Origin of the sequence: Ravibacter arvi (assembly GCF_039540405.1) — a bacterium.
Lineage (GTDB): Bacteria > Bacteroidota > Bacteroidia > Cytophagales > Spirosomataceae > Ravibacter > Ravibacter arvi.
On record NZ_BAABEY010000031.1, the window covers coordinates 57672 to 105235 of the forward strand.

The 47564-nt window shown below is 51.3% G+C and carries 47 protein-coding genes (1 of these 47 only partly in view); 19 read left to right on the forward strand and 28 right to left on the reverse strand.

Annotated features, from left to right (window positions below):
• The 4 genes from ABD852_RS17890 to ABD852_RS17905 all read right to left on the reverse strand — a co-directional run.
• Positions 1-395, reverse strand: the 5' portion of a protein-coding gene (locus ABD852_RS17890) for a TetR/AcrR family transcriptional regulator (RefSeq protein ID WP_345031381.1). 199 nt of this gene lie to the left of the window's left edge; the window shows 395 of its 594 coding nt (coding positions 1-395); the start codon lies at positions 393-395; its stop codon lies beyond the left edge, outside the window.
• Between the two features lie 50 nt (positions 396-445).
• Complete coding sequence (gene ppk1 / locus ABD852_RS17895) at positions 446-2557, reverse strand: polyphosphate kinase 1 (protein WP_345031384.1); 2112 nt, start codon at positions 2555-2557, stop codon at positions 446-448.
• A 4-nt stretch (positions 2558-2561) separates the two neighbouring features.
• On the reverse strand, positions 2562-3200 hold the full coding sequence (gene pyrE, locus ABD852_RS17900) for an orotate phosphoribosyltransferase (protein ID WP_345031386.1): 639 nt from the start codon (positions 3198-3200) through the stop codon (positions 2562-2564).
• Between the two features lie 197 nt (positions 3201-3397).
• A complete protein-coding gene (locus ABD852_RS17905; RefSeq protein ID WP_345031388.1) occupies positions 3398-4696 on the reverse strand; it encodes a hemolysin family protein in 1299 nt (432 codons plus the stop codon).
• Between the two features lie 221 nt (positions 4697-4917).
• On the opposite strand from ABD852_RS17905, the gene ABD852_RS17910 reads away from it, so the two are divergent.
• Positions 4918-5613, forward strand: a complete 696-nt coding sequence (locus ABD852_RS17910; protein ID WP_345031390.1) for an NUDIX hydrolase — start codon at positions 4918-4920, stop codon at positions 5611-5613.
• Here ABD852_RS17910 and coaD read toward each other — a convergent pair.
• The 4 genes from coaD to ABD852_RS17930 form a co-directional block, all read right to left on the reverse strand.
• Positions 5610-6083, reverse strand: a complete 474-nt coding sequence (coaD, locus tag ABD852_RS17915) for a pantetheine-phosphate adenylyltransferase (protein ID WP_345031392.1) — start codon at positions 6081-6083, stop codon at positions 5610-5612. The genes ABD852_RS17910 and coaD overlap by 4 nt on opposite strands.
• A 46-nt stretch (positions 6084-6129) precedes the next feature.
• Positions 6130-7044 (reverse strand): DUF3822 family protein, encoded by a 915-nt coding sequence (locus ABD852_RS17920; protein WP_345031393.1) that lies wholly within the window; start codon positions 7042-7044, stop codon positions 6130-6132.
• Complete coding sequence (locus tag ABD852_RS17925) at positions 7041-7538, reverse strand: NUDIX domain-containing protein (RefSeq protein WP_345031396.1); 498 nt, start codon at positions 7536-7538, stop codon at positions 7041-7043. Before ABD852_RS17925 ends, ABD852_RS17920 begins: the two co-directional genes overlap by 4 nt.
• An 85-nt stretch (positions 7539-7623) precedes the next feature.
• The gene (locus ABD852_RS17930) at positions 7624-8058 is read right to left on the reverse strand and encodes a CBS domain-containing protein (protein ID WP_345031398.1); all 435 of its coding nucleotides are present in this window, start codon (positions 8056-8058) and stop codon (positions 7624-7626) included.
• 332 nt (positions 8059-8390) lie between these two features.
• Between ABD852_RS17930 and ABD852_RS17935 the strand changes: the two genes are divergently transcribed.
• The gene (locus ABD852_RS17935) at positions 8391-9842 is read left to right on the forward strand and encodes an ATP-dependent DNA helicase (protein ID WP_345031400.1); all 1452 of its coding nucleotides are present in this window, start codon (positions 8391-8393) and stop codon (positions 9840-9842) included.
• 160 nt (positions 9843-10002) lie between these two features.
• Here the strand turns inward: ABD852_RS17935 and ABD852_RS17940 are convergent, their stop codons facing one another.
• The 3 genes from ABD852_RS17940 to ABD852_RS17950 form a co-directional block, all read right to left on the reverse strand.
• Entirely contained in the window at positions 10003-10182 is a 180-nt protein-coding gene (locus tag ABD852_RS17940; protein ID WP_345031401.1) for a hypothetical protein, read from the reverse strand.
• Positions 10183-10591: 409 nt separating this feature from the next.
• Complete coding sequence (locus ABD852_RS17945; protein WP_345031402.1) at positions 10592-10735, reverse strand: hypothetical protein; 144 nt, start codon at positions 10733-10735, stop codon at positions 10592-10594.
• A gap of 119 nt (positions 10736-10854) precedes the next feature.
• A complete protein-coding gene (locus ABD852_RS17950; RefSeq protein ID WP_345031404.1) occupies positions 10855-11409 on the reverse strand; it encodes a collagen-like triple helix repeat-containing protein in 555 nt (184 codons plus the stop codon).
• Between the two features lie 191 nt (positions 11410-11600).
• Between ABD852_RS17950 and polA the strand changes: the two genes are divergently transcribed.
• The 5 genes from polA to ABD852_RS17975 all read left to right on the forward strand — a co-directional run bounded on the left by polA (position 11601) and on the right by ABD852_RS17975 (position 18325).
• Complete coding sequence (gene polA, locus ABD852_RS17955) at positions 11601-14426, forward strand: DNA polymerase I (protein WP_345031406.1); 2826 nt, start codon at positions 11601-11603, stop codon at positions 14424-14426.
• Positions 14427-14479: 53 nt separating this feature from the next.
• Positions 14480-15703 (forward strand): beta-ketoacyl-[acyl-carrier-protein] synthase family protein, encoded by a 1224-nt coding sequence (locus ABD852_RS17960; RefSeq protein ID WP_345031409.1) that lies wholly within the window; start codon positions 14480-14482, stop codon positions 15701-15703.
• 75 nt (positions 15704-15778) lie between these two features.
• Positions 15779-16087: a hypothetical protein gene (locus ABD852_RS17965; protein ID WP_345031412.1), complete on the forward strand. Its 309-nt coding sequence runs from the start codon at positions 15779-15781 to the stop codon at positions 16085-16087.
• The gene (nagA, locus tag ABD852_RS17970) at positions 16087-17205 is read left to right on the forward strand and encodes an N-acetylglucosamine-6-phosphate deacetylase (RefSeq protein ID WP_345031414.1); all 1119 of its coding nucleotides are present in this window, start codon (positions 16087-16089) and stop codon (positions 17203-17205) included. Before ABD852_RS17965 ends, nagA begins: the two co-directional genes overlap by 1 nt.
• A 232-nt stretch (positions 17206-17437) precedes the next feature.
• Positions 17438-18325, forward strand: a complete 888-nt coding sequence (locus tag ABD852_RS17975) for a cupin-like domain-containing protein (protein WP_345031417.1) — start codon at positions 17438-17440, stop codon at positions 18323-18325.
• A gap of 70 nt (positions 18326-18395) precedes the next feature.
• On the opposite strand, the gene ABD852_RS17980 is transcribed toward ABD852_RS17975, so the two are convergent.
• From ABD852_RS17980 to ABD852_RS18030, 11 genes are all read right to left on the reverse strand, one after another.
• Positions 18396-19706 carry an HTTM domain-containing protein gene (locus ABD852_RS17980; RefSeq protein WP_345031419.1) on the reverse strand — a complete coding sequence of 437 codons (1311 nt, stop codon included), beginning with the start codon at positions 19704-19706 and terminating at the stop codon, positions 18396-18398.
• Positions 19684-20772, reverse strand: a complete 1089-nt coding sequence (locus ABD852_RS17985) for an ABC transporter ATP-binding protein (RefSeq protein ID WP_345031420.1) — start codon at positions 20770-20772, stop codon at positions 19684-19686. Before ABD852_RS17985 ends, ABD852_RS17980 begins: the two co-directional genes overlap by 23 nt.
• The gene (locus ABD852_RS17990; RefSeq protein WP_345031422.1) at positions 20762-22402 is read right to left on the reverse strand and encodes an ABC transporter permease; all 1641 of its coding nucleotides are present in this window, start codon (positions 22400-22402) and stop codon (positions 20762-20764) included. Before ABD852_RS17990 ends, ABD852_RS17985 begins: the two co-directional genes overlap by 11 nt.
• A 15-nt stretch (positions 22403-22417) precedes the next feature.
• Positions 22418-23446 (reverse strand): Fe(3+) ABC transporter substrate-binding protein, encoded by a 1029-nt coding sequence (locus tag ABD852_RS17995; RefSeq protein ID WP_345031424.1) that lies wholly within the window; start codon positions 23444-23446, stop codon positions 22418-22420.
• Between the two features lie 36 nt (positions 23447-23482).
• Complete coding sequence (locus ABD852_RS18000) at positions 23483-24607, reverse strand: imelysin family protein (RefSeq protein WP_345031426.1); 1125 nt, start codon at positions 24605-24607, stop codon at positions 23483-23485.
• A complete protein-coding gene (locus tag ABD852_RS18005) occupies positions 24608-25972 on the reverse strand; it encodes a di-heme oxidoreductase family protein (RefSeq protein ID WP_345031428.1) in 1365 nt (454 codons plus the stop codon). It abuts the gene before it with no gap.
• A gap of 47 nt (positions 25973-26019) precedes the next feature.
• Entirely contained in the window at positions 26020-27189 is a 1170-nt protein-coding gene (locus ABD852_RS18010; RefSeq protein ID WP_345031430.1) for an imelysin family protein, read from the reverse strand.
• A gap of 201 nt (positions 27190-27390) precedes the next feature.
• Entirely contained in the window at positions 27391-27831 is a 441-nt protein-coding gene (locus ABD852_RS18015; protein ID WP_345031432.1) for a hypothetical protein, read from the reverse strand.
• A 59-nt stretch (positions 27832-27890) separates the two neighbouring features.
• Complete coding sequence (locus ABD852_RS18020) at positions 27891-28253, reverse strand: diacylglycerol kinase family protein (protein ID WP_345031434.1); 363 nt, start codon at positions 28251-28253, stop codon at positions 27891-27893.
• A gap of 4 nt (positions 28254-28257) precedes the next feature.
• Positions 28258-29160, reverse strand: a complete 903-nt coding sequence (locus ABD852_RS18025; RefSeq protein WP_345031436.1) for an SMP-30/gluconolactonase/LRE family protein — start codon at positions 29158-29160, stop codon at positions 28258-28260.
• Between the two features lie 63 nt (positions 29161-29223).
• Positions 29224-29925, reverse strand: a complete 702-nt coding sequence (locus tag ABD852_RS18030; protein ID WP_345031438.1) for a thioredoxin family protein — start codon at positions 29923-29925, stop codon at positions 29224-29226.
• A gap of 481 nt (positions 29926-30406) precedes the next feature.
• Between ABD852_RS18030 and rplU the strand changes: the two genes are divergently transcribed.
• The 7 genes from rplU to ABD852_RS18065 all read left to right on the forward strand — a co-directional run bounded on the left by rplU (position 30407) and on the right by ABD852_RS18065 (position 32073).
• Entirely contained in the window at positions 30407-30718 is a 312-nt protein-coding gene (gene rplU, locus ABD852_RS18035; RefSeq protein ID WP_345031439.1) for a 50S ribosomal protein L21, read from the forward strand.
• Positions 30719-30755: 37 nt separating this feature from the next.
• Positions 30756-31022, forward strand: coding sequence for a 50S ribosomal protein L27 (gene rpmA / locus ABD852_RS18040; protein ID WP_345031441.1), 267 nt, complete (start codon positions 30756-30758; stop codon positions 31020-31022).
• A gap of 148 nt (positions 31023-31170) precedes the next feature.
• Entirely contained in the window at positions 31171-31386 is a 216-nt protein-coding gene (locus ABD852_RS18045; protein WP_345031443.1) for a hypothetical protein, read from the forward strand.
• Positions 31380-31514 (forward strand): hypothetical protein, encoded by a 135-nt coding sequence (locus ABD852_RS18050; protein WP_345031445.1) that lies wholly within the window; start codon positions 31380-31382, stop codon positions 31512-31514. The genes ABD852_RS18045 and ABD852_RS18050 overlap by 7 nt, the downstream gene beginning before the upstream one ends.
• A gap of 69 nt (positions 31515-31583) precedes the next feature.
• On the forward strand, positions 31584-31754 hold the full coding sequence (locus ABD852_RS18055; RefSeq protein ID WP_345031447.1) for a hypothetical protein: 171 nt from the start codon (positions 31584-31586) through the stop codon (positions 31752-31754).
• The gene (locus ABD852_RS18060) at positions 31723-31857 is read left to right on the forward strand and encodes a hypothetical protein (RefSeq protein WP_345031449.1); all 135 of its coding nucleotides are present in this window, start codon (positions 31723-31725) and stop codon (positions 31855-31857) included. Before ABD852_RS18055 ends, ABD852_RS18060 begins: the two co-directional genes overlap by 32 nt.
• Positions 31858-31926: 69 nt before the next feature.
• The gene (locus ABD852_RS18065) at positions 31927-32073 is read left to right on the forward strand and encodes a hypothetical protein (RefSeq protein ID WP_345031451.1); all 147 of its coding nucleotides are present in this window, start codon (positions 31927-31929) and stop codon (positions 32071-32073) included.
• A gap of 249 nt (positions 32074-32322) precedes the next feature.
• On the opposite strand, the gene ABD852_RS18070 is transcribed toward ABD852_RS18065, so the two are convergent.
• Both ABD852_RS18070 and ABD852_RS18075 read right to left on the reverse strand, forming a co-directional pair.
• Positions 32323-33654, reverse strand: coding sequence for an amidohydrolase family protein (locus tag ABD852_RS18070; protein WP_345031453.1), 1332 nt, complete (start codon positions 33652-33654; stop codon positions 32323-32325).
• Between the two features lie 28 nt (positions 33655-33682).
• Positions 33683-36700 carry an amidohydrolase family protein gene (locus ABD852_RS18075; protein ID WP_345031456.1) on the reverse strand — a complete coding sequence of 1006 codons (3018 nt, stop codon included), beginning with the start codon at positions 36698-36700 and terminating at the stop codon, positions 33683-33685.
• Between the two features lie 236 nt (positions 36701-36936).
• Between ABD852_RS18075 and ABD852_RS18080 the strand changes: the two genes are divergently transcribed.
• Positions 36937-37374 carry a 6-pyruvoyl trahydropterin synthase family protein gene (locus ABD852_RS18080; RefSeq protein ID WP_345031459.1) on the forward strand — a complete coding sequence of 146 codons (438 nt, stop codon included), beginning with the start codon at positions 36937-36939 and terminating at the stop codon, positions 37372-37374.
• Between the two features lie 65 nt (positions 37375-37439).
• A complete protein-coding gene (gene lpxB / locus ABD852_RS18085; RefSeq protein WP_345031461.1) occupies positions 37440-38570 on the forward strand; it encodes a lipid-A-disaccharide synthase in 1131 nt (376 codons plus the stop codon).
• On the opposite strand, the gene ABD852_RS18090 is transcribed toward lpxB, so the two are convergent.
• From ABD852_RS18090 to ABD852_RS18100, 3 genes are all read right to left on the reverse strand, one after another.
• Positions 38567-38971, reverse strand: coding sequence for a VanZ family protein (locus ABD852_RS18090; RefSeq protein ID WP_345031463.1), 405 nt, complete (start codon positions 38969-38971; stop codon positions 38567-38569). The two genes, lpxB and ABD852_RS18090, sit on opposite strands and share 4 nt — an antisense overlap.
• Positions 38972-38976: 5 nt before the next feature.
• Positions 38977-41505: a penicillin-binding protein 1A gene (locus ABD852_RS18095; RefSeq protein ID WP_345031466.1), complete on the reverse strand. Its 2529-nt coding sequence runs from the start codon at positions 41503-41505 to the stop codon at positions 38977-38979.
• 120 nt (positions 41506-41625) lie between these two features.
• Positions 41626-43182: a DUF5723 family protein gene (locus ABD852_RS18100; RefSeq protein ID WP_345031468.1), complete on the reverse strand. Its 1557-nt coding sequence runs from the start codon at positions 43180-43182 to the stop codon at positions 41626-41628.
• 213 nt (positions 43183-43395) lie between these two features.
• Between ABD852_RS18100 and ABD852_RS18105 the strand changes: the two genes are divergently transcribed.
• Positions 43396-44832: a circularly permuted type 2 ATP-grasp protein gene (locus ABD852_RS18105; protein ID WP_345031470.1), complete on the forward strand. Its 1437-nt coding sequence runs from the start codon at positions 43396-43398 to the stop codon at positions 44830-44832.
• A gap of 76 nt (positions 44833-44908) precedes the next feature.
• Positions 44909-45202, forward strand: coding sequence for a DUF3817 domain-containing protein (locus ABD852_RS18110; RefSeq protein WP_345031472.1), 294 nt, complete (start codon positions 44909-44911; stop codon positions 45200-45202).
• A gap of 6 nt (positions 45203-45208) precedes the next feature.
• Here ABD852_RS18110 and ABD852_RS18115 read toward each other — a convergent pair whose 3' ends face one another.
• A complete protein-coding gene (locus ABD852_RS18115; RefSeq protein ID WP_345031474.1) occupies positions 45209-46162 on the reverse strand; it encodes an L-threonylcarbamoyladenylate synthase in 954 nt (317 codons plus the stop codon).
• Between the two features lie 224 nt (positions 46163-46386).
• Between ABD852_RS18115 and ABD852_RS18120 the strand changes: the two genes are divergently transcribed.
• Positions 46387-47406 carry a hypothetical protein gene (locus ABD852_RS18120; protein WP_345031475.1) on the forward strand — a complete coding sequence of 340 codons (1020 nt, stop codon included), beginning with the start codon at positions 46387-46389 and terminating at the stop codon, positions 47404-47406.
• The last annotated feature ends 158 nt before the right edge of the window (positions 47407-47564 follow it).

Genomic DNA, 47564 nt, shown 5'->3' on the forward strand with positions numbered 1-47564 from the left:
TCGTGGCTCATTTCGGCTGCATACACTTCTTTTGAGGCACTGTAGGCCCCTCCAAGGTTAAACATTACCTCGAACACTTCCGGCCGGTTCCGGGCAAATTCCCAGGTAAGCAATGCTACTTCTGTCAATTGTTTTTCCGGGCTGCGATACAGTGCCTTGATGTCGCGGAAGCCGGCATTCAACTGTGCGAATCCGTCGCGTCTTATCGCTTCCAGGAGCGATTCCTTGTTCTCGAAATGTTCGTAAAGAATAGGGGCGCTGTATTCGATCGCGTCCGCGATTTTCCGCACGGAAACCGCGGGCCAGCCTTCCTTTTTAGCGATGGCGCATGCTGTTTCTACAATCTGGCTGCGCAATTGCATCCGGTGCCTTTCTCTGCGCGCTGACGTTCCCATTCCTAAAAACGAGGTTAACGGCGAAATCGACAGGTCCCGGCCGCTTTTTTTTATCGCGAGGTGAATGCCGGCCTCAGTTCCTGTCGCTCAACCAGTTTGTAATTGGCTTCCTGGGCCCTGATTTTTTGCTCTGTACTACCTGCTACTACCGGAACATTGTTCTGGTAAACGTCAAGCCTGACCGCCTTCTGGTTGTCGTTGATGTAATTTCCTATTACCTGCTTCAGCTGTTTTTTGAAAGCTGCCCCGGTAACAGGGAAAGCAACGTCGATCCTGCGGTGAAAATTACGATGTGTCCAGTCGCCCGACGAAAGGAATATGTCTTCCAGGCCGTCGTTAAGGAAGTAGAAAATCCTGGAGTTTTCGTGGTAACGATCCACAATTCTTAACGCTGTTATGTTTTCGCTGATAGTGGGGAGATCCGGGATGAGACAGAGACAGTTGTTGACAACCAGGGTCACGGAAACGCCCACGCGTGCGGCGTGATAGAGCTTATCGATAATCTGCTTGTCCTGTAGCTGGTTGATTTTGATGACGATGACAGCTTTTTTCCCCATTTTGCTGTGCTGGATTTCCCGGTCAATCATTTCGATAAGCCGCCTGTACATATTGAACTGGCTGACATGGAGCGTATTGAAGGGGAGATACTTGTATTTTTTTGCTTCCTGCCCGGTGGCGAGGTAGGCAAACAATAGTTCCAGTTCGTTGCAAATCTCAGTTTGAGAGGTCAGTAGCACGTGATCTACCGATTCGTTGGCAGTCAGCCGGTAAAACCCGCCTGTACCGAGGTAAGCATACCGCTCCCAGCCTTTTTTTACCTTCCTTTTAATCAGTGCGATTTTGGCATGAACCTTCAGACCAGGCGTGCTGAACACCACCTTGATCCCGGCATCCTTCATTTTTTTCGCCCAAACGGGGCTTTCAAGGTCACTGAGTTTGGGATTGAGCTCGACGAACGCCAGTACTTTTTTGCCGTTTCGCGCCGCGCTGATCAGCGAGTTTACCAAAAATGACTGGCCGCTGATCTTGTATAGTGAGACGTGAATTTCCTTTACGAACGGATCAATAGCAGCGTCGTTGAAAAATTTTACGATCGGCCAGTGCGAGTGGTAGGGGAGGTGCAGCAACTGGTCTCCGCCCTGCAAAGCTTCGAAAATATTGGTGGTGGGCTCAACCAGTGAGAATTGCTTTTGGAGCGGGTATTCCAGCCGTTTTCCGAGTGCCGGAAAAGTCGTGAAGGAACTGTAATGCAGGTAATCGCCGGGGGCAATCCAGCCGTCCATAGGAATGTCAAACCTTTCCGACAGAAAGTGCTTCATCTGGTCGGGCATTCCTTTTTCGCAGTATACAATTTGCGGTACCACGAAATTTTGTTTTTCCAATTGCCTGGCCACGCGTGAGGCATACAGAGGGATCAGTTCGTCGTCCAGTTCCGGGGCCGAAGGCCTTTCGAAACGCAGGCAAAAGCTTTCGTACACCTTGAAGCCCGCGAATACCAGGTCCAGGTTGCAGCGGATAACGTCTTCCAGAAAGGCAATGTGTTTTCCCGCGCCCTGCTCGGGAAGTTCAACAAACCTGGTGGTATGCTCAAGCGGAATGTTTACGGAAGCAAACATAAACTCGTCGGAGTCCGTACCGGTGTTTTCCATCGCATTCTCTTTCTTGAGCCTGACGATCAGTTGAAACAGGGACGGGTCCGAAAAAAAGCTTTTGAAAGGTTTCCTGCCGGTCAGGAAGAGAGGCTGGATGTACCTGAATACTTCCTTTAAAAAATAACTTCTTAAAAAGTCCTGCTGGATTGCGGGTAGGGGCTGCTGAAAATACAGGTGAACTCCGTTTTCTCTCAGTGCCGGGAGAATTTCCTGTTTGAGGACGTAATTGAATTCGTCACATTGATTGGCTAACGTCTCTCTGATATGTTCCAGCAGTGTTTCCGGGAACAGGTTCAGTTTCTCGAGTGTGTCTTTGCTGGCCAGCGACATGGCACTGAGCAGAGGAATTTTTTCGTTGACGAAATCGTCTTTTTCCTTGGCAAACCGCCCCAATGACCGGAGCCTTTCAGCCAGCGGGACGTTCTCGTCCCTGGCTTCCAGCAACAGCCGATGGGTGTAGGACAACCAGCTTAAGCTATTGTCAAAATAAGGATGCGATACGTCTAACATGTCGTTATTGGCCCCAGGTTTCCGGCGACAACCGCCACTGGTTCAGTAATTCAACCTGTTTTTTGGAGATGTAGCTTTTTTCAAGCGCAGTTTCAATCAGCGTCTGGTAGTGACTAAGCACTTCAAGCGGCACGTTGGCGGCGTCAAAGGCGGATGCCGCAACTTCAAAACCGTAAGTAAAAATAGCGATTGCGCCTACAACATTGGCGCCGCTGTCGGTCAGTGCTTTTACCGCTTTCAGCGAGCTGCCGCCTGTTGAGATGAGGTCTTCGAGCACTACCACATTTTTGCCTACGGGAACCGGACCTTCTATCTGGTTGCCCATGCCGTGCTTTTTAGGCTCGGGGCGCACGTAACCGAAGGGAAGGCCGAGAAGGTCCGCCACCAAAGCTCCCTGGGCGATACCGGCGGTTGCAACACCGGCTATGACTTCCACGTTCGGGAAACTCGCTTTTATCCGCTCCGCTAAAGCCGCTTTAATCAGCGTGCGGACAGCCGGGAAAGCAAGCGCTACGCGGTTATCACAATAAATAGGAGACTGCCATCCGGAGCTCCAGCGGAAGGGCTGGTCAGGGCTTAGCTTGATTGCCTCTATTTCAAGTAGTTTCTCTGCTATTTTTTGTGAAATAAGCCTGGTGTCCAATTTTGTACAGGGTTAGTACGTGGTTTGATTTCAACTCCGCTATCGCCGGTTCAGGTGCGTATAAACCGGCGCAGCCGTAGCCTCCAAAATCAAAAATAGGACTTTTAATCTTCCAATCCTGACGGAAATCCAAGAAAATATTATTGCCGGAATGAAGGTCGTCCGTAGCGGGTTTAAAACCAATAAGTTGGGTGTACTTAGTAGTCGCTGTCGCCGGAAGCGCCGGTCGAGACCAGTATTTTGTCGATCCTGCTTCTGTCCATATCCACTACTTCGAGCAGGAAGCCTTTCCACTCTATTTTCTCCCCGGTTTCCGGAATGTCTTCCAGGACGTGAAGAATAAAACCGCCGAGCGTGTTGAAACCTACCAGCTCTTTTTTTTCGGTTTCGCTGAGTGCAATATCGAAATGGGTCAGGAAGTCGTCGAAAGGAAGCTGTCCGTCGATCAGGTAACTGCCGTCGGTTCGCTCAATGATTTCGCTTTCTTCTTCTTCCGATATGTCGCCCAGCAGTTCGTAGACAATGTCATAAATGGTCGCTACGCCGATTACGCTTCCGTATTCATCAACGATAATACCGAAGTGAACTTTGTTCTCCTTGAATTTTTCCAGGGCCTGATAGGCACGGTTGCTTTCGGGCAGGTAAACAGGTTCCCTGACAAAATGTTTCAGAACTTCCGAATTTTTCTGGTCCAGCTGCTGATCAATCAGGTCTTTCGTATAAATCAGGCCGATGACGTTGTCCAGGGAGTCTTTGCAAAGCGGGTAGACCGAATATTTGGTATCCATGATGGTCCTCCTGGTTTCTTCAAACGGCACGCTTACATCCAGCCAGACTACCTCTTGCCTGGGGGTCATCAGAGAAGCAATTTTCCGGTCGCCCAGGTGAAAAACGTTATGGACAATTTCTTTTTCAATTTCTTCGAACACGCCGCCGGAAGTCCCTTCAACGATCAGGCTTTTTACTTCTTCCTCGGTAACGGTATTGCCGGATGGCTTTAACCCGATCAGGTTGACAATCAAGTCACTCGACCAACTCAGCAGGACAATAAAAGGCTTGGTCAGCCTGGAGAGGAAGGCCATTGGCCCGGCTACCATTTTTGATATGCCTTCGGCGTTGGACATTCCGATTCTTTTGGGGACCAGCTCACCCAATATCAGCGAAAAGAAGGTAATTCCAAGTAAAACCAGGGCGGTTGACAAGGTAACGGCGTAGGGCTTCAGCCGCTCGAACTGTTCCAGGAAGGACTGGAGCATGGTTGTCATTTTATCGCCCGAGTACATACCGGTCAGAAGGCCGATGAGGGTAATGCCTATCTGGACCGTCGACAAAAAGGTGTTGGGGGAATTGGCGAGATCCAGCGCCTGTCTTGCACTGCTGCTTCCCGCTTTGGCCTGTGATTCAAGCCGTGATTTTCTTGCGGAAACAAGTGCGATTTCAGACATAGAAAAAATGCCATTCAAAAGCACCAGGAGCAAAATGATAAGGAATTCCAAGAAATCCGAATATTATTGATGAGATAGCTAGCAGGCGGGGGGATGGAAATCGGAAATCAGAAATCAGAAATCGGAAATCGGAAATCGGAAATCAGAAATCGGACTGCGTCGAGGTTGATTCCGGACTGCTCCCCACACCTGAAACAAATTTATGAATTTTAAATAGGCGGGCTAAAAAGTCTTTACTTATTTTTGCTTTATCCTTTGGGTAAATTTTGACTATGGTAATATTTTTCGCTGACCGTCCGCTCACTATCTGTGACAAAAAGGACCTGGAAGAAAACGACAACGCGCATTTTGATCACATTGTCGATGTCAGATTGCTCAACAGGAAAAACCTGGAGCCGGGCGGCCATGTGCTGTTCCTGAACGTTACAGCCAAATTCGCCGTTGAAATCGTGCGCATGCTCCGGGAAAACCCGCCGGCCGACCTGCTTTCTGTGAAGCTGGTGGTGAATGACAAAAAAGCAGTAATAGAGAGTGTCAAGAGTGAGTTCAAGGTAATTAAAGCGGCCGGGGGGATAGTTGTGCAGAATGATCGCTGTCTGCTGATATACCGGAAGAAAAAGTGGGACTTGCCAAAAGGGAAGCTTGACAAGGATGAGCAGTCGAAGAAAGCTGCAGTGCGTGAGATCTTTGAGGAAACCGGCGTTTCAGGTAAACTTGTAAATAAGATTTGTACCACCTGGCATACCTATACTTACAACAACGAGGTGGTATTGAAACGGACAAAATGGTTCCTGTTGCGTTGTATTTCCGACAGGGAAATGAAACCGCAGGTAGAAGAAGAGATCGAAAAGCTGGAATGGGTGCCTTTGAACCGGGTTAAATCCTATCTGGTGAACTCTTACAGCTCAATCCGCTACGTTTTCGAGTGCTTTGACAGCGAACCGCTGGAGGCGGAAAAGCTCCGCTAGGAGGTGGCCAGTTCGGCCGGCAGCCGGTAAGGTAGAAATTCGTCGACGTTTTGTCCGTATCTGTAAAGGTCACGCACAATGCTGGAGCTGATCGGGGCAAGGTGCGGCGAAGTAATCAGAAATATAGTTTCGATTTCCTCGTAAACATACCGGTTTACCTGGGAAATAGCGTTTTCGTATTCAAAGTCGGTCGTATTGCGCAGTCCCCGCAGGATATAGCGGGCACCGAGCTCCCTGGCAACCTGGGCGGTAAGCCCGTCGTAGGAGATCACACGCACCTGGTCATTTTCCTCAAAGCTTTCCTTGATCAGCTTTTCCATCACTTTTACAGGGAAAAACCGTTTCTTGTTAATATTGGTACCGATACCGATAATAATTTCATCGAAGAGCGTCAATCCCCGCGCAACAATATCATGATGCCCTTTGGTGAAAGGGTCAAAAGAACCCGGAAACAAAGCGATGTTTTTCATAGGGGTAAGGTTTGAGTGGTGAGCGATGAGGGCAGGGGATAGAGGTTCAACCCTCGCCTCTCAGACCTGACAACTCATAACAATTTAGAAGTGCAAAATAACGGTGGTCAGCGAGGTCTTCAAACTCGTCGGGATAGGCCAGTTGCCTGGGTTTTTTAGCGAAAAAAATATGGGGCAGGAACCGCGCCAGTTCACCAAAAACGCCTGAAAAGGGGGTGGTTTCCCCCGAAAGGCACAGCTCAACGCCTTCAGGGAGGTAGTTGAGTTCATTCAGAAATGAAAGAACAAAAAAAGTAGCCTCTTCCGGGTTATGAAAACGGAAGCGATTGCAGAACTGGAGTTTCTTTTTTTCCAGTACGAGCGCAATAAAAAAGCCTTCCTGGAATTGGAGGAACACCTGCGTATCTTTCGAAGCGTCGGTTTTTCGCAATGCGCCGAGCAACAAGGGCGTACAGATATGTGAAAAGAAAAGCGGCTGGAGCGCAAAATGATCCTGGAAAAAATTCCACCATTCAGCCGGCATCTGGAACACACTGTACATGCCCAAAGCGGGCAGGTGCTCGTGTAAAGCCTTGTTAGTGGCCAGAACCGGGTGTCCCTGCGTGAGCTGCAGATAGCGTGCGGCGTATTCTTTCCTGAAAAGAGAATCGGGAATGAGCGTAAAACCGTCGGTACTGACGGTAATATGGATGGCTTTCCAACCTGTGAGCGCCAGTACGGGGTGGTCAAAGACCAGGAGCTTCAGGTTTTCGAGCACCTGGTGCGGTGTCAGGAACATGTCCGACGCATAGTCTTCCAGCCACACGCACTCTCCTGCCTGTGCTACAAAAAAGCGAAGCCTGAACTCGCTGATTTCAATGTGCAGGTAGCTGTGATAGGCCAGTGCCTGTGTAAGCCCGCCCCTGGAAACCAGGGCCGTTCGTACCCACTTCGTCCCGCTCTTCAAATTGGTGTTGCTCAAATCAATCGTTTTTGAATGCCCGTCCATTGTAATCCGTCATATAGCGATTCCAGCGAATCAATTTCGTCGAAAATGGGGTCATACGTTCCCTTTTCAAGGCTCTTTATTTCCTGCAGTGTCATTAGCCTGAGTGCGGCAATCAGTTGATCGTCTGCGCAAAGTTCGGGGTCACTGCCGGGGCTGAATGAAAACGGTGTAATAATCCGGGTCTTGAAATACAATTCTATTGCATGCAGCGGATGCCGGAGAAATTCCCGCAGGAACATAAATTCCCTGACCTCAACTGTAAGCCCGGTTTCCTCTAGTATTTCGCGTTTTACTGCTGACCGGACCGATTCGCCAAACTCTACGCCGCCTCCTGGTGGCGCCCAGTAAAGCGCGCCTTCCACCAGTCCGCGGTGAGCCACCAGCAAAACGGAATTACCCTGAATGCATAGCCCGCTGGCCCTGACCCGGAGCCGGTTGCCAAAGACTGCATTCACGGTTTCTGTCATATCGCTGCCTGACGTTTTCGGGCCAAATATAGCGACAATGCGGGAACGGGAAGATAAATCGGTGACGTGAACGTGCTAAAAAAGGCTAATATCCACCTGCGATATAGCTTTCAAGCGACTGAATCCGGTTTTTTTGTTCGTTGATAATGGCGGTTACGATATCGTTGATCGAGATAATACCGAACAATTGCCCGTTTTCATTCACCGGCAGGTGCCGGATATGTTTTTCGGACATAATCTGCATACAATCCTCCACTTTTTGTTCTACGTCTACCGTGATTACCGGAGAAGTCATCACATCCCGTATGAGCGTATCTTTCGAGGCCCTTCCTTTCAGGATACCTTTCCTGGCGTAATCCCGCTCTGAAAATATGCCGGTCAGTTCCTCATTTTCCAAAACCAGAACGGCCCCTATATTTTTCTCCTCCATCAGTTGCAGGGCCTCCAAAACGGTATGACCAGGGGTGACATGCCACAAGTAATTTTGGGCTTTGCTGTTGAGAATTTGTCTGACTTTCATATTTACGTGTTAGTTGGGGTTATTGAATTCAAAAAGTAATTTTGTCCGCCGGCTCGCCTAAGTGGGAAAAACAGGCCTGCCCGGCGCGCGGCACGGTGCTGATGCAGCGGCCCTTTATTAGGAATATCCGGTACAATATAAATAAAATAATATGAAATAGCTATGAGGAGGGAAATCGGAAGTCAGAAATCGGAAATCAGCCCGCAGCAGGGTTAAAAGCAGCGCAGACTCCAACTTCCCATTCCCATTCCCGTTTTCCGATCTCCGTTTTCCGATTTCCGTTTTCCGATTTCCCACTTCCGATCTCCAATTCCCACCCAACACAGCCCATCATGATTGAGCGTAACGATGCTTCCCGGGTTCTGGCCGCTTCTTTCCCCTTTACGCCGACGCAGAGCCAGGAACGTTTCTTTCAAAAAATGAATGTTTTCCTGGACCGCGCGTCTGACGGGAGGGCAGGATACGACTGTTTTGTGCTGAAGGGCTATGCCGGAACCGGGAAGACCACTCTGGTAAGCGTCCTGGTCAAGGTGGTGAAACAGTTTGGTTACCAGACCGTTTTACTGGCGCCTACCGGCCGGGCCGCGAAAGTGATGAGCGCTTATTCCGGTCGGAAATCATTTACGATTCATCGGAAGATCTACCGGCCACAGGAAAATGGAACGGAAAGTTTTTCGTTCGTCAGGCAGGCGAATTACCACAAGGATACTTTGTTTATCGTGGATGAGGCCTCCATGATCAGCGACGAGGCTGTTTTCGGATCCAGGGGTTTGCTCTCCGATCTTCTGGCCTATGTGCGGGAAGGGAGCGGCAATAAAATTATTTTTGTCGGGGATACCGCACAGCTTCCCCCGGTCGGGACATTGGTCAGCCCGGCGCTGGACCTGGTTTCGCTCGAAAAAAACTTCGGGGTAAAAGGACTTTCGGAGGAGTTGGTGGATGTAATGCGCCAGACGGAAGGTTCAGGTATTTTGTGGAACGCAACCGCACTGAGAAGCGGGCTTAACTTAGAAACACCTGAAATCAGGCTCTCAACCCGGCCCTTTCGCGATGTTTACCGGATGACTTCCGGGCGCCTTGAGGACGGCCTCCGGTATGCTTATGACAAGTTCGGAGAGGAAGACACAATTATCCTGACGCGATCCAACAAAGACGCGGTACTATACAACCAGTACATTCGCCGGGTGATTCATTTTGCCGAAGATGAGCTGGATGCAGGGGAAAGGCTGATGATCGTAAGGAACAATTACAGGGTGCTCGGGGACGATACAGATGCCGGTTTCCTGGCCAACGGAGATTTTGTAGAGCTTCTGAAGGTGAGAAGAATGGAAGAGATGCATGGCTTCAGGTTTGCCAATGTGACCCTCAGACTTACCGATTACGATCAGATACCGTCGTTTGAGACAAAAATTTTATTGGATACGCTGTACACGCCGACCCCTTCATTATCCGCAGCCGATAATAAAAAGCTCTATGAAAGTGTTTTGGCGGATTATGCCGATATTGCTTCAAGGAAAGAGCGGATGGAAGCGATTCGAAACGATCCTTATCTGAATGCGCTGCAAGTAAAATTTGCGTATGCGCTTACCTGCCACAAGGCGCAGGGTGGCCAGTGGAGCTCCGTATTCGTCGACCAGGGGTATTTGCCGGAAAACCAGGCAGGAATCGATTTTCTCCGCTGGGTGTACACGGCTGTCACCCGGGCGACGAAGGAACTGTATCTCGTGAATTTTCACGATTCTTTTTTCGATTTGCCGGAGCGGAAGGACGTATCGGGAACGTAAATAAAAGTGGAAGGGAGACTGGAATTGTCATTCGGGTTGAAGCGTGCGGCTCTCTCCCGTCATCCCACCGCAGCGGAGGGATCTCCCTATCCCCGTACACAATCCCTTTCAGAGAGCTTTTTTCTTGCAACAGGAGATCCTTCGGCTCCACTGCGTTGCGCTACCATTGACAACAACAGGTTTGGAGCCGCACCAACCGGACGGTCATCCCGACCGCAGCGGAGGGATCTCCCGGTCCCTGTACCCAATCCTTTTCAGAGGGCTTTTTTATAGCAACAGGAGATCCTTCAGTTCCGCTGCGCTCCGCTTCAGGATGACCGTCCGGCAGATGCGCTACCATTGACAACAACAGGTTTGGCGCCGCTCCAACCGGAGGGTCATCCCGACCGCAGTGGAGGGATCTCCCGGTCCCTGCACCTAATCCATTTCAGAAGACTTTTTTATAGCAACAGGAGATCCTTCAGTTCCACTGCGTTCCATTCAGGATGACCATCCGGCAGATGCGCTACCATTGACAACACGATGGATGGCGCCGCACCAACCGGAGGGTCATCCCGACCGCAGCGGAGGGATCTCCCTATCCCCGTACCCAATCCCTTTCAGAGGACTTTTTTATAGCAACAGGAGATCCTTCGGCTCCACTGCGTTGCGCTCAGGATGACCATCCGGCAGATGCGCTACCATTGACAACAACAGGTTTGGCGCCGCACCAACCGGATGGTCATCCCGACCGCAGCGGAGGGATCTCCCTATCCCCGTACCCAATCCCTTTCAGAGGGCTTTTTTCTTGCAACAGGAGATCCTTCGACTCCGCTGCGCTCCGCTTCAGGATGACCGTCCGGGCGGTAGCCTCCGGCAACCATTGACTTCCATTGACAACATCTATTTGTCATCTCCGCTACAAGGTGTTTTCGAAAAAAAACTTCTTTCTCAGAATGACCCTCTGGTCGACCCCTCTCCGGCTGCTGACGAGGGACTTCCCGGTTTACCTGGTTTGACCCGGAATGACGGATTAATCCCGCAAACCGAACAATTCAACTGCCTCTTCATAAGACAATTGCCTGCCGGATAACCTGCCGGCTTGCCCGCCGGGTACGATAATGTAACGGTACTGTCCGTCCGGTGGGGTTAGGGCGCTGCCCTGGTCGGGGTTGGTACACCAAAGCCTTACTTTTTTGTCAAGCAATGCATACTCCAGCCGGACCTGTGTCAGGTTACTGGCTACGGTAAAAGGAAGCGGACGGATCTGGTTATCGTCCTGCGTCAACTTAACATACACCAATACCATGCCTTTGTCCAGCACAGTCTGATCGAGGGGTGGTGCGGCGAAGTCATGAAAAAAGCGCACCAGGCCTGCACCCGACGAGCGGGTCCACATATTGGTGGTTACTGATTTCCAATCAGAATAAATAACGTTTGCGGTCCCCGGAGCACCCGGATCACCTTTTGGTCCCGGCACACCGGTACCATCTTTGCCGGCAGGTCCCTCAGGGCCTTCGCAACCTGAAAGTGAAACAATTGAGACGAAAAGGGCTGCGCTTAATAAAAGCTTGTACACAATGTTCATGTAGCGTATGATTAAGATAATAAAAACACCTTTTGGATTGCTTAAGGAGAGGCCTTTTTTTGCTGTTGTAAATTTCCTAATTCCTGAAGACTTTAGCAAAAAATGTTTCATCTTTGAGGTGAGGATGGCGGTATCCGACCGCCTTCTTATGTTCGCAAAAAACCGATCAGAAACCAATTAACCCGCCCGGAATGGCCGATAAAAAACTTTTTCTTTTAGATGCAATGGCGCTGATTTACCGCGCTCATTTTGCATTTATCAAAGCTCCCCGGATTACATCAAAGGGGCAGAATACAAGTGCGGTATTCGGCTTTACGAATACGCTTCTCGAAGTGCTGCAAAAAGAAAAGCCCACGCACCTCGGCGTTGCATTCGATACCGCTGCCCCGACTTTCAGGCATATACAGTTTGAAGCTTATAAGGCGCAGCGTGAAGCCCAGCCCGAAGATATTACCTTCGCCATTCCCTACGTCATTAAGCTTCTGCGTGCCATGAATATCCCCTGCCTGACATTGGACGGGTATGAAGCGGACGATGTCATTGGAACCATAGCCAAAAAGGCGCGCCGCGAAGGGTTTGAAGTGTTCATGATGACGCCTGATAAGGACTTCGGACAGCTGGTCGAGCCATCGCTCTATATATATAAGCCCGCTTTCCTGGGCAAGGGCGCTGAAGTGCTCGGTGTGAACGAAGTATTGGAAAGGTGGCAGATTGAAAGGATCGACCAGGTGGTAGACATGCTGGGGCTTATGGGCGATGCCGTTGATAACATCCCGGGCATTCCGGGTGTGGGAGAAAAGACGGCGCAAAAGCTGATTGCCCAGTACGGGAGCGTGGAGGGATTGCTTGAACATGCTTCCGAAATCAAGGGAAAGCTTGGTGAAAAGATTGTTGAAAACGGGCATCTCGCCACGCTGTCCAAACAATTGGCGACGATAGATATCGACGTACCGATAGAGTTTGACCCGGAAGGTCTTGAAATTACCCCGGTTAACCGGGAGGAGGTGAGCCTGCTGTTCGATGAGCTTGAATTCAGAACGCTCCGCAAGCGTGTGCTCGGCGACGACCCGCTCGCTGAAGAATACCAGGCGAAACCTGTTCCGGCAAAGCCAAAAAATGGCCAGCTTGACCTGTTCTCCGGCGCCGGCCAGGTAACGGCGGAGGTGGAGGTAGTTGTGGAGGTCGGTGAGCAGGTGTCGCCGTTGAGAAATATTACGAACACGCGCCATTATTACCACATTGTGGATACCCCGGAGCTGCGCGAAAGCCTGGTTGGCTACCTGCTGCTTCAGGACCGGGTTTGCTTCGATACCGAAACAACGGATACCAACGCGCTGGAAGCCGAACTGGTCGGGCTTTCGTTTGCCTATCTGCCGGGAGAAGCCTTCTATATACCGGTCCCTGCAGATCGCGCGGAAGCCCAGGCAATTGTGGAGGTATTCCGGGTGTTTTTTGAAAACCCGGCTATTGAAAAGATTGCCCAGAATATTAAATATGATATGCAGGTGCTGGCTTCCTACGGGGTGACGGTAGCGGGGAAACTGTCGGATACCATGTTGGCTCATTATCTCATAGAGCCGGACAAACGACATAATATGGACATTCTGTCCGAGGATTTTCTGCGCTACACACCGGTTTCAATTGAAAACCTGATCGGGAAAAAGGGTGCCGGACAGGGAAATATGAGAGATGTGGAAGTTAGCGCTATCGCCGAATACGCGGCGGAAGATGCTGACGTGACGCTGCAGCTCCATCAAAAGCTGATGCCGGAAGTGATACGGGTGGGTGCGAAAGGGCTGCTGGAAAATGTTGAGATGCCGCTCGTGCGTGTTTTGGCTGACATGGAGGCCGAGGGAGTCCGGGTAGACCTGAAAGCGCTGCAGGAAATGTCCCTTGAGCTTGAAAGTGATATCCGTGTGATTGAAGGCCAGATTTTCGGGCTGTCAGGCGGACCGTTTAACCTGAATTCCCCGAAACAGTTGGGGGAGGTGCTTTTTGAGCGCATGCAATTGATCAAGAACCCCAAAAAGACCAAAACGGGGCAATATGCCACCGGAGAAGAGGTGCTTTCAGGGCTTGAAAATGAGCATGAGATTGCCAGGAAGATACTGGATTACAGGGAGCTGCAGAAGTTAAAGTCAACCTATGTGGATGCGCTTCCCGCTATGATCAGCCCCCGTACCGGTCATATTCATACTTCCTACAACCAGGCAGTGGCAGCGACCGGCCGGTTGAGCAGCAACAACCCCAATTTGCAGAACATTCCTATCCGCACACCCCGCGGCCGGGAGATCAGGCGGGCGTTCGTGCCGAGAAATGAAGAGTACCGGATTCTTTCAGCCGACTACTCGCAGATTGAATTGCGTATTATGGCGGCTTTCTCAGAAGATGCTACCATGATGGAAGCTTTTAACCAAAACCTGGATATCCACGCCAGCACGGCGGCAAAGGTGTTTAAGGTTCCGCTGGAGTCCGTTACTTCAGATATGCGGAGAAAAGCGAAAATGGTCAATTTTGGTATTATTTACGGGATATCGGCGTTCGGGCTGGGCCAACGGCTGGGAATCTCCAGAACTGAAGCCGCGGAAATCATTACCTCTTATTTTGAGCAATTCCCGTCGGTCAAAGCTTATATGGACCGGGTCGTGAACCAGGCGCGGGAGGACCTTTACGTCGAAACGATGCTGGGAAGAAGGCGTTATTTGCCCGACATCAATTCCCGCAACCAGACCAACCGCGGATTTGCCGAACGAAATGCGATCAACGCACCCATCCAGGGGTCGGCAGCAGACATGATCAAGGTAGCCATGATCAATATCCATAATTTTATAAAGCAGGAAAACCTAAAATCACGTATGATCCTTCAGGTGCATGACGAATTGGTCTTTGATGCGCACCGGGATGAAATAGGTTACCTTTCTGAAAGGGTTGACGAACTTATGAGGACCGCCGTGCCGTTATCTGTTAAGATGGCAACCGGGATCGGGGTGGGCGGCAACTGGCTCGAAGCGCACTAAAAAAAAAGGCGACGGGAGTTGGACATTGGATAGATTTTGCTGAAAACGCAGACATGAACCACAGAGTAGTAATTACAGGGATAGGAATTTATTCATGCCTCGGACAGGACCTCGAATCGGTTAAAAAGTCCTTGTTTGAGGGAAAAAGCGGCATTGTACTGGATCAGTCCAGGAAAGAGTTCGGCTTCAGGTCGGGCCTGACCGGCTATGTGCCCGAGCCTGATTTGAAAGCCAGGCTGTCGAGACGGCAGCGAATCGGTATGCACCAGCCCGCCATGTACGCTTACATGTCGACAATCGAGGCGATGGAACTCTCCGGCCTTGATCCCGATTTCCTGGAGCAGAATGAAACCGGGATTATTTTCGGGAACGACAGTACGGCCGCATCGGTGGTGGAGGCAATTGACAAAACCAAAGAGAAGCGGGATACCACCCTGATCGGCAGCGGGGCAATTTTCCAGAATATGAACAGCACGGTAAATATGAACCTGGCGACCATATTCAGGTTGAAGGGGATTAATTTTACACTCAGTGCCGCCTGTGCTTCCGGTTCACACGCAATCGGCATGGCTTACCTGATGATCAGGCAGGGGCTGCAGGACCGGATTATTTGCGGCGGAGCCCAGGAAATCAATCCTTATGCAATGGCTAGTTTCGATGGGCTGGGAACGTTTTCCCTGCGGGAGTCCGAGCCGGTAGCTGCATCGCGTCCTTTTGACCGGAGCCGCGACGGCCTGGTGCCCGGCGGAGGTGCCGCAACCGTAATACTGGAGTCATATGAGTCGGCAAAGCGGCGCAATGCACCCATCCTGGGGGAATTGGTCGGTTACGGTTTTTCTTCCAACGGTGATCATATCTCCAACCCGGATATTGACGGGCAGCTGCGGTCTTTGCAGATGGCGCTGAAACAGGCCGGGATGAATGCGGATGAAATTGACTATATCAACGCTCACGCAACCTCCACGCCGGTAGGCGATGCATCGGAAGCAAGGGCGATTTACGAAATTTTCGGGGACCGCGTCCCGGTCAGCTCTACCAAATCAATGACCGGGCATGAATGCTGGATGGCCGGTGCCAGTGAAATCGTCTACTCCATGCTGATGATGGAGGGAGGCTTTGTGGCGCCCAATATCAATTTTGAGAGCCCGGATGAAGATACGGCAAAGATTCAGGTGGTTGCCCAGACAAAAAATGCCGAAATAAACGTTTTTTTATCTAACTCTTTCGGTTTCGGAGGAACCAACTCAACGCTCATTGTGAAAAAGTGGAACCCCTGACGGGAAGCAGGCCGATGCTGACAAGCGTCATTTTTTTGAAACAGTTTCAGACGTAATTTTAAATCGTTATCAGTTATGGGAGCAAGAAGTAATGAATATCACTACGAGACAGTGGTTGATGCGATTAATGAACTTCGTGAAAAAGGATATACGGATGACTTTAACCTGGAGGCCAATTGCCTGGTTTGCGGCATTGGCAGGTTTACACATGAAGAGTTCGAGGTACATGAAGTTTACCGCTATGAAGGGATGAGCGATCCCGGTGACGAAGCGACCGTTTACGGCATTGCTTCCAAGTCGGGTGTAAAAGGGATACTGGTGACGGGCAACGCCTCTGAAATAGATGAAAGATCGGAAGAAATACTAAAGAAACTTCGCTACTAATGGCGTACATACTGGGTAGAAAGGTGTATACCGACGGGCAGGAGTTAGGGAATTGCCTGTTGAAAATTGAAAACCGTCAAATAAAAGAACTAAGTACCCTGGCACCTGACCAGGAACCGCCGGCTGAAACAGTGGTATACGACTGCCTGGCGCCAGGCTTTATCGACGTGCACATCAATGGCGGTGAAACCCTGCATTTTACCCAAAGCCCGACGCGGGAAGCGCTGATCGACATGGCATCGGCAAGCCGGCTGACAGGTACGCCCTTTCTTTTACCCACGTGTATTACTTCGCCCTGGGAAAATATCCTGGGGGCAATAGATGCGACACGGGCATTTATGGAGGAATTTCCGGAGGCCGGCGTGCTCGGCATGCATTTGGAAGGTCCGTTTCTGAATCCGAAGAAACGTGGCGCTCACCTCGAGCGTTTCATTCAAAAGCCAACGGACAATTTGTTGCTGGAGCTTATAGAAAAGGGCCGGGGAGTATTAAAAATAATTACCGTAGCGCCCGAATACTTTTCTGCCGAACAACTGATCCGGCTGCAGCGGGCCGGGATTGTAGTTTCAGCGGGGCATTCGAATGCAACCTACCGGGAGGCGGCCTATGCCTTTGAAAACGGCGTTGGCCTTTGTACCCATCTTTACAACGCCATGTCGGCTTTTGGTCACCGGGAGCCCGGGCTTGTCGGGGCGGTTTTCGATTTCCCTGATGTATACGCGCCTATCATCCTGGATGGCATACACTGCGACTTCGCGGCTGCGCGCGTAGCCTATAAACAAAAAGGGGAAAAGCTGTTTCTCATTTCTGACGCCCTTTTCCTGGGCAAGAAAAAGAAAACATTTCAGTGGGAGGAATTCGATGCAAGCCTGATTGACGACCGGTACGTGAATACCGAGGGTAACCTGTCGGGAGGCGCCGTATCGTTGCCGGAAGTATTGGTAAATGCCGTATTGGAAGTGAAAATCCCGCTGGCGGAAGCAGTGGCCATGTGTACGCTCCGGCCGGCCAAAGTGCTCGGTCTCGAAGACAGGATCGGTAGAATTGCGCCGGGGTACCCCGCGGTATTCACTGTATTCTCCGACCGGCTGAGTAATTTTGGTAGTGTATCATTTTAATATGGCCGCCTGTAGAAAGAGAGATTTTGGGGCCGGCGGAGTAAGCACAACCGGTTAATTTTTTTGCGGTCAGAGCGGGTAAGCACTAGCATTTTTCAACAATACTTTGAACCTTTGCCTGTTTAAATTGCGTTTCGACAGAAATAGCATCATTCCAAGAAAACCAAAGCATAAATAGGAACGGATTGCGTTAAAAGCCGAAGTTCATATCAAGGACTAATCCAATTTTGTCATGAAGTTAACTCCAATAGAAAAGCGAAGTGGACTAACCCGAAAAGAATTCATTGAGGAGTACCTCAAACCGAAACGTCCAGTCGTTTTTACAGACCTCGTTAAAGACTGGCCGGCGGTACAAAAATGGACATTTGACTGGCTCCGCGAAACACACGGATCGATAGAAGTACCGCTTTACGACAAACACATTCACGATCCTGACAAATATTTCAAGCCGGCGAAGGTGATGTCGTTTGGAGAATACCTGACCCTGATCGAGCAAGGACCGGTGGATCTCAGGATGTTTCTATTCGATATCTTCAAGAAAGCGCCCGAGCTGGCTAATGACATCCGGTTTCCGACCATCATGGACGGCTTCCTGAAAGGTTACAAATACGTATTTTTCGGCGGTGAGGGGTCTATCACCGGGCTCCATTACGACATGGACTGCTCGAACGTATTTCTTACGCAGTTCCAGACCCGAAAAGAGGTGATCCTGTATGCACCTGATCAGGGGCCGCGGTTATATCAGCTGCCGTTCACGGTGATGAGCAAGGTTGATCCGATCAACCCGGATTATGAAAAATACCCGGCTATGAAAGGGTTGCAGGGATATCATACTATTCTCAACCACGGGGAAACGATTTTCATCCCTTCACTGTGGTGGCATTATATCCGTTACATAGACGGAGGTTTCAGTCTTGCGCTGCGTGCCAACGACTCACCGCTTACTTTCATGCGGGGGGCTTTCAACCTCGTCCGTCATACCTTTGTTGATCACGGAATGACCTGGGCGCTGGGCAAGACATGGCACAATTGGAAGCACCAGAAAGCTGCCGAAAATGCCAGCAAGGTCATGGAGGAAGACCGCCTGGCCGGAAAGAACCTCGACGAGGTAGCGGTTTAGGTATGAGCAGTGAGCCTTGAGGTGTGAGGATGTGCTCATACCTCAAGACTCGCTGCTCACTGCTCACCCCTCAAAACTCACTGCTCAAAATCCATTCCTTATTTTTCCAACCCCTTTTTTGGGTGGCCAGATCGACCGTCGGGTCGACCAGGAGCCGGCTGCTTTTGCCATTCAGGCTCACGTAACAAATTGCCCGGATTTCTGTGTCGCCGATGCCCGTTTTAAGGTAATAGTCGTGAAGGAAGTGTGCGAATTGAAGCACCATATCGGGCTGGAAACTGGCCTGGACTACCTGGCGGCGTGTAAGGAAGTCTGATGGTTTTGCTACAAACTGCCGCCCGCTTTCTTTCACTTTTACCTGGTATTCCAGTGATCCGTTTTTCTCCATCAGCATGATGCGCCATGAGAACCGGAAACCCTGTTCATGCCACAAAGGATTACCGGGGTACAGCCATGCCCGGAAAGGCATTAACAACTGTGCCAAAAAGAAGGGAATCAAAATAAAAAATGAGGGTTGAAACCCGGTCTTAAAACGAAAACCGGAGCTGTTGAACCGGTGGCCCCGAAAGAGGCGTGTCATGACCTTCCGGTGCCATTCCGAGGAAAAGAATACCAGTGCGAAAGCCGACATGAACCAGGGGAACATGCCGATAGGGAAGAGTATGGCGGTGAAAATGTGGAAAATGAGTAGGACGGGGTATATCCACGGACGGGTACGTCGGAAATAAAGGAGAAAAGGGGCCGACAAGTCGAATATCATCGCAAGCCAGCTGATGGCTATGGCAAGCCCGGGCATGCTGAGAAACTGCCCGATCAAGGGTAAATGACTGTTTGAAGAAAGCCATATACCCAATGGCTGCCCGAGAATCAGCCAGTCATAGCCGATTTTTGCAACACCGCCGAAAAAATAAACCGACCCCACCTGGATTTTCAAAAGAAATACGGCCGGGCCGCTGTTCCATACCGATATGCTTTTTTGCCGTAAAGCATCGAGCGAAGCTACCGCGCTCATCGGGAGAAAGCTCATCAGGAACGAGAGAAGGCTGATGAGGTAGTAGTGATTAAGATAAACACTTTTGTCGAAGAACTCGGTATAGCTGAAAAGCAGGAAGAATAAAACGATGCTGATGCGAAAAAAAAGCCCCGCCATAATACAGACCGAAAGCACCAGCAAGGCTGCATACAATCCATACATAAAGGGCGGCGCAAGCGGGGTAATCCATTCCAGCCCGTCGTAGGAAAAAAAGAAATCCGGCTTGAGGTAAAAAGTTTCTATCCAGCCCTTTGCAAAGAAGCGGACCAGTGCAATGGTCATCAAAAGCCCGAAAATAAAACGGAAAAAAGCCAGAGAATACAGGTTATTCAGCTTCCGGGTCTCCAAAGTCCACGAATTTGTAAGGTCGGATGATAAACCGGAGGTTTGTTCCGGGTTCGTAGAAGGTATCAGCGTGCAGAATTAACCGCGCTTTTTGAGCGTTTTCCGGCTTTACTTCAATACGGACATGATCGCCCAGAAAGGTAGCGGCTTCCACAACTCCGGTTAACACGCTGCCTTCGGCCGGTTGAGGGCTGTTTTTTTTCAAAACAATAATGTGCTCCGGACGACAGAACAAGCGGGACATCCGGGGAGAAATTTCGGTGTTTCCTGCAGGCATTTTCCCAAAAGGGGTTTGCATTCCGCCTTCCGTTCTGATACAATTGATGCAGCTGTATTTTCCGAACAAATTGGCTACATAACCGCTGACCGGGTGGTTGTAGATCATTCTCGGAGCGTCCATCTGGAGGAGACGCCCTTTGTGAATGACAGCCACCTGGTCGGCCATACTAAGTGCGTCGCGGGTATGATGTGTCACCAGGATGGTGGTAATGCCGGTTGCCTTTACGATTTTGCGCAGATCTTCCCGTACCCGGTCGTGAAGGATGGAGTCCAGGTTGCTGAACGGTTCGTCCAGGAGGAGGATTTCCGGTTTCGGAGCCAGTGCCCTTGCCAGTGCCACCCGCTGCTGCTGGCCGCCCGATAGCTGGTGCGGGTACTTGCCCGGGTTTTCTTCCAGGTTGGTCAGGGCGAGCGTCTCCTCGATAATGCGCTTCTTTTCTGCCTGGGTCATTCCTTTTAACCCGAAGCCTATATTTTCGGCAATGGTCATGTGCGGAAATAGCGCGTAATCCTGGAAAACCATACCGATGTTTCTTTTGTGGACCGGAACTGCCTTGCGGCCTTCCGAAATGACCTGCCCGGAAAGAATGAGGGAACCTTCGTCAGGGACTTCAAGGCCGGCAATTGTCCGCAGCAAGGTAGTTTTACCGGATCCGCTTTCTCCTACCAGCGCCAGGATGGCACCTTTTTCGACGCTGAGGGAAATGTTGTCGACGGCCTTTACGCTTCCACCGGGATAGGTTTTTGAAACATGAAGCAATTCCAGTACAGGGTGAATATCAGGCGTCATTTCGGATAATTCTATTCAGTAAAACAATGGGCAGAATTCCGGTCAGGATAACGATGAGTGAGGCGTTGGCTGATTCTGCTATCTGCTCATTGGTGGCCATATCAAATGCTTTCGTAGCCAATGTATGAAAATTGAACGGACGAAGAATTAACGTTAGCGGAAGCTCTTTTGTTACATCTACAAAGACAAGCAGCAAGCCCGCGGAAATACTTTTCCGGATCAATGGTAAATCGACGCGGAGAAGTGTTTGCCAGGTATTGTAGCCGAGCGTCCGGGAAGCGTCATTAACGTCCTTGCCTATTTTTTGAAACCCGCTATCGATGGCATTGTATCCAACCGCCAGGAACCTCACCGCATATGCGAAAACCAGCATAAAAACACTCGAAGATAGGATCAATGGCCCGCCATGCCCGAGAATACCCAGGAGCCATTTATCGAAGCCTATGACCGGCGCCATGATACCGACGGCGATGACCGCTCCGGGAATTGCATAGCCAAGTGAGGCGATGCGGGTAACGTAACGCATGCCATACAGGCCGGAAACGCGTACGGTGTAGAGCAGAATGGTCGCAAGCGCTACCACCAATATGGAGGAGGAGGAGGCCAACACAAAACTTTTACCGACGATCTGCCAGAAAGAGGAATCTATTACTTTATGCGCGGTTTTTATGGCCCAGTAAACGAGCTGCGCGAAGGGGAAAAGGAATGAGAGACCGAAAATGAGCGAACAGCCCAGCAACAAACCCCATTTCTTAATCCCATTCTGTGCCAGTCTGAGGGCGGGATGGGCGCGCCCGCTTTTGCTGCTCCATCTTTTGTTCCCGCGGGAGTAATATTCGCCCCACAGCAGGAGCATCACAATAAGCGTGAGAATGGAGGCCAGCTTAATGGCACTGTCCAGGTCGCCAAGCGTAAGCCAGGCCCGGAATATGCCGGTTGTGAAAGTATTCAGACCGAAGTATTTGACCGTTCCGTAGTCGTTCAGTACTTCCATCGACGCCAGGGCAATTCCCCCGGCAATGGCGGGTCTTGCCATGGGCAGCGCAACCCTGAAAAATGTACGCCAGGGGCCGCTTCCCAGCAAGGCGGCAGCTTCCTGGACTTCTTTTGAGCTGGAAAGAAAGGACGTTCTGGCAAAAAGATAAACGTAAGGAAAGAGCGTAATCGAAAAAATGAAAATTGCACCCGGAAGATTCATCAGATCGACCAGCGGACCGGAGATCTGAATGTCCAGCGAGTTTCGGAGAAAGCTCTGGACAGGGCCGGTATATTCCAGCAGGCCCACATAGCTGTAGGCCATCATGTAAGACGGAAAAGCCATTGGCAGAATCAGCAGCCACTCCAGGTATCGTCTGCCCGGGAATTCGTAGGTAGACACCATCCATGCGGCTGCCGTGCCCAGCAGGAAAGTAAAGAAGCCTACCCCCCCCAGCAGGATCAGCGTATCTTTCAGGTAACTGTCGACTATTTTGGGCGCTACCAGCTGCCATTGCCCTGAAGCAGCCTTACCAAGGTGCATCAGCAGTGTCAATATAGGAGTACCGACGAACAGCATGATCGCCATTGCGGCCAGCACCCATCCGCTCCACCAGATATGCCTTTTCTCCAACCTGCCTTTACTTTGTCTCAATTCAATCGTTTATAATTACTTCCACCCGGCTGTTTCCATCAGCAGGACTGCCTTTTCATTGCTGCGCCCGATCCTGGCCACACTGGCAGTATCTTTTTTAAATGTTCCCCACGATTCCAGGACCGGAGAGAACGGCACTTCGGGGTTAACCGGGTATTCGTAGTTGGCGCCGGCAAAAACACCCTGAGCGGTCTTCCCCGACAGAAATTCAAGGAATTTTACGGCGTTGTCCTTATTGGGGGCGTGTTTTGTGACGCCGGCCGCACTGATGTTAATGTGCGTTCCACGGTTGTCCTGGTTAGGAAAAATAAGTGTTATACCATTAGCTGCTTTTTTCTCTTCCTCGTTTTCGCTATTCAGCATCAGTCCGATGTAATAACTGTTCACAATGGCGACATCGCCTTCTCCGGCAGCGATTGCCTTCACCTGGTCGCGGTCATTTCCCTTCGGAGCCCGGGCCAAGTTGGCAACCAGCCCGCGGGCCCATGCTTCGGTTTTTTCCTGGCCGTCAGCCAATAGGATAGAGGCCGTCAACGATTGATTGTAGACGTGCTCCGATGATCTTACGAGTATTTTGCCTTTCCACTTCGGGTCACTGAGATCCTCATAGTTTTTGATTTCGCCGGCCGGAACGCGGTCTTTGGAGCTTACAATAATGCGAGCCCGGTAAGTCATTGCATACCAATGTCCTCCCGGTTCTCTGAACATTTCCGGAACTTGCCTGTTAAGGGTTTCCGAAATGACCGGCTGCAGGAGGCCTTTATCAATGGCCCGGTTGAGGCGGCCGCCGTCTACTGCTATGAGTACATCTGCGGGTGAATTGGCGCCTTCACTTTCCAGCCTTTGAATCAGCTCGTCGGCGTTGGCGTTAATGACGTTCACCCGGATACCTGTTTCATCGGTGAATTTCTTGTAAAGTTCGTTGTCGGCTTCGTAATGCCGGTGGGTATAAACATTCACAACTTGTTCTTCCTTGCTGCCGGTACAGGCCAACCATACGGAAGAAAAAACCAGTATTTGCAGAATTGAGCTTATTTTAAACATAACGACGTCTGTTTTAATTTTCAGGAATTTTAAAATTTAATCTCCATCGTTGTCGCTGAAGGTCATAATAACGCCGAGTTGGTTGACTACGTCGACTTCCAGGAGAATTTGTAACTTTTTCAAGCTGTCATACAGTTGCCTGACCGAATCAGGGTGCTGCGTAATGGCTTTTTCGAGGTCGGCCGCGATACCTGCGGCCTGGCGGTCAGCGGTCTCGAAGTGAGCGGCAATAGCTTCGCTAAGCGGCTTACCGTTATACTGGGCGCCAAGCTGGTCCAGTAAGGAGTTGAGGTAAGCCTTTCCGTCACTGTTAAAAATGGACCTGAGACCTTCCAGCTCACTCCTGAGCAACAGAACGGACGATCCGCTGAGACGTCCTTCCACAAGGTCCGGCCGGGGATTTCCTTCGTTACGCATTCCCAAAGGTACTGCTAGTCGCTCATCTTTAATCATATTGATTCGCGAGATGCATTGGTTGACCAATATATTGAGTGCGCTTTTGAGGTCTTTCCCGTCGGCATTGGAGAAGGTTTCGGCATAAGAAGGGCTACCCTTAGTCCATGCGTCGACGACTTTCTTCGCCTGTACGTTGAGATTTTGAGTAAGCGCTGCCAGATAGGCCATTCGGCGCGGGGAAGAAGATAAATCACTCAGCGCTGTATCTCCGCGGTTAAATAACAGATACTCAATTGCTTTAAGGCCTTTCAGGCTGCTTCCCCGGGATTCTACAAATGCACTGTCTATAGGGTCTGAAGAAGCTATGATTTTTTCGATATTGGGATAGTGGACACCGGTGTAATCAATTCCGCCGCCCAGGAATTCATCGTCGACGGGTCCGAAAGAGAAGGTAGCGGCTTTTTTCCAGGATTGCGCCGCAAGCAGCCAATGGGCGCGCATGCTTTCCAGGTTCGCTTTGCCGGGAGCAGTACGGAATTGCACACCGGCCGCAGCGAGAGAATCGGTTGCTTTTAGAAATGTTTCGAACGCCGGGACGATGACTTCTTTTGTGAGGTTGGTCACCATCGTTTTCCTATCGGTAACCGAGAGCTCTTTTTTCCCGGTGCCGCAACCGGCCAGCCAACCGAGAAGCGGTAAAATGACAGCCAGTAAGCTGGTATTTCTCAATTTTCGATAATCAGTCAATTCCCTGTTAGTCATCATCTACAGTGATTCAATAAAACGTATCAGGTATTCACGGTCCTGCCCGGAGAGCTCCATAAAACCGCGTTTTGCTTTTTCGGCTTCTCCACCATGCCATAGGATGGCCTCCTCCAGGTTGCGCGCCCTGCCGTCGTGCAGGAAGAAGGTGTGCTTATTCACGGTTTTCTGAAGGCCGATCCCCCACAAAGGTGCGGTTCTCCATTCGGTTCCGGTTGCCAGGCCGTCGGGACGGTTGTCGGCAAGGCCCGGCCCCATGTCATGGAGAAGCAGGTCGGTATAGGGTCTTATGATCTGAGCCGCAAGGTAATGCGGTTCCGCGTCAGGCGCCGTTTTTAAAACAGGCAGGTGGCAGGAGGTGCAGCCGGTTTGGTTGAACAACATTTTTCCTTTCAATACTTCTTCCCGTTGCCAGTCGCGCCGGGCCGGTATGGCGAGTGTTTTCACGTAGAATACCACATTGGCCAATCCTTCGGCATCAATTTCCGGTGTTCCGCCGGAGGGAAGATGGCTGTACCGCGTCGACTGGCCGGGAGAAAGCGCTTCATTTGGGAAGATGCCGGAAGTTATGCCGATGTCATTTACGAATGCACCGGCAACCTGTTGTTCTGCGGTCGGCTCGTTTGCCTTCCATCCAAACTTGCCGATTTGTTTTTTCTGGAGGCGTACATTCCATACATAGTTCGCCCTGCCGGAAACTCCGTCGTCGTCCCTGTCGTCCGGGTCGGCGGCTTCGAGGATCGTAGCTTCACTGACGGCATCCAAAAGCCCTATTCCTGCCATATGCGGGGCGAGGCGAGGCGAAATCATGGTGCCGGGATGCATGGCGCCATAACCATGGTTTTCGACCGAATAGGTGGGCTTCCGCAAGCTATAGGGGGTTCCGTCGGGGTATTTGCCGGGTTCTTCGGTGTAAGCGATTTTAATGTTTCCTTCGGGAATAGCGCCAGCCACAGATTGGTGCTGGAGCTGACCGCCGTAAACCGGCTCGGGTATCGGCTGCCCGTCGTGGCTGAGCACCGACAGGCGGAAAAGCAAGGTCTGAGTAGGTTGCCCGGCGCTGTTAAACGGGAGCCCGCGGCCATCGCGGGCATGGCAGGCGGCACACGCCGAAGCGTTGAAAAGAGGCCCGAGACCGTCGCGCGCGCTGGCCGATGCGGGAGCCGCTACCCAGTTATTCCGGTTGAGCGAATTCCCGATCTGAAATTTTCGGATTTCGTTGTGATCCAACCCGGGGAAGGGCTGGCCGAAAGCATCTACGGACTTGAGAAAAACAGTCCCCTCCTTGCCGCCGGATAATTCCTCATCTTTTTCTGCCGTGAGCTTTTTACAGGATGTAAGCGTAAAAAGAAGAAAGATGACAGGCAATATTTTAGTCGGTGACCACATAGAGGGGGCTATACTCAATAGCAACACTATTCGTTTGTTTCCGGTATAACGAGGGTGAGGCCAATTGCCCCGGCAATATTCTGAATTTCATCCGATTGTTTACGTAGTTCACGGATTACCTGCTGAACCTTGGCGGGGTTGTGGACAATGGTCTGATCAAACGGCGCCGGTATGGCTTCAGCTGCTTTAAGCGTCGCGGCGAACTGGTTTTCGATAGTCTTGGCAAGTTCAGGGTCGGACAACGCTACGAGGTCTTTGAATCCGGGACCTTTCACCTCCGACCCGTCCGGTCTTTTGTAGGTTCCGAGATAAACATTCTGCATACCGACCTGGTTGTAAACGATATCCAGGTGCGTATTGTCCGAAAAGCAGGAGTGCTCGTCTTCCTGGTCTTTGTTTTCGAGCGCTACGGTCATGCGTTCCCCGGCCAGTTCACCTTTGCTGAGCTTACCCAACCCCGACAAGATATGCGTGATCGACTCCTGGTTGTTTTCTTTTTTGGTGAACGCTGCCCGGTAGCTGCTTCCCGGTTCCCATGCGTCCCTTACTTCTGTAAGGTGGGTTACCAAGAGGTCCGTTACTACTTTGAGATAGGCCGCGCGGCGTTCTCCGTTCGGAGCAGTAGCTTGTGCGCCGGTCAGGTAATCGGTATAAGGACGCCTGCCGGGGCTGTCGTCATAATGATCCTGGCCCCACAGAAGAAATTCGATGGCGTGAAACCCGATTTTTACATCGGCTTCGCCATGAACCTCATTTTCCCTGACGAGGAGGTCGGCTGTAATCCGGGGAAACTCTGCCGGGCTGTTGATTACCCCGCCGTAGATTATTTTTCCCGTGCCCGCATCTTTCACGTAGTCGATAAAATTTTCGTCGAGCGGCCAGGCGTTGATATACCCTTCCAGGCCATCTTCACCATCGATAGGACCGTCGTAAAAGCGATAGGCTTCGGTTTGGAGGTATGCCGGCCGGCTGTTGAGCCATGCTTTCCGGGCAGCCTCTAATTTTTCTGCCGATGGGGCATCAGTGAAGGTGTGAACAGCACTTTGCAATGCCTGAGCACCTTTAACGGCATCGTCATAATTTGCATAGACCATGGCTGCATAATGCTCTACCACTTCCTGCCTGAGCGCCTGCTGCCTGTCGGTACAAGCTGCGAATAAAGAGAGGGAAAATATAAAAAGAGAGATGCGAAACATACCGGAATGCGAGGTGTTAACTGTGAGCTTCAAGGAAGATGAGGTATGAGTCGGTTCAAACCTGATGCCCCCGGGGCTTACAGCTGCAAAATTACAGCAATAATCCGATTCTGAAAGCGAATTACCGGTATTGTTTAAAATAGTTATAAATAAAAAAGAATAGGAGACAGGCCGGAAAAGCGGCGGGGAACCTCGGGGCGCTCAGTTTTCCCGGGCGCGTTGCAATTCATCGCGATTTCGTATCCAAACGGCCTGGTTGAGCTGTTTGGTAGCCGTCATGTTGAGTGGGGCGGCAATGAGGCCGGTGCCGATTGAAGCCCAGAAGAAGGGCCGCCAATTTACTCTGTCGCGGTTAACGAGCGCGTAAATAGTTCCGGCGGTGCCCAGGAGCGAGACAGCCATTCCTATATTCCGGTTCCTCCGGGACCGGACGTACAAATTAAGCCCTGCCGGGGAGTTGAGAAATTCATTCAGGAGCGATTTGTGCCCGGCATATACCGTGTTGTTTTTGACATACCGGTTGACGCCGGTCAGGTAGATGGTGTGTTCAGTATAAGGGTCGTGCCCGGCTATCTGGGCCTTAGCACCGGGGACCAGGGAAAGCAGTATTACGACAGCAGGAAAAAATCGGTAAAGCTTCATTTTATTTTAATGCTAGAAAGCTGAGCAGCGAAAGTTTTTTTTACTGCCGTGCACACCTTTTACAATTCCAGAATTTTGGGTACAAAAAGCAGTAATCCGGTAACCACGGAAGATATTGCCATAATCAAAACGGCGCCGGCCGCCATATCTTTTATGGAGCCGATAAGCGGGTGGTGTTCGGGAGAAACCACATCACATAATTTTTCGAGCGCCGTATTAAAGGCTTCAGCCGCCATAACCGCTGCGATCTGTATAGTCAGAACCGTCCATTCTACAGTGGTAAGGTCGAGAAGAAAGCCCAGGGCGATAGCGCCCACTCCAAGTATAAGGTGAATTTTGGCGTTGTTTTCAAACCTGAATAATGCAGTAACACCTTTAAAGGCATAACCGAAACTTTTTAGGGCTTTGGTTATATCGGGCATAAGTCTATTTTTTTTTGGAGAAAGCCTTCATCATGGCCCATTCACGGCCCGGGTGCGGAACTTTAAATTTTTCGAGACAACCGCGGTCCTGCAGGGTAATGTAGGCTGTTTTCCCCTTCGGGCCACCGAAACAGATATTGGAAACCTTTGCGCCTTTGGTCTTGAAGGTTTGAAGAACCTGGCCGGTACCGGAGAGCATCACCACCTCGGCTTTGTTGTACCGCGTTACATAGAGATTACCTTTGACATCGCAGCGCATACCGTCGAGCAGTCCGTCCGGGAAGGTGGCGATCTGCCTTTTGTTGGAGATTGTACCGTCTTGCGCCAGATCAAAAGCCCATATAATCCTTTGCGTGCTTTCGTTTACATATAGTGTCTTTTCGTCCGGACTGACCTCAATGCCATTGGTCGTACCCATTTGGTCGGCAACGATCCGCGCTTTCCCGGCAGGGTCGACATGCCAGATGCGCCCGGTCCCCTGTTTCCAGTCAGGGTCTGAACAAAATAGGTGCCCGGAACTGGTAATAGCCAGATCGTTGGGCTGGTTCATATCGGGCTCATGCATGAATTCAGTTACTTCCCGGGTATCCAGGTTAGCTTTCAGGACTTTATGACCTGTGAAGTCGGCAATATAAAATGTTTTTTTATCGCCGAACCGGATCCCGTTCCCCGTGCTGTTTTTGGGGAGGGTTATAAAGAAACTGGTATTTCCTTTGCGGTCGATTTGCGCGATAGTGCCGTCCTGCGCAAAATTCACTGCGTATACCCGACCCTCCGAATCGACGGCCGGCCCCTCGCAATTCCTGGTAAACTCCCCCGGGGCGGTAAAATCTTTGGTGTCCTGGGCGGGCAGAACCCGGAGCGATACTGCGAAAAGGGATAGTGCCAGGGCAGACAGTCTTGTCATCGCGGGAGGTGATAGGGGGTAAGCCTTGAAAAAAGTGAAAGACAGGTGCGGTCGGATAAACGCTTAAATTTCTTTCCATTTGATCACACAACCGATGGCCTTGGTAGTGGTGGTAGCGACTGGTTTTCCCGCCAGCAGATTTTGCACGGCCTCCTCTGCATAGCGCTTGCTCACACCGAGCGGATCCTGGGGGTTATCGTCGATGGCGCCGATATAGGCCACGGTAAATTTCCCGTTTTCGTTGGAAAGAATAAAAAGATGGGGTGTTTTTGTCGCCCCGAATTTCCGGGCAACCTCCTGGGTTTCGTCGGCAAGATAGGGGAAGCTATAGCTCTTTGACTGAGCGCGCTGTTTCATTTTTTCAAAACTGTCTTCCTCATAGCTGCCCGGATCTGTAGGGTTAATGGCGATTACCGGGAAGCCTTGTGATTTGAACTTGGTGTCCAGGGCCTGGATACGGTCCTCGTAAGCCTTGGCGAAGGGGCAGTGGTTGCAGGTAAAAACCACGATCACTCCTTTTTCGGTAGCAAACTGATCCAGTGATACCTGCGGGCCGTTGACGCTTTTCAGGGAAAAGTTGCCCACCTGGCTTTTGATCTGATAGCCGCCGTTAGACTGAACGTCGCGGGTGCTCTCGGTATAAGGCGCCTCAACCTTCCGCCTGTCCGACAGCTCCAGCCCGATCCAGGCGGTAGCGACGATCAGCAGAGCGCCGACGGTTACCATAATAAGATAGGAAGCAATTTTATTCTCGTTCTTTTTCATGGCCTTTGAATGGAAAGGTTTGAGGGAGTGGGAGGCAGGATCCGGAAATCGGAAATCAGAAATCGGAAATCAGCCCGTTTGCTTTGGTTTTCAGCTTCAGGTACCGATTACAGAAATCTGATTTCCGATTTCCGATTTCTGATTTCCAAACTCACCCCACACGCCTGTTCGCCGGTGAAACAAAATTTCCGTGCGTTTTGTTTCATTACCGGCCCGGTTTCGGGTATTCTCTGCAGATATACCGCTTCAACGGGGTTTATTCGGTGTCCGGAGGCATTTCTGAACATCTGGTCCCAGATTGAATGTCAAATAGAATGAATCGTTTGATTAATTGAACAGGAGGGTAATTTAGCGATTTTTCGGATGTATAGACAGTAAAATTGATTTTATATAAATAAAGCCGAAGGTCGGTTTGTTTGTTTTCAGGTTTTTATGTATTTTCGCGGCTCCAAATAAATAAAAAAAACAAAGTTCAACAATCATGTACGCAATCGTAGAGATAGCAGGTCAGCAATTTAAAGTAGAAAAGGGCCGCGAAATCTTCACGCACAGGCTTGAAGGTGACGTGGACGCTGCACTTGTTTTTGACAAGGTTCTTCTGACAGACGCAGAAGGTACTGTACAGATTGGTGCTCCGGTCGTTTCAGGCGCATCAGTTAAAGGTACAATCCTTGAGCACCTTAAAGGTGAAAAAGTAATCGTTTTCAAAAAGAAGCGTCGTAAAGGTTACAAAAAGAGAAACGGTCACCGCCAGTTCCTGACCAGGCTTCGCATCGACGAAATCGTTTTCTAATTGTACCGGTATTATAACGTATTAAACAGATCATATCATGGCACATAAGAAAGGTGTAGGTAGTTCCAAAAACGGTCGCGATTCCCAGAGTAAGCGTTTGGGGGTTAAGCTTTTCGGTGGTCAGCTGGCGAAAAGCGGTAGCATCATTGTACGTCAGAGAGGTACAAAACACAATCCCGGTAAGAATGTAGGGATTGGACGCGATCATACATTATTCGCTTTGACAGAAGGTCGTGTGGTTTTCCAGAAACGTTTCGGCGGGAAATCCTACGTGAACATCGAACCGGTTACTGCTGAGGCATAATCGGTCAACGACAATAAAAAACGCGGGTCAGTATTCACTGGCCCGCGTTTTTTATTGTACGGGGCTGGAACGTTGCAGTTTACTTTAATTCGAGCTTTCTCGTCATTCCGAGAAAAAAGTTTTTTTGCGAAAACACCTTGTAGCGGAGATGACAAATAGATGTTGTCAATGGAAGTCAACGGTAGCCGGAGGCTACCACCCGGACGGTCATCCTGAAGCGGAGCGCAGCGGAGTCGAAGGATCTCCTGTTGCAAGAAAAAAGCCCTCTGAAAGGGATTGGGTACGGGGACCGGGAGATCCCTCCACTGCGGTCGGGATGACCCTCCGGTTGGAGCGGCTTCAAACCTGTTGTTGTCAATGGTAGCGCATCTGCCGGATGGTCATCCTGAGCGGAGCGCAGCGGAGTCGAAGGATCTCCTGTTGGTACTAAAAAGCCCGCTGAAAGGGATTGGGTACTGGGAGCGGGAGATCCCTCCACTGCGGTCGGGATGACCGTCCGGTTGGAGCGGCACCAAACTTGTTGTTGTCAATGGTAGCGCATCTGCCGGATGGTCATCCTGAATGGAACGCAGTGGAACTGAAGGATCTCCTGTTGCTATAAAAAAGTCCTCTGAAAGGGATTGGGTACTGGGAGCGGGAGATCCCTCCACTGCGGTCGGGATGACCCTCCGGTTGGAGCGGCGCCAACCTGTTGTTGTCAATGGTAGCGCATCTGCCGGATGGTCATCCTGAGCGCAACGCAGTGGAGCCGAAGGATCTCCTGTTGCAAGAAAAAAGCTCTCTGAAAGGGATTGTGTACGGGGATAGGGAGATCCCTCCGCTGCGGTCGGGATGACCCTCCGGTTGGAGCGGCGCCAAACCTGCTGTTGTCAATGGTAGCGCATCTTACGGATGGTCACCCTGAATGGAACGCAGTGGAACTGAAGGATCTCCTGTTGCTATAAAAAAGTCCTCTGAAAGGGATTGGGTACGGGGACCGGGAGATCCCTCCACTGCGGTCGGGATGACCGTCCGGTTGGAGCGGCACCAAACTTGTTGTTGTCAATGGTAGCGCATCTGCCGGATGGTCATCCTGAATGGAACGCAGTGGAACTGAAGGATCTCCTGTTGGTACTAAAAAGCCCGTTGAAATGGATTTAGTGCAGGGAGCGGGAGATCCCTCGGCTCCACTGCGTTCCGCTCGGAATGACTCTCCGGTGGTATGCTCCCGTCGATTCTACGTCGATCACTCCCAGGCTAGAACCCTCATCATAGGTGTAATAATGACTGTCCGGCGGGTAACGGTGGGTGGCTGCCCGGACTATTCTTTCTGTCCGTATTTTTCTTTGTACTTCTCATACAGGCGTTTTTGCTTGTCGTCGAGGCTCACGTTTGCACCTCTGATGAAGGCCCGCTCCACAATGTTTGTTTTCATATCCAGGATATCGCCGCGCGTCACGACCAGCGTTGCGTGTTTTCCTACTTCCAGGGAGCCCACAAAACGGTCGATTCCTAATATTTTTGCCGGGAATAAGGTGACCAGTTTCAATGCTTCTTCCGGTTGCAGATGCTCGGAAAATCCCGCTGCCGTTCCCGCCTGGTAATTCAGGTTCCGGACGCGCCACCATTCAGCGGCGTAGCTCATTGCCACTTCTACGCCTGCAGCCAGTAATTTTCCGGGCAGGGCATAAGGATGAAACACTTCGTCATCCTGGTGGTCAGGCAGGCGATGAAGCTCGTTCAGTATGACGGGGATCTTGTTTTCAGAGAGAAAGTCAGCTACTTTATCAGCTTCATTTCCCCCAACAATGACAACTTTCGCCACCTTGTGACGTTGCGCAAACCTGACGGCTTCCACAATATCCTTTGCAAGCTGCGCCCGGATGTACAGGTTTGCGTTTCCTTCCAGCACCCCTTTCATCGCGTGGAGGCGGAGGTTGACCGGGTCGGGCGACGCCTGGCCTGCATAAGAAGAAGCGTCCAGGAAAAACTGCTCCAATTGATCAATTACCTGCTGACGCCCTTCGTTCCTTTTTAATGCGGAGGAGAAGTCGCTCTGGTTAAAGGTGCGGCTTACATACGGCGGCCAGTTCAGCCACACGCCGTCGTCCTGTCTTAATACAGCATCTTCCCAATTCCAGCCGTCGGTTTGAAAAACCGACGATGTACCTGAGATCAGGCCACCCGAAGGGGTTGCCTGGGCAATTAAAATGCCGGAGCTGCGGAGGGTTGGAATGACTTCAGAATCGGTATTGTAGGCGATGAGCGCTCTGACGTTAGGGTTAATCTCGCCTGTCTCGTTATAGTCAAGCGTTGCGCGGACAGAGGCAATCTCCTGCAGCCCCACAGTTGTGGCAGGAGCTATCGAGCCGGGATAAATGTGTTTCCCGGCCACATCGATGATTTCGGTATTGCGCTTGTCGAATGGGGTATCGATACCCCCGACAGCTTGAATAATCCCTTTGTCAAATACGATCACACCATTGACGATGGGTTTTCCTGAAACCGGGTGAATGGTAGCTCCAACCAGTGCAACCGGTTTTTCCTGTGGCCGTGGCGGCGCCGGGTTTTGCGCGAAAGCGCCGAAGCCGGCCAACAGGCAAAGTGACAGGCCGCGGAGAATTGTCGCAGCGGTAGAATGTGTCTGACTCATTTTCCTTTCAGGATTTCGTTCTTGGATGCTAGTGGTCATGGTGTTCGACGTGCGCGCCGATAATGTCTTCGCAATGCCACATTCTGGGCCGTACCGATTGCGGCGCCTGCGTAGCAGCACCCGCCGCTTTGGCATCGAGCGATTTTTGAATGAGCCGTGCTTTTTCCTGTGAAATATTTTTTTGCTTTTGAAGGTCGCCTTCGGTTGAGAAATAGACGCAGCCTTCGATAACGGTATAAACCGGTTGGGCATAGATCGACAGCGGGTGGTCGGTCCAGAGTACCAGATCCGCATCTTTGCCGACTTTAATGCTTCCGATGCGGTGGTCGAGCCTGAGCAGCCTGGCCGGGTTGAGAGTTACCATCTTGAGTGCATCAATTTCCGAGACTCCCCCGAATGCAATGGTTTTTGCCGCTTCCTGGTTGAGCCTCCGGGCCATTTCCGCGTCGTCGGAGTTGATGGCGACGGTGATCCCTTCTCTTGCCATAAGGGCCGCGTTGTAGGGAATTGCCTCTTTTACCTCCATTTTGTAGGCCCACCAATCGGCAAAGGCCGAACCGCCGATTTTCCGCTCCGCCATCTTGTCGGCGAGCTTGTAGCCTTCCAGGATGTGGGTAAAGGTGTTGATCCTGAATTTCAGCGAATCAGCCACGTGCATCAACATATTAATCTCCGACTGCACATAGGAATGACAGGTAATATGCCGTTCTCCCCGCAGGATCTCAGCCAGCGCTTCGAGCTCGAGGTCGCGCCGGGGAGCTTCCTTTTTGTTCCCGGCTTTGTTGTACGCTTTCCAGCTCTGATCATAGGCCCGCGCCCTGATAAAGTGGTCGTAATAGACCTGTTCCACTCCCATGCGCGTCTGCGGGTACCGGACGCGCGCCTGCTCGCCCCAATTGGATTGCTTGACGTTTTCTCCCAGGGCAAATTTGATGTAACGGGCTTCTGGCAAGAGTAGTTTGTCGGCCGATTCGCCCCATTTTAACTTGATGACAGCGCTTTGCCCGCCTATCGCGTTGGCAGATCCGTGAAGGAGCTGGCTGGTGGTGACACCGCCCGCGAGTTGCCGGTAAATATTGACGTCTTCCGGGTTGAGCGCGTCCGCCATTCTGACCTCTGCGGAGCTGGATTGAGAGCCTTCATTCACGCCGAACAGGGCAATGTGTGAGTGTTCATCCACCAGGCCCGGGGTCAGGTGCCTGCCGGTAGCATCAATTACCCGGGCGCCTTGGGGCGCAGTAATCTTTTTACCCACCTGCGTTATTTTTCCACCGCGTACCAGGACATCAGTTTCGGTAAGCTTACCGTCCGCTTCCATGGTCCACACCGTAGCATTTTTGAATAGAATGGTTTCCGCCCCGGGCAGGGTTTCCTGTCCCAGCCCGACAAACGGGTAGACCACGGCCCCGGTTTCAGGTTTTATTCCCGACGAGTCCTTTTTTTCGGTAAGCGATACAGGCGTGTCGGTTTTGCCGGCGGCCCACTGTACTTTTTCTCCGCCCGGGAGTTCTCCGCTTCCCCTTAAACGATTGCCTTCAAACCACCCGGTAAGCCTGGTACTTCCACCGCCTTTTTCGGTCTGAAAGGTAATGGTCAGTAGGTCGCCGATGGCAGACAACCGCGGTGTGACGGTCAGAGTGTCGTTCAAGCGCAATTTAAGCTCGGGTTTTGAGCGTGTACCACTTATGGCAAGCGTGCCTTTTTGTTGTCCGTTAATGCTGAAATCATAGGTGCCGGCCAGGTCAGGCTTGCCGGATGCCACGAGGTATCTTTTCCCCTGTATCCAGTTTTCGAGGAGTTCTGTCCCGTCCTCAAAAATATCGCCAGAAGTAACCAGGAAATTCGCTATCTGTCCCGTGGCCAGTGTTCCGACCGTTTTTTCGGCGCCGACCAGTTTTGCCGGAGTAGTGGTGAGTGCTTCCAAAGCCCGGGTTTTGGACAGCCCGTAGCGAACTGCCTTCCGGATATTGCCCAGGAAGTCACCGGCATTCTTCAGGCCGTTTGCCGTGAAGGCGAATTCAACGCCCGCTTTTTCCAGCGCCGCGGCATTTCCCGGCGCCATTTCCCAATGCTTCATTTCAGCCAGCGTGATTACCTCGGCATCCCAGGGATCGGCTACATCATAGGTTTCGGGGAAGTTGAGCGGGACGATAACCGGTACGTTGGCCGCTTTTATTTCAAGGATCCTTTGGTACTCGTCGCCGCCGCCCTTTATGATGTAGCGAATCCCGAATTCGTCACCTATTTTGTCGGCTCTTAGCAGGGCCCATTTGTTGTTGGCTTCAAAGATGGCCGGGAGCTTCCGGAGCCGGCCCATGGCTTCCAGGGAGAGGTTCTGCTCTTCCCGGCTGCCGCCGTTTTGGTACCACTCGGCATCGTAGTAGGTTTGCCGGAGAAGGGCAACCGCACCCATCACACTCGTCGGGTACTGTTGGCCCGAACTACCTTTGCTGAATGAAAAATGAGCCGATGCATCGGCCTTCAGGGTTGATAGTGTGGCTGCTTCCGCGGTTAGGGTGGTGAGGCTGCCGGTGCCCCTGACAATGCCGTCCTGGTAGTGGGTCAGTACCGTGCCGAAACCCGCGTTCCGGTACTCGGTAGCCTTTTCCTTATCAGGCGAGAAAAGCGCAGCGGCGCGTTCTTCCGAATGAACCGCCTGGTTCCACCCGAATACACCCTTTTTGCTGGAGTTTAGCTGCGGCCCGGATGAGCGCTCGGGCTGGCGGTTGGGGGGCATTCCATATGACGAGAACAGGTCGATAAAGGATGCATAGATGTGCTTGTTTTTTAGGTCATAAACGACCGTATTCTTCGGGACCGGCACATTTTTTCCAACGGCGGCAATCCTACCGTTTTCCACCAGCAGGGTAGCCTGGCTGATGGTGACGGAAGGAGAGGTGGCGATAGTGGCATTAATAAAGGCGTAATTTCCGGTTCGTTCGTCGTAAGGTCCGTTCCGGGGGAAAGTTTCCTGACCGGAAGCTTTTGGGCCGGAGAACAGCAGGCAAGCCAGGACAGCTTTGAGTAAAGATAACCTTTTGATCATAGGTTGAACAAGTTCGGTTTGCAAATTTTGCAGGCGCGTATCGGAACGAAAGTAACAATAAACCGGGCCCGGAGCAACAGTGAAAGCGCCTTCACAGGCGTTTTTCAGACCGTCGGTGAACCGGCCGGGAATTGGCAGTACGAATAAAATAGCGGTGCCGGGAAATTTCCGGTCGCTAAAAAGGCTTATTTTTGCATCAAAGCAAGTAGAGATGGCCGGTGTCCATCCGTACTCAAATGATATACGTTAGCAGAAAAGAGCATTTTAATGCAGCGCACCGACTTTACAATTCAAATTGGAGCGCAGAAAAAAACAGGGAAGTATTCGGGCCTTGCGCCAATCCTTACTATCACGGACACAATTTTGAACTTATCGTAACGGTAAAGGGCAATCCTGATCCGGAAACCGGGTTTGTCATCGATCTGAAAGTATTGGGCGATATTATCAAGACCGAGGTAGTAGATAAGGTGGATCATCGGAACCTGAATATCGATGTCGATTTTATGCAGGGGAAAATGGCGTCCTGTGAAATTTTCGTAGTGGAAATATGGAAACTGCTGGAGCCGGCATTGAAACAGATCGCGCCTGCTGCCAGGCTGCACTATATCAAGCTGATCGAAACTCCTAAAAATTTCGTCGAGTATTACGGTGAAGGTGTGAGCAGTGAGGCGTGAGGTATGAGCCTTCTATCCTAATACCTCATACCTCATGCCTCAAACCTCACCCCTCACACCTTGAGATGAAGTACTATCTGATTGCAGGAGAAAGGTCCGGAGATCTTCATGGATCCAATCTCATCAAGGGAATTCTGGAAAAAGACCCGGACGCGCAGTTAAGGGGCTGGGGAGGAGATCTGATGGCGGCGGAAGGCCTTGAGCTGGTCAAGCACTATCGGGATACTGCTTTTATGGGCTTCCTGGAGGTAGCCCGGAACATCTTTACAATCAGGGAACTGCTTGCGCTTTGTAAGGAGGACCTGCTGTCTTATCGCCCCGATGCGCTGATCCTGATCGATTATGCGGGTTTTAACCTGAGGATCGCTTCTTTCGCCAGGCAGCACGGAATCCGGGTGCTTTATTATATTTCTCCGAAGGTATGGGCCTGGAACGAAAAACGTGCATTCCACATCAGGAAAGTGGTGGACCGGATGTATGTTATTTTCCCGTTCGAGGTTGATTTTTACAAGCGCTTCGGCTATGAGGTGGAGTATGTTGGAAATCCGTTGATGGATGCGATTGCCGCGTTTCGGCCGAACCCCGACTTCCGTTCCCTGAACGGACTGTCCGGGAAGCCGGTCGTTGCCCTGCTGCCGGGCAGCAGGCGCCAGGAAATTGAAGGTATGCTGAAGACCATGGTGGCAGTGCAGGCGGATTTTCCGGAGCATCAGTTCGTGATTGCCGCTGTCAATAGCCTTGATAAACAGTTGTATGAGCCGTTTGCCAATCTGCCCGGTATCACGATTGTTTTCGACCAGGCCTATGACGTTCTGCACGTTGCGGAAGCTGCTTTGGTGACATCCGGAACGGCAACGTTGGAAACAGCCTTATTAAAAGTTCCTGAGGTAGTTTGCTACAGGACCAGCGGTATTTCTTACTGGGTGGCCAAGCGGCTGATCAAAGTGAAGTTCATTTCGCTGGCTAACCTCATTGCCGGCCGGGAAATCGTGCGTGAGCTGATTCAGCATGAGCTTACCCCGCAAAAAGTATCGGATGAGCTGCGCCGCATACTCCCCGGTGGACCTGAGCGGAAGCGGCTTCTGGAAGACTACGAAGAGTTGGCCGGGCTGGTGGGACCTGCAGGGGCATCGCGCAAAGCCGGCAGCAGCATGGTAAACTGGGTAAGGGAAAATAACCCCGGAATGCAAATCTAGGAGAAACGTCCGAGAGGTTTCCCGGTGGTCGGTTCCCGGTACAGAAAGCCGTACAACAGTATGCCTGCCAGCGCACCTGTGGCGTCAGCCGCGAGGTCCAGCCATTCAAAAGAACGTCCCATTTTCATAGCCTCCTGGAGGAACTCGATGAGCAACCCGAGCCCGATACCGGTTAGCAGGATAATAGCCCGCCGCCGGCGGTAGTGGCCTGTCCAGGTGAAAGACCAGATGGTAAAGATTCCCGCATGGACGATCTTGTCGAAAAAAGGAATGACAGGAGTGCGCGGTATGCCGCTTGAGGGCACGAGGCAGAGAATGAGAATGATGGCCGACCAAAGCAGCCCGACCCAGCGGTGTGCGGCCAGAAAAAGCCTCAGACTATCGAGTAAACGTACAATCATTTCTTTCACGGAACAGGCGGCGGCGGACCAATTTCGAGCTCTTCGGCAGGCGGTGCTGAAGTTGCCGTAGAATCGGTCATCTCTTCCGGTTCTTCCTCGTAAAGGCAGCTTTTGTAGTCTTTGGTCACCTTGAACGAAGGGGTAGGGAAGGGGCCGGGTTCAATTCCCGTTGTTTTGTCTTTATAGGTTTTTTCGAGAAAACGCCCTACGATAGGGAGCGCTGTTTTGGCGCCTTCGCCCAGTTGCGTAGTACGAAAATGGATGCTTCGGTCCTCACCGCCCACCCATGCGCCGGTGACCAGGTCGCGGGTAATGGAGATGTACCAGCCGTCGGAGTTGTTGGAAGTGGTGCCGGTTTTTCCACCGATTTCATTCCGGTTGCGAAATACATCAAACCCCCAAAGCCCGCGCGAAGTTCCCCCGGGCTCTTCTACGCCGCCTTTCAGCATGTGGATCATGAGAAAGGCTGATTCGGGCCGGATGGCCTCGTGTGAATCCGGTATAAATTCGTGAAGCACGTTGCCGGACCGGTCTTCAATGCGCATAACAAGAGTGGGCGTTGTGTACCGGCCCTGGTTGACAAAAGTGCTGTATGCTCCGACCATTTCATACAGTGATACGTCGCTCGTTCCGAGCCCGATGGAGGGAACCGCATCCAGCTTGCTCTTAATACCCAGCTTTTTGGCATACCTGATTACATTTTGAGGCCCCACCTTGTCGGTCAGTGCGGCTGCGACGGAATTAACCGATTGCGCCATGGCGCGCCGCAGCGTCAGGTTGGCGTAGGAAAAGTAGCCGTTGGAATTGCGTGGCCGCCAGAATTTTTTCTTGCCATCCGCGTCCGGTTCGACTTCCTTCTGGAAAGGCTGGTCCACTACGCGGTCACAGGGACTCATGTTGAAGGTAGTATCATCAATGGCCGTGGTATAGACAATGGGCTTGAAGGTAGACCCTGGCTGGCGCTTGCTTTGCCTGACGTGGTCGTACTTGAAAAATTCGTGGTTCATGCCGCCGACCCAGGCTTTGACATGACCGGTATACGGATTCATAGACATGATGCCCGCCCGCAGGATACGCTTATAGTAGGCAAGCGAGTCCATTGGACTCCAGAATTCTCTTTTCTTTTCCCCGGTCCGCCAGTCGTAGACCGTCATGGTATCTTTCTTATTGAGGTAGACCAGGATCGAGTCCTGTTGCGTTCCGAAACGTTTCTGAAGAGCTGCATACCGCCTGGTCCTTTTCATCGCGTCCAGCAGGAAATTCTCAATTTCTTTTCCTTCATCATCGACCCACGGGTTGCGGCCGCTCCAGTGCTCGTCGAATACCCGTTGCAGGAAACGCATCCGCTCCACCATGGCTTCTTCTGCGTAGGCCTGGAGGCGGGAGTCTATAGTAGTCGTAATCCTTAATCCATCTGTGTAGAGGTCGTAATCGTGTTCCCGGCACCATTTTTCGACTTCTTTGATCACATTAGGCATAAAATAGCTGGCGTAGGAGTCGTCGTAGGCCAGTTCAAAATTCGGTTTGAGCTGTAGCGGCAGCTGCACGAGAGAATCCAGCTCTTTTTCGGAAATGAAATTGTATTTCACCATTTGCGACAGCACAACGTCCCTTCTTTCTTTGGACCGTTTCGGGTTGCGAAGCGGGTTATAAGTGGTGGTTGCTTTTTGCAGACCGACCAGGACGGCAGCTTCTTCCAGGGTCAGGTCGGCAGGCTCCTTGCCGAAATAGGTTTTGGATGCTGTCTTGATGCCGTAGGTATTCTGACCGTAATCGACCGTATTGAGATAAAGCGTAATAATTTCTTCTTTGGTAAAGTTACGCTCCAGCTTGATCGCTGTGAGCCATTCTTTGGTTTTGTAAACAACCGTGGAAATGCCCGGTATCCGGCCGAGCAGGCCTCTTCCTTCCTGCCGCCTGGTACGAAAGAGCTTCTTGGCGAGCTGTTGTGTGAGCGTGCTCCCGCCCCCGCGTTCCGATGTTCCCGAAAGCAGTGAAACCATGACCGATCCCATCGCCCGCGGGTCAATCCCTGAATGGGCATGGAAGCGGACATCTTCGGTTGCGATCAGCGCTTTTATCAGGCCCGGCGATAATTCTTCGTAAGTGACGGGCGTCCTGTTTTCGGTATAGAACTTTCGCAGTAATACACCGTCAGCCGTGTAGATTTCGGAAGATTGAGCAACTTTCGGGTTTTGAAGATCTTCAATGCTGGGCATGCTCCCCATTAACCAGAGAAAGTTGGTTTCGACGCAAAAGAGGTAAACAATGAATAGAAGAAAAGTTCCGATCGCGATTTGCCATATGCGGATGACCGGCCGGAAAAACCTGGAATCTTTATCAAAAAGCGAATCAAACCGGTTGGAAACGTCTTGCCATAAACGCACAGCGCGGTTTTTCAGGGGCTCGTACCGGTTTCCCAGGAGCAGTTTCAGCGTCTTTTTAATTCCTTCAAACAGCTTGTGTTTCAGGTAGGTAAAAGCTTTCGACAGTAAGTTTTTTAACAGGCTCCAATAGGCGTAAAGACGCTCCATAATCACAGTGTTGAAGGCGATTTTTTCACAGTTTGTCGACGAAATCCGGTTACAAATAACGCTAGGAAAACGCTAAAAGACAGATTTCCGTATGTAAAACTTCAAGGCCCCGGCCGAAAATTATCTCGATCTGAACAATCGTCTGAAAAAACGCTCTTTTGGCGGCCAGCAGGGAATTTCATCCGTTAATGGTCTTTGGTAAATTCCCATGGAAAGGCCCGCGTAAAACGAAAGTGCTTTCGGCTTCCCGATGTTGAACAGTCCTCCTAAATGATCGGTTCCCAGCCATAGCGGCCCGGCGCGGCCGGCCAACCCGATTCCTAAGGAACGATAGTGGTTCATCAATGAAACAGGGAGTGAAATTTCAAACCACCGATGTTCGTAACGGGGTACAACCGAGAGCAGCGATTCTTGCCTCATATTGCCGGAACGGGCTTTTGTGAGCGGGGTAACCAGCATCGCATTGACAAAGATGTTGTCGGTATATCGGTAGTCAATGCTGGCCTGAAATGCCATTGGCATCAGCGTTCTTGCCTTCGATGGGACTGCGGCCGGTAAGCCGAGATTGTTTTCGAGCGCCTGGTAAAAGTTGTCAAAACCTCGCCACGGATTGAAGCTTCCATAATCGAGGTTCCCGGCTACATTGCTTGCCGACTGCGCATAATTGTAGTAGCTGTTGTGAAAGTTGAGGAAGCCGGCATCTGTAATTGAAGCGGCGATCCGGTAAAGGTATTTGTTTACGCTCGGGTCTCTCCGGGGCGAGTCGGCCGGGCCGGAGAAGTTCCGGTACCGCTGAATGTTCGGGCGGTATTCGTATACGGCGCCTATGTCCAGCGCCCAGCCGCTGCCGGGAGCGGACTTGCCGAGCAGCCACCATTCCGGATTTAGCGAACTGCTCCTGATGCCGTCGTCAGTGGTGTAGCGCGTATCGCCATCCAGCGATGACACGGCAGTCATGTACCGTAGATTTCCGTAAGCCGGATCGGGAACGAGCTCGTAATCTGCCTTTTGTATGTTGATATGGTTTTGGGAAAGCCCGATCACCCGTTTAACCGTCACGCCGAATTTTAGAAAATCGGTTTCGGCGTCGTACACCACTGCACCGAATGTCAGCGAATATTCCCCGAAAATATTGGCTGCAAGTTTCCCGCTTTGGTTGCGGAACATTTGTTTGTGCAGGGTCGTGTCCTGTGTACTGCCCCGTATCAGTTGAGCCAGCGGCTCAGTCGTCTGGCTCAGGTGAAGGAGCGTCCTGGCGCGGGTGTTGAAGCCCAGCCCCATTTTCCCTTTTTTGAGGGAGATCATAAGTGATGGCAGGCGCACATCCAGGCCGGTGTTCAGGTATTTCAGGTTGCCGTTGAGCTTCTGGTCGAGGTACTTCCTGGGAAAAACCAGCTTTCCCTGGTCGTTCCGGTACTGGTCTCCAGTTGAATTGGTTACGAATGAGGCGAAAGAATAGGGGGCATCCCATTTGACATGGTTGTTCCCTACGTAATAGTTCAGCCCTACGAGATTCCCGAATACGGAATAACGGGAATCGGCAACAAAGGCCGGATTATGGTACAGGGAATTGGTGCCGGCATAATTTCCGGGTGCAATACCCTGTAAGTGCTGGGCTAACCCTTTTGACGCCGTAAACAGCAGGATAAGGATGCCCCATAAAAAAAGACGGACCATAGTCTATCCGGTGAACGAGTCAATCTGAACGGTCAAAAGTAACTAATTACTTCCGTTAAATTTACCGGAGGAAGAAACAATTTTAGCTTGTCCTTGCCGACGAAAATGCCCTAATCGGAGCTCTGTCAAAGCTTTTTGGTAGGATCTGTTTGCAAAAACGACAAAAGGCTATATATTGTTTTTTGTAATTCGATATTTCAAATACCTATGCCCATGACAGAAAGGTTTTCATTCTCGGCTTATAGCCTTGAGGGGTTTTATGACGAGATGTTTGACGAGTCCGGAGAATTGCGCGAAGGATACGGTTATTTGAAGCGGGCTTTTGAAAATCTTTCCGCAGGCGACCTGGCCAACCGTCACCTGGCTGCGGAGCGGGCAATGCTGGCGATGGGCATTACCTTTAATGTTTACTCGGAGGGACAGGGGACGGAGCGCACGATGCCCTTCGATATTGTGCCGAGGATATTGACAGGTAGTGAATGGAAGCACCTTGAACGGGGGCTTGTTCAGCGTACGGAAGCCCTGAATCTTTTTTTGCAGGACATTTACAACGACCAGAAAATACTGAAGGACAAGGTGATCCCGCGTGAAGTGATTGAGTCGAGCAAGTCGTTTCTCAGGCCCTGTCTGGGGCTGACGCCGCCCGGCGGAATCTGGTGCCACATTACGGGTACTGATCTTATCAGGGCTGACAATGGTGAAATGCTGGTGCTGGAGGATAATCTCCGGTGCCCGTCGGGTGTTTCCTATATGCTGGAAAACAGGGAGTTGTCCAAGCAGTTGTTCCCGGAAGTGCTGGCCAGGACGGGGGTGCAGCCGGTGTCGGATTATCCGGCGCGACTGCTTTCCATGCTGGAGCGGCTGTCGGTCCGGCCGGAACCGACGGTGGCGGTCCTTACACCCGGAATTTACAATTCAGCCTATTTCGAACATTCCTACCTGGCGCAGCAAATGGGTGTGGAGCTGGTGGATTCGCGGGACCTGGTAGTGGACGACGGGTACGTAAAAATGCGAACCACCCGGGGATTTGAAGTGGTCGATGTAATTTACCGAAGGATTGACGATACTTTCCTGGACCCGCAGGCCTTTAACCCGGACTCGCTTCTGGGAATTCCGGGTATTTTTGAGGTCTACCGAAAGGGCCGGGTGGCACTTGCCAATGCCCCGGGTACTGGCGTCGCCGATGACAAGGTTGTGTATGCCTACGTGCCCCAAATGATCAGGTACTACCTGGGCCAGGACCCGGTGATCGGAAATGTGCCGACGTACATCTGCGGTGAAGCAGAAGACCGGAAATATGTCCTCGATCATATTGACGAACTGGTCGTCAAGGAGGCCAATGAAGCCGGGGGCTATGGCATGATGATCGGTCCGAAGGCCACCAGGCGGGAACATGCCCTCTTCAGGAGGCGGATAAAGGACAATCCGCGCAATTACATCGCCCAGCCTACAATTTCGTTGTCGCGTGTGCCGTGCTTTTTTAATGAAGGCGCCGAGGGGCGTCATGTTGATTTCCGCCCCTATATTCTTTACGGGGACCGCATTCACGTAATTCCCGGCGGGCTTACGCGGGTTGCACTCAGAAAAGGTTCCCTGGTGGTGAATTCGTCACAAGGCGGCGGGGGAAAAGACACCTGGGTGCTGTATTGATGCCGGAAATTGGTTAGTTTTGGGAATTACGTCACAGGCCGGGGACGCGGCCTCTTTTGTATTTTCCTTATTTTTTATGCTTGGTTTATTTAAAAAGACAGCTTTTTGGGAAGGCATTTCCTATTTACTCCTCCTCTTTATAGCAATGCCGCTGAAGTATTTTTTCGAGATGCCCGCCGCAGTCCGCTATGTGGGAATGGCGCATGGCGTTTTGTTTATTGCCTATGTGATCCTGTTGGTTTGGAACTGGTCGGAGCGGAACTGGTCTTTCGCGAAGGTGGCCGGATACTTCCTGGCATCCCTACTTCCGTTTGCTACTTTTTGGGTTGAAAAGCAGGTAGCCCTGGAAGAGGCCTCGCTGAGGTCCTGACGGCAGCTATTCGCGGACTGCAGCACGTCTCAGCCGGTCGTTGACCGCCCGGCCCAGCCCTGTTTCCGGAAGCAGTTCGGCTACTATGACTGCCGCCGGCGATGCATCCAGTTGCCTGATAAAATCAAACAGGTTTTTGGCTGCTTCCCGAAGGTCCGCCTTTCGCGACAGCACAAGCTGACGGGTTTCCGGAATGCCGGGCAGATAATCAGAAAAACGCAGGTAGACGGCTTCATTTCGGTGATCTGAAGGGCCGTCGGCTATCAATAGCGGCTTACGCGGCGAATAGTGACTTTTCAGCATCCCGGGCGCGAGTGGGTTGGAAGAGGAGTGTGACTGGACCAAAACCGGGCCGATGGTAGCTTCAATTTCTTCTGCAGGGACGCCGCCCAGCCGGTAAACGGTCGGCAGGCTTCCCTCCGGGAAACCAATAATAGTTGATTCGACGCCCACTTCGCAATCGCCTCCTTCTATTATATAGGGGATACGTCCCTCGAGCTGCGCTTTTACATGCAGAGCGCGGGTCGGGCTTACCTGTCCGAACAGATTGGCGCTGGGTGCGGCAAGCGGGAATTCCAGCATTTTCAACAAGGCAGCGGCAACCGGATGCGAAGGGACCCGGATTGCAACGGTGTCCAGCCCCGAGGTAACCAGGGCGGGAATGACTTCCTGTTTGGGTAAAAGCAGGGTAAGCGGGCCCGGCCAGAACACGGATGCCAGCTTTAGCGCTGTTTCGGGAATCTTATCTGCATATTTCTCAAGCGAGGCGGCAGACGGTATATGGACAATGAGCGGGTCAAAGCTGGGGCGCTGCTTGGCTTCGAAAACTTTGGCAACGGCATCCGGGTTGAGCGCATTCGCGGCCAGGCCATAGACGGTTTCAGTCGGGATTGCTACCAGCTCTCCCGCCTGCAGAAGTCGCGCAGCCTCGCTCAGATCATATCCAATTGTTGTATCCAATTAATAATTTGAATTAGTGGATGTAGCAGAACTTCCGGTAGGAATGAACCGGATCTGATGCAAATTTATATAAAAAAAGGCATTTAGGGATGTGGTTATGTAAGGGTTTCCGATGTAATAGATAGTATTATTTTGATAACCGACATTTTAATCATCCTGTTTAGTTAATATCTTTGCGGAGTTTCTGACTGCTCAGAAAATCTATCACCAATCAGCTATTCTAAATGACGGCAAAACAAAATTTAGTTGAATTAATTTCGAAGGGAGTTCAGGCCGCGCGGACGTCGGGGGCAACCGTAGATGAGGTATTCCAGGATGCGTCGGCAAAGACCGGGAAAAATGAATTTTTGTTTTTTATCAAGCCCGAAGTGCTTGACGCCGAAGGTGGCGTTAAGGTGAACGAGGTGTTGTCACTCATTTTGGAGAAAATAGAGGCATTCGGCCTTAATATTCACCAGGTGAAGGTACTGTCTGCCGATTACCTGGAAGCAAATAATATAATAGCACAGCATTACGGCGTGATCAACAGCATTGCGAAAAATGCGGTGCAGAACATGTCGGAGGGGGCGCGGGAGAAATTTGCCCAGCTGTATGGCAGCCCGGTGACTGAGCTGAAAGTATTGGGCGGGTTGGAAGTGCTGGAGCAATATCCGCATTTCGACGCCTTTTCTCTGGATTATATCTGGCAGAACCTTGAGAATAAAAAGTTGGCCGGCGGAACCTACGCGGAGGTAGTGAAGGTCGACAACGAAACTCTCTACGTAATAAACGGTTTTCATCCGCGTCAGCTCAGACATTTCACCGAAAAAGGCCGCAGCATTGTGGTGATGACCCTTTCCGGCGACCTGGATTGGAAAACTGCGCGGAATGGTTTTATCGGTGCTACCAATCCTGCTAGTGCTGCTTCAGGGAGCATCCGGAGAACTTTGCTGGACGAAAAAGAAGCTTTGGGCCTCGCTGAAGTCGGGCAGGGGACCAACGGTGTACACCTTTCAGCAGGTCCTGTAGAAGCGCTGGTAGAATTACGCCGTTATAATTCGGACTTTACGGTAGCCGGCGGCGAGAAGAAATTCTCGGATTTCAGCTTTGGAAAGAAACTCGAAGCGGAACTTGGCGATAAAATCAACGATATCACGTCTAACGTCAACGTGGTGGTAGACGGCAAAAGCACTTCTATTTTTGATCTGACAGAAGAAAAGAATAGTGATGAAGCGATTGAACTTTTGAAGGGCTTGTCGTTTTAAGGGGAGGTCGGAAGTCGGAACTCAGAAATCGGAAGTCGGCCCGTTGTTTTAGCGGGAAATTCCAAAAGCGGGCATAAAAAAAGGAGGCGTTTCGGGCAGTCGTGGTCGGAAGATTTTTTCTTCCGACTTTTTCATTTTTCAGATATTCAATATTATTA

What these genes read in the sequence shown, in the direction of transcription:
- ABD852_RS18055 (WP_345031447.1), top strand. Translation starts at nt 31,584, where the DNA reads ATGGAACGCAGTGGAACTGAAGGATCTCCTGTTGCTATAAAAAAGTCC.
- ABD852_RS18110 (WP_345031472.1), top strand. Translation starts at nt 44,909, where the DNA reads ATGCTTGGTTTATTTAAAAAGACAGCTTTTTGGGAAGGCATTTCCTAT.
- ABD852_RS17965 (WP_345031412.1), top strand. Translation starts at nt 15,779, where the DNA reads ATGGGAGCAAGAAGTAATGAATATCACTACGAGACAGTGGTTGATGCG.
- ppk1 (WP_345031384.1), bottom strand. Translation starts at nt 2,557, where the DNA reads ATGTTAGACGTATCGCATCCTTATTTTGACAATAGCTTAAGCTGGTTG.
- ABD852_RS17945 (WP_345031402.1), bottom strand. Translation starts at nt 10,735, where the DNA reads ATGACAAATAGATGTTGTCAATGGAAGTCAATGGTTGCCGGAGGCTAC.
- ABD852_RS17995 (WP_345031424.1), bottom strand. Translation starts at nt 23,446, where the DNA reads ATGTTTAAAATAAGCTCAATTCTGCAAATACTGGTTTTTTCTTCCGTA.
- ABD852_RS18060 (WP_345031449.1), top strand. Translation starts at nt 31,723, where the DNA reads ATGGTAGCGCATCTGCCGGATGGTCATCCTGAGCGCAACGCAGTGGAG.
- ABD852_RS18095 (WP_345031466.1), bottom strand. Translation starts at nt 41,505, where the DNA reads ATGGAGCGTCTTTACGCCTATTGGAGCCTGTTAAAAAACTTACTGTCG.
- ABD852_RS18065 (WP_345031451.1), top strand. Translation starts at nt 31,927, where the DNA reads ATGGAACGCAGTGGAACTGAAGGATCTCCTGTTGCTATAAAAAAGTCC.
- ABD852_RS17940 (WP_345031401.1), bottom strand. Translation starts at nt 10,182, where the DNA reads ATGGTAGCGCATCTGCCGGACGGTCATCCTGAAGCGGAGCGCAGCGGA.
- lpxB (WP_345031461.1), top strand. Translation starts at nt 37,440, where the DNA reads ATGAAGTACTATCTGATTGCAGGAGAAAGGTCCGGAGATCTTCATGGA.
- ABD852_RS18070 (WP_345031453.1), bottom strand. Translation starts at nt 33,654, where the DNA reads ATGAGTCAGACACATTCTACCGCTGCGACAATTCTCCGCGGCCTGTCA.
- ABD852_RS18105 (WP_345031470.1), top strand. Translation starts at nt 43,396, where the DNA reads ATGACAGAAAGGTTTTCATTCTCGGCTTATAGCCTTGAGGGGTTTTAT.
- polA (WP_345031406.1), top strand. Translation starts at nt 11,601, where the DNA reads ATGGCCGATAAAAAACTTTTTCTTTTAGATGCAATGGCGCTGATTTAC.
- ABD852_RS18000 (WP_345031426.1), bottom strand. Translation starts at nt 24,607, where the DNA reads ATGATGACTAACAGGGAATTGACTGATTATCGAAAATTGAGAAATACC.
- ABD852_RS18030 (WP_345031438.1), bottom strand. Translation starts at nt 29,925, where the DNA reads ATGAAAAAGAACGAGAATAAAATTGCTTCCTATCTTATTATGGTAACC.
- ABD852_RS17960 (WP_345031409.1), top strand. Translation starts at nt 14,480, where the DNA reads ATGAACCACAGAGTAGTAATTACAGGGATAGGAATTTATTCATGCCTC.
- ABD852_RS17985 (WP_345031420.1), bottom strand. Translation starts at nt 20,772, where the DNA reads ATGACGCCTGATATTCACCCTGTACTGGAATTGCTTCATGTTTCAAAA.
- ABD852_RS17910 (WP_345031390.1), top strand. Translation starts at nt 4,918, where the DNA reads ATGGTAATATTTTTCGCTGACCGTCCGCTCACTATCTGTGACAAAAAG.
- ABD852_RS18075 (WP_345031456.1), bottom strand. Translation starts at nt 36,700, where the DNA reads ATGATCAAAAGGTTATCTTTACTCAAAGCTGTCCTGGCTTGCCTGCTG.
- nagA (WP_345031414.1), top strand. Translation starts at nt 16,087, where the DNA reads ATGGCGTACATACTGGGTAGAAAGGTGTATACCGACGGGCAGGAGTTA.
- coaD (WP_345031392.1), bottom strand. Translation starts at nt 6,083, where the DNA reads ATGAAAAACATCGCTTTGTTTCCGGGTTCTTTTGACCCTTTCACCAAA.
- rplU (WP_345031439.1), top strand. Translation starts at nt 30,407, where the DNA reads ATGTACGCAATCGTAGAGATAGCAGGTCAGCAATTTAAAGTAGAAAAG.
- ABD852_RS17930 (WP_345031398.1), bottom strand. Translation starts at nt 8,058, where the DNA reads ATGAAAGTCAGACAAATTCTCAACAGCAAAGCCCAAAATTACTTGTGG.
- ABD852_RS18080 (WP_345031459.1), top strand. Translation starts at nt 36,937, where the DNA reads ATGATATACGTTAGCAGAAAAGAGCATTTTAATGCAGCGCACCGACTT.
- ABD852_RS18025 (WP_345031436.1), bottom strand. Translation starts at nt 29,160, where the DNA reads ATGACAAGACTGTCTGCCCTGGCACTATCCCTTTTCGCAGTATCGCTC.
- ABD852_RS17950 (WP_345031404.1), bottom strand. Translation starts at nt 11,409, where the DNA reads ATGAACATTGTGTACAAGCTTTTATTAAGCGCAGCCCTTTTCGTCTCA.
- ABD852_RS18090 (WP_345031463.1), bottom strand. Translation starts at nt 38,971, where the DNA reads ATGATTGTACGTTTACTCGATAGTCTGAGGCTTTTTCTGGCCGCACAC.
- ABD852_RS18045 (WP_345031443.1), top strand. Translation starts at nt 31,171, where the DNA reads ATGACAAATAGATGTTGTCAATGGAAGTCAACGGTAGCCGGAGGCTAC.
- ABD852_RS18120 (WP_345031475.1), top strand. Translation starts at nt 46,387, where the DNA reads ATGACGGCAAAACAAAATTTAGTTGAATTAATTTCGAAGGGAGTTCAG.
- ABD852_RS18100 (WP_345031468.1), bottom strand. Translation starts at nt 43,182, where the DNA reads ATGGTCCGTCTTTTTTTATGGGGCATCCTTATCCTGCTGTTTACGGCG.
- ABD852_RS18020 (WP_345031434.1), bottom strand. Translation starts at nt 28,253, where the DNA reads ATGCCCGATATAACCAAAGCCCTAAAAAGTTTCGGTTATGCCTTTAAA.
- ABD852_RS18015 (WP_345031432.1), bottom strand. Translation starts at nt 27,831, where the DNA reads ATGAAGCTTTACCGATTTTTTCCTGCTGTCGTAATACTGCTTTCCCTG.
- ABD852_RS17975 (WP_345031417.1), top strand. Translation starts at nt 17,438, where the DNA reads ATGAAGTTAACTCCAATAGAAAAGCGAAGTGGACTAACCCGAAAAGAA.
- ABD852_RS17925 (WP_345031396.1), bottom strand. Translation starts at nt 7,538, where the DNA reads ATGACAGAAACCGTGAATGCAGTCTTTGGCAACCGGCTCCGGGTCAGG.
- ABD852_RS18050 (WP_345031445.1), top strand. Translation starts at nt 31,380, where the DNA reads ATGGTAGCGCATCTGCCGGATGGTCATCCTGAGCGGAGCGCAGCGGAG.
- ABD852_RS18010 (WP_345031430.1), bottom strand. Translation starts at nt 27,189, where the DNA reads ATGTTTCGCATCTCTCTTTTTATATTTTCCCTCTCTTTATTCGCAGCT.
- rpmA (WP_345031441.1), top strand. Translation starts at nt 30,756, where the DNA reads ATGGCACATAAGAAAGGTGTAGGTAGTTCCAAAAACGGTCGCGATTCC.
- ABD852_RS17935 (WP_345031400.1), top strand. Translation starts at nt 8,391, where the DNA reads ATGATTGAGCGTAACGATGCTTCCCGGGTTCTGGCCGCTTCTTTCCCC.